The organism is Mucilaginibacter sediminis, from assembly GCF_051903035.1.
GTDB lineage: Bacteria > Bacteroidota > Bacteroidia > Sphingobacteriales > Sphingobacteriaceae > Mucilaginibacter.
In genome coordinates, this window is the sequence record NZ_CP170602.1 from 6686375 (window position 1) to 6744045 (window position 57671).

Annotated in this window: 52 protein-coding genes (2 of these 52 running past the window's edge); 25 read left to right on the forward strand and 27 right to left on the reverse strand. The window is 44.1% G+C overall.

Translation table 11 applies throughout. The features are described 5' to 3' along the window. A protein-coding gene (locus ACFGVS_RS27915) for an IPT/TIG domain-containing protein (protein WP_439696457.1) crosses the window boundary here: on the forward strand, nt 1–712 show its 3' portion. 386 nt of this gene lie to the left of the window's left edge; only the last 712 of its 1098 coding nucleotides appear in the window; its start codon lies off the left edge, out of view; its stop codon occupies nt 710–712. 55 nt (nt 713–767) lie between these two features. Here the strand turns inward: ACFGVS_RS27915 and ACFGVS_RS27920 are convergent, their stop codons facing one another. From ACFGVS_RS27920 to ACFGVS_RS27955, 8 genes are all read right to left on the reverse strand, one after another. Next, complete coding sequence (locus ACFGVS_RS27920; protein WP_439696458.1) at nt 768–1472, reverse strand: arylesterase; 705 nt, start codon at nt 1470–1472, stop codon at nt 768–770. A gap of 17 nt (nt 1473–1489) precedes the next feature. Further along, on the reverse strand, nt 1490–4045 hold the full coding sequence (locus ACFGVS_RS27925) for an ABC transporter permease (RefSeq protein WP_439696459.1): 2556 nt from the start codon (nt 4043–4045) through the stop codon (nt 1490–1492). Between the two features lie 6 nt (nt 4046–4051). Then, on the reverse strand, nt 4052–4741 hold the full coding sequence (locus ACFGVS_RS27930; RefSeq protein ID WP_439696460.1) for an ABC transporter ATP-binding protein: 690 nt from the start codon (nt 4739–4741) through the stop codon (nt 4052–4054). A gap of 325 nt (nt 4742–5066) precedes the next feature. Next, nucleotides 5067–5564 (reverse strand): 5-(carboxyamino)imidazole ribonucleotide mutase, encoded by a 498-nt coding sequence (gene purE / locus ACFGVS_RS27935; protein WP_090652997.1) that lies wholly within the window; start codon nt 5562–5564, stop codon nt 5067–5069. A gap of 33 nt (nt 5565–5597) precedes the next feature. Next, nucleotides 5598–5948 carry a four helix bundle protein gene (locus tag ACFGVS_RS27940; RefSeq protein ID WP_439696461.1) on the reverse strand — a complete coding sequence of 117 codons (351 nt, stop codon included), beginning with the start codon at nt 5946–5948 and terminating at the stop codon, nt 5598–5600. Nucleotides 5949–6006: 58 nt separating this feature from the next. Then, complete coding sequence (locus ACFGVS_RS27945) at nt 6007–7146, reverse strand: 5-(carboxyamino)imidazole ribonucleotide synthase (RefSeq protein ID WP_439696462.1); 1140 nt, start codon at nt 7144–7146, stop codon at nt 6007–6009. A gap of 63 nt (nt 7147–7209) precedes the next feature. Next, complete coding sequence (locus tag ACFGVS_RS27950) at nt 7210–7590, reverse strand: hypothetical protein (RefSeq protein WP_439696463.1); 381 nt, start codon at nt 7588–7590, stop codon at nt 7210–7212. A 117-nt stretch (nt 7591–7707) separates the two neighbouring features. Next, the gene (locus ACFGVS_RS27955; RefSeq protein WP_439696464.1) at nt 7708–8103 is read right to left on the reverse strand and encodes a hypothetical protein; all 396 of its coding nucleotides are present in this window, start codon (nt 8101–8103) and stop codon (nt 7708–7710) included. Nucleotides 8104–8534: 431 nt separating this feature from the next. Here ACFGVS_RS27955 and ACFGVS_RS27960 point away from each other — a divergent pair, with 431 nt between their 5' ends. Continuing rightward, nucleotides 8535–9113, forward strand: coding sequence for a fasciclin domain-containing protein (locus ACFGVS_RS27960; RefSeq protein WP_439696465.1), 579 nt, complete (start codon nt 8535–8537; stop codon nt 9111–9113). Nucleotides 9114–9228: 115 nt separating this feature from the next. On the opposite strand, the gene ACFGVS_RS27965 is transcribed toward ACFGVS_RS27960, so the two are convergent. Further along, nucleotides 9229–9762, reverse strand: coding sequence for a GNAT family N-acetyltransferase (locus ACFGVS_RS27965; protein WP_439696466.1), 534 nt, complete (start codon nt 9760–9762; stop codon nt 9229–9231). Continuing rightward, nucleotides 9762–10268, reverse strand: a complete 507-nt coding sequence (locus tag ACFGVS_RS27970) for a hypothetical protein (protein WP_439696467.1) — start codon at nt 10266–10268, stop codon at nt 9762–9764. Before ACFGVS_RS27970 ends, ACFGVS_RS27965 begins: the two co-directional genes overlap by 1 nt. 93 nt (nt 10269–10361) lie before the next feature. On the opposite strand from ACFGVS_RS27970, the gene ACFGVS_RS27975 reads away from it, so the two are divergent. Further along, nucleotides 10362–10991, forward strand: coding sequence for a hypothetical protein (locus ACFGVS_RS27975; RefSeq protein WP_439696468.1), 630 nt, complete (start codon nt 10362–10364; stop codon nt 10989–10991). 121 nt (nt 10992–11112) lie between these two features. Here the strand turns inward: ACFGVS_RS27975 and ACFGVS_RS27980 are convergent, their stop codons facing one another. The 3 genes from ACFGVS_RS27980 to ACFGVS_RS27990 all read right to left on the reverse strand — a co-directional run bounded on the left by ACFGVS_RS27980 (nt 11113) and on the right by ACFGVS_RS27990 (nt 13449). Continuing rightward, nucleotides 11113–12006 (reverse strand): alpha/beta hydrolase fold domain-containing protein, encoded by an 894-nt coding sequence (locus tag ACFGVS_RS27980; protein WP_439696469.1) that lies wholly within the window; start codon nt 12004–12006, stop codon nt 11113–11115. Nucleotides 12007–12362: 356 nt separating this feature from the next. Next, nucleotides 12363–12845 (reverse strand): NADH-quinone oxidoreductase subunit B, encoded by a 483-nt coding sequence (locus ACFGVS_RS27985; RefSeq protein WP_439696470.1) that lies wholly within the window; start codon nt 12843–12845, stop codon nt 12363–12365. Next, a complete protein-coding gene (locus ACFGVS_RS27990) occupies nt 12838–13449 on the reverse strand; it encodes an NADH-quinone oxidoreductase subunit A (protein WP_439696471.1) in 612 nt (203 codons plus the stop codon). Before ACFGVS_RS27990 ends, ACFGVS_RS27985 begins: the two co-directional genes overlap by 8 nt. Here ACFGVS_RS27990 and ACFGVS_RS27995 point away from each other — a divergent pair. After that, nucleotides 13448–14662 carry an NAD(P)/FAD-dependent oxidoreductase gene (locus ACFGVS_RS27995; RefSeq protein ID WP_439696472.1) on the forward strand — a complete coding sequence of 405 codons (1215 nt, stop codon included), beginning with the start codon at nt 13448–13450 and terminating at the stop codon, nt 14660–14662. The two genes, ACFGVS_RS27990 and ACFGVS_RS27995, sit on opposite strands and share 2 nt — an antisense overlap. A 176-nt stretch (nt 14663–14838) precedes the next feature. On the opposite strand, the gene ACFGVS_RS28000 is transcribed toward ACFGVS_RS27995, so the two are convergent. Next, on the reverse strand, nt 14839–15720 hold the full coding sequence (locus tag ACFGVS_RS28000; protein ID WP_439696473.1) for a glycosyltransferase family 2 protein: 882 nt from the start codon (nt 15718–15720) through the stop codon (nt 14839–14841). Nucleotides 15721–15980: 260 nt separating this feature from the next. After that, nucleotides 15981–16544 carry a YqgE/AlgH family protein gene (locus ACFGVS_RS28005; RefSeq protein WP_090653323.1) on the reverse strand — a complete coding sequence of 188 codons (564 nt, stop codon included), beginning with the start codon at nt 16542–16544 and terminating at the stop codon, nt 15981–15983. Between the two features lie 107 nt (nt 16545–16651). On the opposite strand from ACFGVS_RS28005, the gene pdxH reads away from it, so the two are divergent. The 6 genes from pdxH to ACFGVS_RS28035 all read left to right on the forward strand — a co-directional run bounded on the left by pdxH (nt 16652) and on the right by ACFGVS_RS28035 (nt 21485). Then, a complete protein-coding gene (gene pdxH / locus ACFGVS_RS28010) occupies nt 16652–17299 on the forward strand; it encodes a pyridoxamine 5'-phosphate oxidase (RefSeq protein ID WP_090653322.1) in 648 nt (215 codons plus the stop codon). Beyond that, nucleotides 17296–17793 (forward strand): NADH-quinone oxidoreductase subunit C, encoded by a 498-nt coding sequence (locus ACFGVS_RS28015; RefSeq protein WP_439696474.1) that lies wholly within the window; start codon nt 17296–17298, stop codon nt 17791–17793. Before pdxH ends, ACFGVS_RS28015 begins: the two co-directional genes overlap by 4 nt. Before the next feature lie 19 nt (nt 17794–17812). Beyond that, nucleotides 17813–18355, forward strand: a complete 543-nt coding sequence (locus tag ACFGVS_RS28020) for a DUF6934 family protein (RefSeq protein WP_090653320.1) — start codon at nt 17813–17815, stop codon at nt 18353–18355. 48 nt (nt 18356–18403) lie between these two features. Further along, the gene (locus ACFGVS_RS28025) at nt 18404–18589 is read left to right on the forward strand and encodes a hypothetical protein (RefSeq protein WP_090653319.1); all 186 of its coding nucleotides are present in this window, start codon (nt 18404–18406) and stop codon (nt 18587–18589) included. Between the two features lie 164 nt (nt 18590–18753). After that, a complete protein-coding gene (locus ACFGVS_RS28030; protein WP_090653318.1) occupies nt 18754–19110 on the forward strand; it encodes a BlaI/MecI/CopY family transcriptional regulator in 357 nt (118 codons plus the stop codon). An 11-nt stretch (nt 19111–19121) separates the two neighbouring features. Then, nucleotides 19122–21485 (forward strand): M56 family metallopeptidase, encoded by a 2364-nt coding sequence (locus ACFGVS_RS28035; RefSeq protein WP_439696475.1) that lies wholly within the window; start codon nt 19122–19124, stop codon nt 21483–21485. A gap of 312 nt (nt 21486–21797) precedes the next feature. On the opposite strand, the gene ACFGVS_RS28040 is transcribed toward ACFGVS_RS28035, so the two are convergent. Continuing rightward, nucleotides 21798–22883 (reverse strand): DNA topoisomerase IB, encoded by a 1086-nt coding sequence (locus tag ACFGVS_RS28040; protein ID WP_439696476.1) that lies wholly within the window; start codon nt 22881–22883, stop codon nt 21798–21800. Between the two features lie 164 nt (nt 22884–23047). Here ACFGVS_RS28040 and ACFGVS_RS28045 point away from each other — a divergent pair, with 164 nt between their 5' ends. The 3 genes from ACFGVS_RS28045 to ACFGVS_RS28055 all read left to right on the forward strand — a co-directional run bounded on the left by ACFGVS_RS28045 (nt 23048) and on the right by ACFGVS_RS28055 (nt 26728). Next, entirely contained in the window at nt 23048–24283 is a 1236-nt protein-coding gene (locus ACFGVS_RS28045) for a PQQ-dependent sugar dehydrogenase (protein ID WP_439696477.1), read from the forward strand. 361 nt (nt 24284–24644) lie between these two features. Continuing rightward, complete coding sequence (locus ACFGVS_RS28050; protein ID WP_439696478.1) at nt 24645–25721, forward strand: acyltransferase family protein; 1077 nt, start codon at nt 24645–24647, stop codon at nt 25719–25721. A gap of 74 nt (nt 25722–25795) precedes the next feature. Next, nucleotides 25796–26728 carry an Rpn family recombination-promoting nuclease/putative transposase gene (locus tag ACFGVS_RS28055; protein WP_439696479.1) on the forward strand — a complete coding sequence of 311 codons (933 nt, stop codon included), beginning with the start codon at nt 25796–25798 and terminating at the stop codon, nt 26726–26728. A gap of 159 nt (nt 26729–26887) precedes the next feature. Here ACFGVS_RS28055 and ACFGVS_RS28060 read toward each other — a convergent pair whose 3' ends face one another. Next, the gene (locus ACFGVS_RS28060; RefSeq protein ID WP_369829655.1) at nt 26888–27901 is read right to left on the reverse strand and encodes a threonine aldolase family protein; all 1014 of its coding nucleotides are present in this window, start codon (nt 27899–27901) and stop codon (nt 26888–26890) included. A 73-nt stretch (nt 27902–27974) separates the two neighbouring features. Between ACFGVS_RS28060 and ACFGVS_RS28065 the strand changes: the two genes are divergently transcribed. From ACFGVS_RS28065 to accC, 7 genes are all read left to right on the forward strand, one after another. Next, nucleotides 27975–28649: a hypothetical protein gene (locus ACFGVS_RS28065; RefSeq protein ID WP_439696480.1), complete on the forward strand. Its 675-nt coding sequence runs from the start codon at nt 27975–27977 to the stop codon at nt 28647–28649. 201 nt (nt 28650–28850) lie between these two features. After that, nucleotides 28851–30434, forward strand: coding sequence for an FAD-dependent oxidoreductase (locus tag ACFGVS_RS28070; protein ID WP_439696481.1), 1584 nt, complete (start codon nt 28851–28853; stop codon nt 30432–30434). 166 nt (nt 30435–30600) lie between these two features. Next, nucleotides 30601–31770 carry a pyridoxal phosphate-dependent aminotransferase gene (locus ACFGVS_RS28075; RefSeq protein ID WP_439696482.1) on the forward strand — a complete coding sequence of 390 codons (1170 nt, stop codon included), beginning with the start codon at nt 30601–30603 and terminating at the stop codon, nt 31768–31770. A gap of 122 nt (nt 31771–31892) precedes the next feature. Further along, on the forward strand, nt 31893–32894 hold the full coding sequence (locus ACFGVS_RS28080; protein ID WP_439696483.1) for a Hint domain-containing protein: 1002 nt from the start codon (nt 31893–31895) through the stop codon (nt 32892–32894). A 216-nt stretch (nt 32895–33110) separates the two neighbouring features. Continuing rightward, nucleotides 33111–33941 (forward strand): SDR family oxidoreductase, encoded by an 831-nt coding sequence (locus ACFGVS_RS28085; protein ID WP_439696484.1) that lies wholly within the window; start codon nt 33111–33113, stop codon nt 33939–33941. A 274-nt stretch (nt 33942–34215) separates the two neighbouring features. Continuing rightward, on the forward strand, nt 34216–34752 hold the full coding sequence (locus ACFGVS_RS28090; protein ID WP_274209262.1) for a c-type cytochrome: 537 nt from the start codon (nt 34216–34218) through the stop codon (nt 34750–34752). A gap of 677 nt (nt 34753–35429) precedes the next feature. Next, the gene (gene accC, locus ACFGVS_RS28095; RefSeq protein WP_439696485.1) at nt 35430–36911 is read left to right on the forward strand and encodes an acetyl-CoA carboxylase biotin carboxylase subunit; all 1482 of its coding nucleotides are present in this window, start codon (nt 35430–35432) and stop codon (nt 36909–36911) included. On the opposite strand, the gene ACFGVS_RS28100 is transcribed toward accC, so the two are convergent. Beyond that, entirely contained in the window at nt 36912–37556 is a 645-nt protein-coding gene (locus ACFGVS_RS28100) for an HAD family hydrolase (protein WP_274209260.1), read from the reverse strand. 247 nt (nt 37557–37803) lie between these two features. On the opposite strand from ACFGVS_RS28100, the gene ACFGVS_RS28105 reads away from it, so the two are divergent. The 3 genes from ACFGVS_RS28105 (at nt 37804) to ACFGVS_RS28115 (ending at nt 40950) form a co-directional block, all read left to right on the forward strand. After that, nucleotides 37804–38106: a hypothetical protein gene (locus ACFGVS_RS28105; RefSeq protein ID WP_439696486.1), complete on the forward strand. Its 303-nt coding sequence runs from the start codon at nt 37804–37806 to the stop codon at nt 38104–38106. A 105-nt stretch (nt 38107–38211) separates the two neighbouring features. Further along, the gene (locus ACFGVS_RS28110; RefSeq protein ID WP_439696487.1) at nt 38212–40050 is read left to right on the forward strand and encodes an ABC transporter ATP-binding protein; all 1839 of its coding nucleotides are present in this window, start codon (nt 38212–38214) and stop codon (nt 40048–40050) included. 570 nt (nt 40051–40620) lie between these two features. Further along, nucleotides 40621–40950, forward strand: a complete 330-nt coding sequence (locus ACFGVS_RS28115) for a hypothetical protein (protein ID WP_090648089.1) — start codon at nt 40621–40623, stop codon at nt 40948–40950. 106 nt (nt 40951–41056) lie between these two features. On the opposite strand, the gene ACFGVS_RS28120 is transcribed toward ACFGVS_RS28115, so the two are convergent. The 5 genes from ACFGVS_RS28120 to ACFGVS_RS28140 all read right to left on the reverse strand — a co-directional run bounded on the left by ACFGVS_RS28120 (nt 41057) and on the right by ACFGVS_RS28140 (nt 46954). Then, entirely contained in the window at nt 41057–41206 is a 150-nt protein-coding gene (locus tag ACFGVS_RS28120) for a hypothetical protein (RefSeq protein WP_177183799.1), read from the reverse strand. A gap of 68 nt (nt 41207–41274) precedes the next feature. Beyond that, a complete protein-coding gene (locus ACFGVS_RS28125) occupies nt 41275–41688 on the reverse strand; it encodes a DUF983 domain-containing protein (RefSeq protein WP_274209257.1) in 414 nt (137 codons plus the stop codon). Between the two features lie 13 nt (nt 41689–41701). Then, a complete protein-coding gene (locus ACFGVS_RS28130; protein ID WP_090648101.1) occupies nt 41702–42577 on the reverse strand; it encodes an AraC family transcriptional regulator in 876 nt (291 codons plus the stop codon). An 88-nt stretch (nt 42578–42665) separates the two neighbouring features. Continuing rightward, complete coding sequence (locus tag ACFGVS_RS28135; RefSeq protein ID WP_439696488.1) at nt 42666–44429, reverse strand: ATP-binding protein; 1764 nt, start codon at nt 44427–44429, stop codon at nt 42666–42668. 380 nt (nt 44430–44809) lie between these two features. After that, nucleotides 44810–46954, reverse strand: a complete 2145-nt coding sequence (locus ACFGVS_RS28140) for an FUSC family membrane protein (RefSeq protein ID WP_439696489.1) — start codon at nt 46952–46954, stop codon at nt 44810–44812. A 283-nt stretch (nt 46955–47237) separates the two neighbouring features. Between ACFGVS_RS28140 and ACFGVS_RS28145 the strand changes: the two genes are divergently transcribed. Further along, a complete protein-coding gene (locus ACFGVS_RS28145; RefSeq protein WP_439696490.1) occupies nt 47238–49811 on the forward strand; it encodes a phosphoenolpyruvate carboxylase in 2574 nt (857 codons plus the stop codon). 136 nt (nt 49812–49947) lie between these two features. On the opposite strand, the gene ACFGVS_RS28150 is transcribed toward ACFGVS_RS28145, so the two are convergent. The 4 genes from ACFGVS_RS28150 to ACFGVS_RS28165 all read right to left on the reverse strand — a co-directional run bounded on the left by ACFGVS_RS28150 (nt 49948) and on the right by ACFGVS_RS28165 (nt 52148). Next, nucleotides 49948–50388: a carboxymuconolactone decarboxylase family protein gene (locus ACFGVS_RS28150; RefSeq protein ID WP_439696491.1), complete on the reverse strand. Its 441-nt coding sequence runs from the start codon at nt 50386–50388 to the stop codon at nt 49948–49950. Between the two features lie 85 nt (nt 50389–50473). Next, nucleotides 50474–51046: a Crp/Fnr family transcriptional regulator gene (locus tag ACFGVS_RS28155; protein WP_439696492.1), complete on the reverse strand. Its 573-nt coding sequence runs from the start codon at nt 51044–51046 to the stop codon at nt 50474–50476. Between the two features lie 337 nt (nt 51047–51383). Next, complete coding sequence (locus ACFGVS_RS28160) at nt 51384–51806, reverse strand: SRPBCC family protein (RefSeq protein WP_439696493.1); 423 nt, start codon at nt 51804–51806, stop codon at nt 51384–51386. An 18-nt stretch (nt 51807–51824) separates the two neighbouring features. Then, nucleotides 51825–52148, reverse strand: coding sequence for an ArsR/SmtB family transcription factor (locus ACFGVS_RS28165; protein WP_090648125.1), 324 nt, complete (start codon nt 52146–52148; stop codon nt 51825–51827). Nucleotides 52149–53153: 1005 nt separating this feature from the next. Between ACFGVS_RS28165 and ACFGVS_RS28170 the strand changes: the two genes are divergently transcribed. Then, nucleotides 53154–57671: the 5' portion of a cellulose binding domain-containing protein gene (locus ACFGVS_RS28170; protein ID WP_439696494.1), read on the forward strand. Its footprint extends 2418 nt past the window's final position; only the first 4518 of its 6936 coding nucleotides appear in the window; its start codon is at nt 53154–53156; its stop codon lies beyond the right edge, outside the window.

Below are 57671 nucleotides of genomic sequence, written 5' to 3' on the forward strand. Positions count from 1 at the left end.
GGCGGTTGATGATTCTACGTTAAAAGCAAAAAAAGCATTGGCTAAGGTCGATTCTGTAAAATCGGTAAAATACAACGATACCGTACAGAAGGCGGCTATCTACGATATTGACGATACTATTCAATTTAACACCATTTTGCTCATATTGGTTGCGGCCGCAGGCTTTTTGGGCAATATGATCCATGTGGCTGGGTCTTTCACCGCCTTTGTAGGTCTCGAAAAATTTAAAAAGAGCTGGCTACTTTGGTATTTTGTAAAACCGTTCACGGCTTCGGCGCTTGCTATCGTGGTTTATTTTACATTCAGGGCCGGCTTTTTGAGCACTAACGATGGTGGAAATAACTTAAACCTGTTTGGAATTATGGCTATATCGGCCATGTCAGGCCTGTTTACCGAAGTTGTAACAAGGAAGCTAAGAGATGTACTTGATGTAGTATTTAAATCAAATAGCACTGTTGTTCCCGTAATTTCCGGTGCTACTCCAGTCACGCTAAAGCATTCTGTTGCCAACCCTATTACTATAACGGGTACAAATCTTGACAAAGTGCCGCTAAATATAACTATAGACGGGACGGCAATTGCACCCACAGGTAAGCCGACAGCTACGTCAATCGTTATTAATTTTACAGCTGGGGCTGCCGGTACCAGCCCGGTTTTATCTGTTACAGGCGCAGGTGTAAAAGCTTACACGCAAACATTTACAGTAGCCTGATACCAGGTGCCGAACAAAAAAGCCAGGTATTTTAAATTTGCCTGGCTTTTTTGCTTTAATACACCGCCTTAGGATTATCCAACTGGCCCTTTAAAACACTCCAAACATTTTCCGCAACAATTTTAGCGCCTTTTTCTGTTGGATGGATACCATCGCCCTGGTTAAGATCTGGGTGCCCGCCTACGCCCTGCAGCAGGAAGGGTACCAGCGCCATCTTATTTTTGGCTGCAACGGTGGGGAACACTGCTTTGAATTTATTTACATAATCGGCACCCATATTTGGCGGTACCTGCATACCCAGCATCACCAGTTTGGCTTTAGGGTATTTAGCTTTTACCTTATCGATGATTGACTGGAGGTTCCTGGTGGTTTCGGCAGGCGATATGCCCCGCAGGCCATCGTTTGCACCAAGTTCCAGTATAAATATATCTACCTTTTGTTTTAATGTCCAATCTATCCGGCCGTTGCCTCCGGCAGATGTTTCGCCGCTTACCCCGGCGTTAATTACTTTATAAGGCAACTTTAGCGAGTCTATTTTTTTTGCGATAACACCGGGAAAAGCATCTGCCGGGTCATCCAAGCCGTATCCCGCAGTTAAGCTATCGCCAAAAAATAAAATCGTTTGCACCTGTGCCGATGCAGCAGCCTTATCGGCAGTATCTGCCGGTGCTGATGCGTTGGCGTTTGATTTATCGCCACTGCCGCAACTTGCCAAAGCAAATGTGGCTATGAGTATAAAAAAGATTTTTACTTTGTTCATAAAACTAAATACAACGGTTAGGCGTTTGTTCTTAATATCTCTAAAGGCGGTTTGTTCAATACGCCCCGGCTGTTTAACAAACCAATAATTACCGTTAGCAAAGCGATGATGAAAAATAAAATCAACGCGGGTACAAAGCTAACGGAATAAGGTATCTCGAAACTATATTTTGCTAAAAACCATGTACCTGCCACGGCAATCAAAATACCTGTTAACGCCGATAGACTGCCTAAAAACAGGTATTCCAACGCTGTTATGGCCAATATCTGTTTTCGGCTTGCCCCAAGTGTGCGTAATAAAACGCTTTCCTGTATGCGCTGGTATTTGCTTATACGTACCGAAGCTATGAGTACTACTATACCCGTAATAATACTAAACGCACTCATAAAACGAATTACGTAACTGATTTTGCTTAATAACTCATCCAGGATGCTCAATACCAGTCCAAGGTCGATAATTGATATATTGGGGAATTGCCTTACCACAGCCTGCTGGAAAGCCGCCGATACTTTGTTTGATGGCACATGCGTCATCAACACCTGGAATTGCGGAGCATCTTCCAATACCCCGGTAGGGAACACCACCTGGAAATTGGTTTGTACTTTACCCCAGTTCACCTTGCGTACGCTGGCTACATAGGCAGGCATCGGTACCCCCTGCACGTTAAACACCAGCTTATCGCCAATTTTAAGGTGCGCGCGTTTTTGCAGGTTTTCTTCTACCGATACCGGGATGTCTTTCCCTGGCTCGGCTTTGCCTATCCATTTGCCGTCCAGCAGTTTCTCTGATGAGGATAATGTATCCCTAAACGTTACCCTGTATTCCCAGGCAAATACACCATGGGGAATTTTGATGGTAGTATCTTTAATTACGTCGGCGGCGGTTTTGCCGTTTATCTGCTCCAATCGTACGGTTACTATGGGCACCTGTTGCAAAACAGGCAACCCGTTTTTGCGCGTTACGTCGGCTACGGCATCCTTCTGGCTTTTTTGAATATCAAACAAAATCATATTTGATTGATTGCCGCTGCTTGATAAGTTTACCTGGCTGATGAGGATACTCTGGATAAAAAACAGCGTACAAATAAAGGCCGTACTTAGCCCGATTGAAACCATCAGGATTAAAGTTTGGTTATTTGGCCGGTATAAATTGGCAAAGCCCTGGCGCCATAAATAGCTCCAGCCGCTGTTGATAAGCAGTTTCATCACACGCATCAGCAACCAGGCTACAGCGGCCAGTATCATAAAGGCTACTAAAATACCGATAGTGAAAAAGATGCTGCCTATCCAGCTATCTAACTGTAAATAGGTAAAGCCTAAAACAAACACGATGATGAGTAAATAAACCAGCCAGCTTAAAGGGTCGCGTTTGCGGCCTGCCTCGTCAAATGACATGCGCAGCGTATTTAGTGGCGATATATTACGCACCGATATCAGCGGCAGCAAAGCAAACAATATTGATATAATTACCCCCAATAAAATACCCTGGCCAATAGCCAGCCACGATATCTCGACAGAAATAGTGAACGGCAAAAAATCTTTAAAAACTATTGGCAGCAAATGCTGTATGGCCGTACCCAAAGCCGCACCCGCTATAGATCCTATGAGCCCGATGCCAACAATCTGGATCAGGTAAATCAAAAATGCCTCGGATGCTTTTACGCCTAAACAGCGCATTATGGCTATCGAGGCTATCTTTTCGCGTACATAAATATGAATGGCGCTTGCCACACCCACGCAGCCCAATAACAGAGCAATAAAGCCCACCAGCGATAAAAACCTGCCCAGATCGCCAAATGCCCTGCCGGTATTTTCCTTACGGGTTTCAATGGTATCGTAGTTCATGCCATTTTTATCCAATATCGGGTCGAGCTTTTTGGTTAGCTTTTCCATATCAACTTTATGGTCGTACTTGTAGTAAAAGGTATAATTTACGCGGCTGCCTGTTTTCATGAGGCCGGTTTGTTCCAGGTATCGCATCGGGATGTACACCACCGGGGCAATACCTGCCATGGCTCCGCTTTGCCCTGGAGCTTTGTCCAATGCGCCGGCTATCAGGAAATGTTCGGTGCCTATGCGTACCGAATCGCCAACCTTGGCGCCAAATTGCAGCATCAGCGTTTTATCAACCAGGGCTGTTTGTCCTTGTTTAAAGGAGGTGCCGGCAATCTCGGGCGTGGTTTCTATAGCGCCGTAATAAGGATAATCGCCTTGCAAAGCCCTTATCTGTACAAGCCTGGTGCCTTTGCTTTTTGGAAAATAGGCCATCGATGCAAAACTCCGCTCGGTTGATCTGTTATCGCCCAATGAGTCAAGCATCTTCTTCAGCTTCGGGTCGACAGGTTTATTCCCAGATATCAGCAAATCGGCACCGATGAGCGTTGCTGCCTGGCCATTTACGTCGTTTTGCACATTGTACCTGAACGAGTAGATAGCCACCAGCGCAGCAATACCAAATATGATGGCAGATATGAACAGGAACAACCTCGACCGGTTTTTCCTGCTATCGCGCAAGGCCATGTTAAACAGCCAGGCAACGTTTGTTTTTCGTTTATAATTAACCGGATCGCTCATAATAACTTACCCGTTAATTGTTTTTTCGTCGGATACCAGCTTGCCGCCTTTTATCCTGATGATGCGTTGTGTTTTGGCCGCCAGGTCAAGGTCGTGGGTTACTACAACCAGGGTAGTACCGGCTTCCTTGTTCAAGTCGAAGATGAGTTTAATCACCTTTTCGCTGGTTTCGGCATCCAGGTTACCGGTTGGCTCATCGGCAAACAGAATTTTGGGTGCGTTTGAAAATGCCCGTGCCAGTGAAACCCTTTGCTGTTCGCCGCCGGACAATTGGGAAGGGTAGTGATGTCCGCGATCGGCGAGGCCAACTTTGTCCAGCAAATCCAATGCCCTTGCCTTAATGTTTTTTTCGTTCCGGAGCTCCAGCGGTACCATCACATTCTCCAAAGCTGTAAGTGTTGGCAGCAATTGGAAATTCTGAAAAATGAAGCCTACATACTGGTTGCGCACCTGCGCGCGCTGGTCTTCGGTTAAGTTGCCCAGGCTGATGCCATTTAGTTCCACCGAGCCGGTGCTCGATCGGTCGAGCCCCGCACATAGCCCCAGCAGGGTAGTTTTGCCGCTGCCCGATGGCCCGACGATGGCATTGGTAGAGCCTTCAGTTATCGCGAAGTTGATATCGTCGAGAACGGTAAGCGTACGCCCGGCGCTTTGGTATGTTTTACTGAGATTTTGAATATGAAGAATAGTTTCCAACGGATAATTTTTATACTTTGATAAATTGCCAACCAATTTGTTACCACATCGGTTTGCCTAAATATCCGGGAAATAGCATGCTTATAGCTGCTAAAGGCTACATTTTTTTATTTAATGACATAGCCATGTTTTTTAATGGCTATGACGCCACCAAGAAAGATTAGAACGGTTACCTGTTTCCGATCATTCAGAAATTAACAAAGTATTGGTTAAGCTCCCTCGATAAACAGAGCTAAAGGCATTTTCAAATTCTCAAATCTTCAAATTCTCAAATAATCCCTCTCATCTGCACATCTGTAATTTGAAATCTGCACATTTGCAAAATCTACCCCTCCATTTCCTTCGCCGATTCTTCAACCTTTTTCTTTAGGTCTTCTTTAAAGTCGATGAGGTTTTTAACCAGGTATTCGTCGGCGGTGGATAGGATTTGTGCTGCAAGGATCCCCGCATTTTTGGCCGCATTCAGGGCTACAGTAGCAACCGGGATACCATTGGGCATTTGCAATATCGACAGTATCGAATCCCAGCCATCAATAGAGTTGCTTGATTTTACAGGTACCCCAATAACCGGCAAATGGGTTAACGATGCCACCATACCAGGCAAATGAGCAGCGCCACCGGCGCCGGCAATAATTACCTTAATACCACGGTCGGCAGCTGCGCGGGCATAGCTAAACATTCTGTCGGGCGTGCGGTGTGCCGATACTACTGTAATTTCGTATTCAACACCTAATTCTTTTAATACATCGGCGGCATCCTGCATAATATGCAGATCGGATTTGCTGCCCATAATGATGGCTACTTTTGGTTGTTTTTGGTTCATAGTTCATAGTTCATGGTTCATGGTAAAAAATGGTCAGATGGAATTTCTGAGTGCAGTTATTTTTTTCACCATTACCTCATATTCATTATATAATATCTTAAATTCCTCTTGGGCAATGTACCCTCTTCTTTTTGCGATAAACAAACAGCTTACTACTTCTATTGCCGACCGGAGCGAATATCCCAAAAATACTTTAAAGACGGCTTTGCTTTGCCCTGTGGAACCTTCAGCGATATTCAAAACTACCGAATCGGCGGCTCTTTTTATCTGTGAAGTTAAAATGTAAATTTCTTCTTTAGGGAAAGTTTTAGTCAGCTGATTAATTTGCTCATCCAAATCCATGGCCAATTGCCAAACTTGTAAATCCTCGAATCTAAATGCCATAAAACCTAAACTAAACGACTTACAATAATGTGTTCTACCATGAACCATGAACAATTTCTTAACTTACTACCTTCAGCATCTTCTGCACAAATCTTGCTTTCTCAATAGCTTTTTCCCTATCGGCATCTACTATCGTCACATGCCCCATTTTGCGGAACGGTTTAGTCAACGCTTTACCATATAGGTGAATATATACCCCTGGCACTTTCAGTATCTTCTCAATACCCTGGTAAACCGCCGGGCCTTCGTAACCTGCTTCGCCCAATACGTTCACCATAATGGCATTGTTAAGGCAGGCAGTATCGCCTAAAGGTTGGTTAAATATGGCTCTTAAATGTTGCTCAAATTGCGATACCACGTTGCCCTCAATAGTCTGGTGACCGCTGTTATGCGGACGAGGGGCAAGTTCATTAACCAATATTTTGCCGTTTTTATCTAAAAACATCTCAACGGCCAATAGTCCTACAATTTTCAGGCTTTCGGCTATTTTTTTGGCAATCTGCTCTGCTTCCTGCTGTATTTCAAATGGCAGGGTCGACGGCGAAATTAAAAACTCAACCAGGTTGGCTTCAGGATTAAATTCCATCTCGACCAGCGGGAAGGTGCTTACCTCGCCATTTTCGTTGCGTGCTACTATTACGCCTATTTCTTTTTCAAAATCAACCCATTGCTCTATCAGGCTTGGTTCTTTAAAAGCCTTGGTAAGGTAACTTTCATCAACTACCTTGTAAACGCCTTTACCATCATAGCCATCCCTGCGGAGTTTTTGGATATAAGGAAAAGGAATGGTGCTTTGCAGTAATTCCCGGGGCGACGATATGATCTGGAAATCGGCGGTAGGGATATCGTTTTCTCTAAAAAATTGCTTTTGCAAACCTTTATCCTGTATCAGCCTGATGATGCGCGATTGGGGATAAACCAGCACTCCCTCTTTCTCCAGCTGCTCCAGCGCATCCACATTTACCTTCTCAATTTCGATGGTAAGCAAATCAACAGTTTTGCCAAAATTGTATACGGTTTCGTAATCGCCTAACGATCCTACGGTAAACTCGTCGCAAAGTTTGCGACAGGGTGCTTCCCTGTCGGGATCGAGGATTTTAACCGTAACATTATAATTTATAGCCTGTTGTATCAGCATGCGGCCTAACTGGCCGCCGCCTAAAATACCTAATTTCAAATCTCCGTAAAATGCTTTCATTTGATGTTGCAAGTTTACCTGAAATCTTTCAAAAACCCATAACCTGCTTTTATATCTGGGTTGTTATCCTTTTTTTATCCTCAGGTAGTAAAAAACGCTGTGCACTATTAAAAATATGAACCCGGTGATAAGGTAAATCACCTTATACTGCGGAGGTAACTGCATAGTAAATATGGTTACTATAAACGCTACAGGCCCGCCAAAATACAACGGCAACCGTACCGGCAGGTTATTCCAGTAAGCCGGGTTTACCAGGAATAATGATGGCAACGACATTATAAAAACGATAATGTTGAGCAACACTATCCCTTCACAAATTTTAGGCAGGGCGGTGGAGTAGTCGGCCCCTTTTTGGGTAATGGCGTAGTAAATGCTGTTAACAGCTATTGATAAAATTACAGAAAATATAACCGTTTTAAATAGTTGCCTGGCGAGTACTTTCATAGTTGAATGTTTTTGGGCATAGCCCGCAGGCCATGTTTTATATGCAGGTGCAAAATAATGTAATAGCTTGCTTAAAGCTTTAATATGAATGTCACAAATTACTACACTGCACTATTTTCAATCTTCCTCAACAATATTATCGGGCGTTAACTTCCTGAAAAACATGAAACAAAGTACAATTATTTGTGCTACAAAATGGAGCGCATAAAATTGCTTATCGTCATTTTGCAGCTTTGTGCCTAACAGCACGTACAGCAAAATAGCCACCGGTGTAAGTAAACAGGAGATAAACGCCCTGCTTTTTGCATTTTTAAAGTTGATGGACATAAAAAGGCCCGGAATCTCAATAAGCGTTATAGGGATATTAAGCAATAAAGCGCCAACCAGGGTTGATGGTACCAGGTGATTATCCCACTGGCCCTTAACCGTGAACAGAATAAATACAAAACTGAGTACGATGGATAATAGAACCGAAAACAGGTACAGCAACAAAAGTAATTTCCAGATTTTCATAACTTATATAACAAGCCCCGGAAGGCTGAGCGGCAATTTTTTAAAACTACATTTTTATTGCCGAAATAGAAATACTGATTAAAGACCGCTGTGTCCACCCCGGAATAAACACGTTTTCGGGCAGCTTTTCTGTCCTGTCATCCCCTTATTCAACAGTCAATTGTGCTCTCGGCTTAAATTTCTTTAAAAAAATAATCACAACATCTACACTGGTTTAACCCCCTCAAATTCAAGAAATTCACCCTCTTTTCCAATTCGTGCAATTCGCCTCAATTCGTGCAATTCGTGTCAGTTAAAAACCTTTTGTGTAATTATTAGTTATAACACCTGTGTTTATTTATTAATTATATAACTTAAAAGAAAAAACTATCAGGAAAACTACTACTCATTTACATTTCAATTTACGAACAAAATCAAAAAGAAAGATGAACATGAAAAAGTCAGTTTTAATTGCTGTGGCCGCGTTAGGCATCGAATTTTTATCGAACAACGTAATGGCGCAAACCCAACAAACCGATACAACTAAAACAGCCCCTGCAACTACACCCGCCGCTCCTGCTGCCGCATCGGGCGATGTAGTTGGCGTTTTAAGCAGTACTACAGATTTTGCCCCATTGGCACTGGCCGTTAAAACTGCCGACCTGGAACCTGAATTAAAAGGCCCCGGCCCATTCACCGTATTTGCACCAAATGATGTAGCTTTCAGTAAGGTACCAAAGCCTACGATGGACGATTTGACCAAAGACCATGGCAAACTGGCTAAAGTACTAAACTACCATGTAGTTGCCGGTAAATACACCAAAGCCGATATCATTAAAGCTTTAACTGCCGGTAAAGGAAAAGCAGTATTAAAAACAATCGATGGTGATAACCTTACCTTATCGGTAAATGATAAAAGCAATTTACAAATTGTAGATGCCAAAGGGAATGCAGCATTAGTTGTCTCGTTTGATACTATGGCTTCAAACGGCGTTATCCATGGCTTAAATGGCGTGCTGATGCCGCAATAATTTAGCAGCGCTGCACTCAAAGCAAGGCATCCCGGTATAAATACCGGAATTAATGATCAATTTTAAATCCAAAGGGTTTGGCAGTAAAAAGCCAGGCCCTTTTTTATTGGTGTTATTAAACAACCAGCCCGGTATTGTTCAGTTTATAAACCAGTTGCCCGTCTATCGTTTCCGAATAAGTAAACCCGTTGCGTTCCAATAGTTTAACCGACGGCTCATTTTGCGGCATTGGCCAGGCGGTTATAGTTTTAAGCAGCATATTGTTAAACCCAAACGCGATAACTTTTTTGATGGCCTCGCCCATCAGGCCCTTGCCCTGGTATGTTGGCAGCAGTTCGTAGCCAATTTCGGCCGTTGCCGCGTAGTAATCAAAATTCCAGCAGCAAATGGTGCCAATAACGCCGGGAGTGTTTTTTAATTGGATAGCCCAATACACACCTTTCCCTTCGAGCCTATCCTGTTTGCGGGCCTCGATGAATTGATTAATGGCCTCCATAGTTTGCACGTTACTGCGGCCTATAAAACGGTTTATAGCTTCATTGCTGCGGATAGCTAAAAGCTGCCCGCTATCTGCAGGTACAAGTTCCCTTAAAACCAATCTGTCAGTTTTTAATTGCGGGAAAGCGGCTGATGGAAAAACAATACCCATTATTTTTTTGGAGAAAATTTAGCTTTCCAGTATTTATTATCGGCAATAAGCGCAACGGGTATACCAATACAAACGATAAGGATAACCAACCCGGTTAAAGCTACATGCACTTTAATGTGATGGTAACCAATTTTGCTTAATGGCACTACAACCAGGTTCATTACCAGCCAAACTATAATGCCATAAACAACGGCAATAATATATTTATTACGGATAAGCTTATCAAAAAACGGGTAAAGCAGGTAAAAGGCGGTGGTAAACAAAAATGCTATAAGGTAATGAAAAAACACGCCCGCCACTACCATTTGAGTGCCGCTGGTAAAAGCCGCCTTGCCAAATACGGCGCTTGCAATAAATTCAAAAATAACATCGGCACCCACCTTTGGGTTGGTAATAAAGCTCCAGATAATGGCAGCCATGCCATCCAGCGTGCCGGTTAAAAAACCAAGCCAGAAAATAGTAGGCAAAGCATCTTTGAACTTTGATGATTGGTTTTGTGCTGCCATGGCGGTGTATTTTATAGCATAAAGTTATACTTTTTATAAAAACCAAACGTATCGGACCTTTTATTTTTTATCTGTAAAAAAATATTAAAACTGATGCTTATTTTTATGCGGATGAATGCTGCCAACACAATTGAAATACCGGGCCTTATTACGCAAAAAATAACCCAAAAGCTGGTATTTAACACAGATGGCATTACTATACAAAAAGCTTCGCCGTTAGCTTCTTCTGCTTTTTTGCCTGCCGCCAATATCGCAGCTTTCAGGTATGGGGTTAGCTGGATAAGGGGCTATCGGTTTGTTTTTGGCCGCCAGTATTTTGTGGAGGTGCAAGCCGACGACCGTAAAATTTCGCGTATTAAGCTGGGCAGTTATTACGGCATCCGTAAAGAAGTTTATGGCACGCTTTGGAATGATATTATCCAGCAATTATGGCAAAACTACTTTGTAAACCTGTTTAACTATTACCACGACCTGTACAAAATTCACCAGACTTTTGAGCTTTGCGGCATCAGCTTCCATTTTGCAGGCATATGCTGGGACCAGCAGGATATTTTACCCTGGCACACCATAGCCATTAGCAGTTACAGTACCTATTTTATGATTTACAACTGCCAAAACAAAAAGCAGTGCAAAAGCAAAAACTTCGCCAATGACTGGAACGCGGTGATATTACAGGTATTGCTGAAAGAGATTGTTAAAGAGCGTAATGTGATGTTGTCATAAGCAAAAAGGTAGAGACGCATAATTGCGTCTCCCGTTTGCAAATCGAACAGGCAAATCGACATTGCAAATCCTGAATATCCCGTGGGAGATGCAATTCTGCGTCTCCTCTACGGAAACAAAACTACTTCAAATACTCGTCCAGCCAGGCAAACACTTTGTTCCTTACATCGCCCGCATCAAACATTACCCCGTAATGCGGGGCGTTGGGTACAATAATCAATTCGTTTTTTACGCCTGCAAGCTTGAGGTGCAAACTGAGGGAAATAGATTGGCCGGGATTTACAGATTCGTCTTTTTCGCCCTGTACAATCAGGAATGGCGGGTCGTTTTTATCAACATAAGTAACCGGACTGGCTATTTTTGCCAGGTCGGGCCGGTCGAACACCCTGGCGCCTAACAGCAGCGTTAGCGGGCTGTTGGGATCTGTTGATTCATTGCCTTTTATCGACAGAAAATCCGACGGGCCATAAAAATCAAGTACCAGCTTGATTTTAAACGAAGGCTTTTTGCCATCAGCATAAAATCCCTTAATATTGTCATTGTTGGATAAACCCATCAGCGAAGCCAGGTGCCCGCCTGCCGAAAACCCAATGAGGGCAATTTTATCCTTATCCAATTTGTATTTAGCTGCGTGCCGGTATAAAAACTCCACCGCCCGGTTACAATCCTGAATTTGCGCCGGGAAAGGCGCAGTTGTGCTATGGCGATAATCTATCGAGGCTATAGCATATCCCTTATCAATAAAACCTTTAAGGGTTTCGGTCATGTAGCCCATATCGGCATATTTATCATTCAGCATCCAGGCGCCGCCATGTACCCAAACAATAAGCGGGTAACTGCTTTTTACTACCGGCGGCAGGTAAATATCCAGCAGGTGTTTTTTTAACGTATCGCCGGCGTAGTTAATATCGCCATAGAGCACCGTCCCCTTGGGGAAAAATGGTTGCTTGGGGGTGGATGTTTGGGCGATAGCGCAATTGCTAAACAGCAGGAATAAAACGATAAGTTTTTTCATAATTTATTGGTTGATTAAAGATAGGTTTTAGATAGCTGTTTTTCACCCACAAAATTCTTGTAACCTTTGAATTTAGCGAAACAACGGCCAACGGCGGCCCGGAGGTGATAAAAAGGGGTAATTGCAAGATTGAACCCGGAGGGGTAGCCGACTCATTTGTAATCGAAACGAGGTACGAGTGAGAAATCTTATACGCCCTGCATTCTGAAAAGCTTATTTATACAGGGTGTATAAGATTTTTCGCTACGCTCAAGAGGCAGTTTTCTCTTCGCCACCAGGCACCTCCCGCCTCGCTCATCGACATTTTATTATATAAATTGATTGACGTTCGCGTGAACAACGCTATCGTTTATCCGTTACGCCCCTATCAACTTCTCCCCTTCAATCTTCTTCTGCAATTCCAAAATTGCGCCAATCAAAGCTTCGGGGCGTGGCGGGCAGCCTTGTACGTACACATCAACCGGGATCACTCTGTCAACTCCCTTTACCACGTGGTAGCCGTGCTGCCAGTAGGGGCCGCCGCAGTTGGAGCATGAGCCCATGCTGATTACGTATTTGGGCTCGGGCATTTGCTCGTACAGGCGCTTGATGCGTTCGGCCATTTTAAAGGTAACGGTGCCGGCTATAATAATAACATCGGCCTGGCGGGCTGATGGGCGGGGGAATACGCCAAAACGGTCAAGATCATACGTAGATGCCATGGAACCCATCATTTCAATAGCGCAGCAGGCTATCCCAAAGCTTAGGGGCCACAGGGATGATAAACGCGCCCAGTTAAGCAGGTCGTTCATTTTGGTGATCACTACACCGCCGTCTTCACTGGTTATATCGCTACTCATTTGTGGGCTTTTTAAAGGTGGGTTTAAACATGGGCTTGCGTACCGGGGCCGCCTCCGCAGGTGTTTCGGCAGCAACAGGCTCCGGTGCAACAGGTTCGCTGGTCATGCTAAATGGTTTTACAACAAATTTGCCTTGCTCCAGGTTCAATCGTTGGTAAAACGATAGCGGGATGTTTACATCGGTTGTTGGCACGGTTGGTTTGGCTTTTATCCATTCCAAATCACCTTTGGCCCAAACGTAAACCAGGCCTAATATCAGGACGCCTAAAAAGATAAACATTTCGGCCAGCGAGAACCATCCCCAGCGGTTATCGGCAGCAATCAGCTCGTGGTTGCCAAAAACGGTAGCCCAGGGGAACACAAACACCATCTCGACATCGAACAATAAAAATATTAACGCGATAACGTAAAAACGCGAATTGAAGGGCAGCCAGGCATTGCCGGTAGGCTCTTCGCCACATTCATAGGAAGTTAGCTTCTCGTAATTGGGGTTGCTGGGGGCCAGTAACCGGTTGAAAAAAAATATCACGCACACCATTATTATCCCGGTGATAAGAAAGATGAGTATCTTTCCAAATTCTGATATTTGCGAAACCTCGGTCATGACAACAAAATTAACAAAACAAACAGATTTTGACGCAATAATTATTGGCGGCGGCGCCTGCGGCCTCATGTGCGCGGTGCAAGCCGGCTTTTTAGGCAAGCGTACCCTGGTACTGGAAAAGGCCGACCGTGTAGGAGCAAAGATCCTGATAAGTGGTGGCGGCCGCTGTAATTACACCAACCTGTACGCTACCGACCAACAATTTATATCGCAAAATCCACACTTTTGTAAATCAGCATTTTCGCAATGGACGGTGGACGATACCATCAGTTTTTTTGAAACCTACGGCATAACAGGTAAAGAAAAAACTTTGGGCCAGCTATTTCCCGAAAATGATAAAGCAAAAGATATAGTTGAAGTGTTCACCAATCTTTGTGCCGATATGGAACAGGATATCTGGTGCAATGCCGAGGTGAAGATGGTTGAAAAAACTGACGATGGTTTTACCGTTAGGGTTGAGGTTAACGGCAAACAGGAATTTTTAAGCGCGCCAAGTGTGGTTGTAGCCGCCGGCGGTTTGCCGATCCCCAAAATGGGAGCTACCGATTTTGGATTACGCACTGCCCGCCAGTTCGATTTAAAAATAGCCGATACCGCCCCCGCCCTGGTGCCGCTTACCATTACCGGCAAGGATCAGCCCTGGTTTGAGCAGCTGAGCGGCAACAGCATTTTCTGCCGCGTTTGGAACGACAGGATCAGCTTTGAAGAAAACATCCTGTTTACCCACTGGGGATTAAGCGGCCCGGCCATATTGCAGATCTCCTCGTACTGGAAACCTGGCGAAACCATCTACATCGACCTGCTCCCCAATCAAAACATTGCCGACATGATTCAGCAGGAAAAAGAAACCAACGGCAAAAAAATGCTGCTGGCCTACCTGGCCGGCCTGTATACCCGCAAATTTGCCGAGGCGCTGAGCGATAGGTTGCCTGTAGAGAAAAACCTGGCATCGCTCACCAAAACCGAGATTGAAGATATTAGTCAATTAATCCACGGTTTTAAAGTAAAACCCGCCGGTGACAAAGGCTACGACAAAGCCGAGGTAATGCGCGGCGGTGTATCAACCGACGAGCTATCGTCCAAAACCCTCGAAGCAAAAAAAGTCCCCGGCCTTTTCTTCGGCGGCGAATGTGTGGATGTTACCGGCTGGCTTGGCGGCTACAACTTTCAATGGGCCTGGGCCAGCGGGTTTGTGATTGCGCAGAATATGTAGTTCTTTTTTTAATTCCCTCCCCACGGGAGGGGTGCGGTTGAATCGTGTGCAAAGGCAGGGAGGGGTTTATGCGCTATGCCACGAATTATTCGGGTATAACAAGCATTGACGAAACCCCTTCCTCCTCCTTCCCCAAGGAAGGAATCGCACAGGCCTCGCTTTTAAAGCCGAGAAACCTACCGCTCCACTATCTCATAATTCCTATACTCTCCAATCCGCCATCCGCTATATTTCTCTACAAACTGTAAAAATTTACGCCTAAAAGTCATCGCTTTGCGCAGTTCTTTTGTGCTAAAATCAATATTCCAATTGGTAGCGGTAATGCGTTTTTGTATGGGGGCCGGGTGGGTGCCTGTAAAGCGCACCAGCTTATCGGCGTTGCTGTAATCAAACTCAAAAGTTTCGGGCAGGTTTTGCTCCATCCAGGCATCGTCGTGGTAAAACTTGTTGAAGTTGCGGATCTTGTTATTCAATCCCTGCGGTGGCTTGGCCCAGCCGTAGTGGTAAATGTACGCGTCAATCAGCTTTACTTTAATCTTCCGGTCGTTAAGGCGGAAACCCTGCGCGTCGCGGTAAGCATGTATGCCTTTGATGTTTTTTACCAGGCGGATTTCGCGGCGGTACCACCTGCGCGAATCGCCGTAGTAATCATAGGAGCCGTAAAAATGAAGATATTTAAACAACAGGCCTTCAATGTTGGGCTTATTCAGCGCATCTTCCATCTCCTTTTTGATAAGGGGGTGATATTTTTCGTGTACCGCCTCATCGCCCTGGATATAAAATGCCCAGTCGCTATCCGGCGATATGGCCGCAAAAGCCTTATCCGTTTCTACTGCAAACACACGGCCGCCATCTTTCAGCGAATCGTCCCAAATGGTATCGATGATCTTGATTTTTGGCGATCCGATGGCCTCGATCAGTTCGCGCGTTCCGTCATCCGAGTTGCCAGCTGCTACTATAAACTCATCGCAAAGGGGCAAAATGGAGTTGATGGCCTCAACAATAGGATAATCGTTTTTAACCGCGTTTCTGATAAAGGTAAATCCGGATACTTTCATTAAGGCAAAGGTAATACAGTAGTCCAAATAATATCGAATAATGAATTTTGAATGTCCAACACCGAAGTCTTCTGTTCATTATTCGACATTCAGTGTTCGATATTAAATCATTTTAGATTTTTAACTTAATGACATTAGGATATCGGCGTATGAGCACACAGCCCGACCCGTTTATACCAACGGGATTGCCCTTAAACTACTGCTGTTTTAAAATAATCAAACTACAAACCAAAACTCCCTGCTCACTACTCACCGTTCGCTCAATTCAAAGCTGGGTTTTCGGGGAAGTTGGCTATATGCGCATAGCGATTACCCAGGCCCTTGATCACGTCTTTCCACAGGTTGTGCTCTTCGCCTTCAAAAAGGGTTTCGGGGGCAAACTTGTCGGTTACTATCCAGCTGTCGGCGGCAATTTCTTCGTCGAGTTGCTGGGGCGTCCAGCCGGAGTAGCCGGCAAAAAACTTTATTTCGGTTTCGTTAAGCTGGTAGTTGCTTACCAGCTTTTTTATTTGCTCAAAATCGCCACCCCAATATACGCCGGAAGCAATTTCGATACCACCGTCAATTTTTTCGGGTACACGATGGATAAAGTGCAGTGTATTTTTGCCCACGGGGCCACCTTCATACACCGGCATTTCGGAGTACGATACATCGGGCAGTACGTCGCCAAGCATATATTCGCCATGATGGTTTAAAATAAAGCCCATGGCGCCATCGACAGAAAATTCTGTGAGGATAATGACCGATCTTTTAAAGTTCGGGTCCATCATAAAGGGTTCCGAAATAAGCAGACGCCCGGCGGCTGCCGATATAGTACTTAACATACAGGTTTAAATTTAAATAACACAACAAGCTTAGTAAAAATATGTTCAATTATGAAAATGAAAATATATCAATATATACGGATTAATTAATTAGTAAGTTTGCATAAATGAACGAGCAGGAACTACAAAATTTAAGGCAGGAGTATTCTGCCGCCACTTTATTGGAAAACAGCACCAAAGCCGACCCGATGAACCAGTTTGAACAATGGTTTAACGAAGCGCTGGCCGCAAAATTGCCCGAACCTAACGTCATGACGCTGGCTACGGCAACTACAAACGGAAAGCCATCGGCCCGGATTGTTTTGCTGAAAGGTGTTAATAAAGAGGGGTTTATGTTTTATACCAATTACCTGAGCCGCAAGGGTAAAGAAATTACCAAAAACCCGCATGGCGCCATTACCTTTTTTTGGGGCGAACTGGAACGCCAGGTGCGTATTGAGGGTACATTGGAGAAATTGGGCAAGGAAGAATCTGAACGATATTTTCACTCGCGCCCTGTAGATAGCCAGATAGGTGCATTGGTATCGCCGCAAAGCCAGGAAATTGAAGACAGGAAAGTGCTTGAAGATAAACAAACCCAGCTTACAGCCGAATACGAAGGCAAAGAAATTCCGAAGCCATCGTACTGGGGGGGATACATTTTAAAGCCACAGCTTGTAGAGTTTTGGCAGGGCAGGCCAAGCAGGTTGCATGACCGTATCCTTTATAAGAAAACCGATAAAAAAACCTGGAAAAAAGTACGTTTGGCCCCATGATGTTTAACGACATTAAATTATTACTTATCCAAAAATTTGGCGAGGCTGTTATTGCCGGCGAAGAAACCGGCGGCCTGCAGCCTGCCTTGCTAATTAACCCCGACGATATTGACCGGGTGTGCCTGGAGCTGCGTAATAACCCCAAAACGTATTTCGATTTTTTATCGAGCATCAGCGGGCTGCATTATAACGATGAAACTAATCGCTACGGCGTGGTTTATCACCTTGCATCTATTCCGTATAAAACCCAGTTTACCCTGAAGATAAGCAAGCCCCATGACCGGGAAAGCGACCAGTTACCCGAATTTAAAAGCATCACCGCCATATACCGCACTGCCGACTGGCACGAACGCGAAGCTTATGACCTGTTAGGTATCTTTTTTACCAACCATCCCGACCTGCGCCGCATTTTATTACCTGATGACTGGGATGGTTTCCCGTTACGTAAAGATTATAAGGCTGCGGAGTATTATAAGGGGATTAAGATAGATTAGGGAAGCCCCTTTTTAATTTATGCAGGTTACTATAAACTTCGATCAGATTTACCCTCCGCTAAAATTGGTAGACACATTGACAGAGATGACTTTTGAGGCTCCGCAAGTCGACGGCTCGACGCAGGAAATACTCATCCTTATTGGTCCACATCCAGATCCGTTGTTGCCAGATGTATTCAACCTTGGCTTTGGTCCTCCTGACGGGAGGGGCGGATTTAAGGATAATGTTAAATTGAGACATCTTAATCTGGATAAGGTATTTTCCACTGTTTTATTTCTTGGCCTTACGTTTTTACAGCAAAACCCTACTTTAACTGTTGGCATTGATGGGTCAGATGATTTTCGGGCCAGATTATATCATAGAATGTATAAGTATAATAGAGAATACCTCAGTAACTACTTTACTGCTATTGGTGTTGATTGGTATGTACGTATTTTTAGAAACGGAGATTACGAAAAAGATGATGATGGTCATGCTATCGCAAAACCAAGACCCGAATCTTTTGATTATGCACGGGAAAATAAAGATTTGTATCGCTATTATATGTTTCGTCTAAAATAAGCGATAGTATATTTGTTTATAATAATTGAACTTTAGTTATATTTGTATATGGATCAGCAAATGTTAAAGAAGATTGAGCAGTTTAAAAAACTTGCTACCGTTAAAGGTGGTGCGCCGGTTGCATCAAATGGTAAAACCATCAATAACGACAGTTTGAGCCAGGTGATCCGCTCAAAAAAGGATGCTGATGATTTTATGGCCGAACTTGAGGCTGTGGCTAAACGTGCTAAATAAATAAACTGTAATTAAACTATGATATTAAGAAGCCGCTTTTAGCGGTTTTTTTTATGCCAAATTTTCAATACGATAACATCCAATTCTTGGCTTTGTTAATTTTTGTTAAATAATTTTGTTATTTACGAACTATTCGTAGATTTACGAAATAATCGTAATTAATAATGGAGAAATTATCAAAACAAGAGGAAGAAGCCATGCAGGCGGTATGGCAATGCGAGGTGGGTTTTATAAAAGATTTTCTTGACCAGATGGAGGAACCCAAGCCGCCATATACCACGCTGGCATCAACTATAAAAAACCTGGAGCGCAAAGGATTTTTGCAAAGCGAAAAAATGGGCAACTCCTTACGCTACAGCGCGGCCATAAAAGAGGAGGAATACAAAAAGCGCTTTATGAGTGGTTTTGTGAACGATTACTTCCAAAACTCCTACAAAGACCTGGTTACCTTTTTCGCTAAGGATAAAAAACTAAGCGCCAAAGACCTGCAAGAGATCATTAAACTGATTGAAAAACAATAAACCCTAAAGCCATGCCAGCACTGTTTGTTTTTTTGCTTAAAGTAAATATTGCCCTGTTGTTGTTTTGCGCCGGTTATTACCTGGTATTAAGGCACCTTACGTTTTATACCCTTAACCGCGTTTACCTGCTTGCAGCTATATTGTTTGCCAGCATTTACCCCCAAATAAACCTGTCGGATTTTATACAGCGCCACCAGCAATTGGCCCGGCCTGTTCAGCAGGTAGTTATAAACTGGCAGGCGCCCGCGCAAGCCCTGGCAAAAACAGTTGATAAGCCCGGTTACTGGGCTTATGTTGAGCTTATATTTTGGGTAGGAGCAGCCTTGCTGGCCATCCGCTTGTTTGTGCAGCTGTTTTCGTTGTACCGTTTATATAAAAATTCCAAGCCTGCTACCATTGGCAACCACCAGGTTAGGCTGATGGATAAAGATGCTGCGCCATTCTCATTCTGGCAAAGCATCTTTGTTAACCCGGCCAACCATGAGCCTGCCGATTTAAAGGCAATTTTACTGCACGAGCAGGTGCACGTAAACCAATGGCACACGGCCGATATTTTGCTGGCCGAGCTAAGCAGCATTTTTTATTGGTTTAACCCGGGAATTTGGCTCATGAAAAGGGCTATTCGCGAAAACATAGAATTTATAACCGATCAAAAGATCCTTAAAAAAGGCATCGACAGCAAAACTTACCAGTATAGCCTGGTATCGGTAAGTTTTAATAACACGCAACCCGGCATTGTAAACCATTTCAATTTATCAACCATTAAAAAACGTATCATCATGATGAACGCCAAACGATCTTCAAAAATAAACCTCACCCGGTACGTGTTCATGGTGCCTGTTGTAGTTGGGCTATTGTTGGTTTTTAGTATTTCAAAAGCCGATTTTGTAAAAAAGAGCGATGCTTTTAAATCGATAACTATATTATCAAATAATGTAGGTAATGCCGTGGGCATAAATAAGCTGGCTGCCACCATAAAATTGATTTTGCCTGGTAAGGACGAAAATAAAACCCCTGCAAACACAGCCAAAGGTAAAGCGGATAATGATAATACCGGCGCTGTATTTTATTTGGACGGTGTACAGGTATCAAATGCCAATAGCTTTGCCGATAATACTGAAAGTATAGATTACCTTACAGCAACTGACGCCAAAAAATATTTTAATGTGGGCGATAGCAAACATGCAGTGGCCTTTGCGACAAGGAAAAACTCAGCGGCAGGTAAAGCCCTGAGAGAAAAGATAGCACAACTGGTAGCCGCAGGCAAGATTAAGATAAACAGCGTTAATAAGGGGGCTATTGAGCATGTGAATGCCAAAGTGAATTTTATTTTAAAAGATATGGTAAACGCCGATACCACCAAACGGGCTTTTGCTATCCATATCAATGGAAACGACTCGGTTATGTATTACATTAACGGTAAAAAAGGAGATATCAAAAATGTAAATCCCGATGATATACTTAGTGTTAATGTATTTAAAAACAGCGATGCTGCACAGCTTGTTGATGATAAAGTGGCAGATAATGTAGGGCTGGTATTTATTACCACAAAAAACTCGGCCGAGGGCTTAAAATTTAAAGAAAAGCTGGATAAATATAAGGGCACAACAGGTGCCGGGTTTGCTACAGTTATGGATTTTAGCCCCGCTCATACAAAAGGCCGCGTTGATAAAGTTTTTATAAGGGATATGAAAATTGCCGGTGATACTTTAAAGGATGCAAACGGCAAAACAAAACGTATTTATTACGCTTATACGGTTAACTCTGCCGATCCCGTAGTAGTAGGTAAGGTTAAAGGCCTCAGCAAAGTAACCGTATCGGCCAAATCCACAAAGGCACTTAAATCTAACCTGAAGATAGATGATGTCACCTCGATTGCAGGCGCTGCGGATGATAACGACGATGCTGAACCCATTACGGTAACAGGCACAGGGTTAAGTGGTGTAAGGGCCACCAAAAGGGTGGCGGGTAGTGCTGCGGCTTCGGGCGCTACAATGGTTACCAGATGGGACGGCAAGCCAATTCGTAAAAACATAGTGGTAAAAGGTAATGCCATTACCTTAAATAGTACCACACCAATGGATACCATTGTGATGATGACAGCCGATGGTGATCCGGTAACTATGGTTGATAGCAAAAATGGAATAAATGCTACCGCAACTAAAATTTTGCGGATACGCCCCCGGAATGACGACAAGGCAAGCCCGCTGATTTTGGTAGATGGTAAAGAGGTTACCCAGGGCGAGTTCAAAAACCTAAATCAAAATGATATCAAAAATATAAGCGTGCTTAAAAACGATGCCGCCACAGACAAAAAATACGGCGAAAAAGCCAAACAAGGTGTGATTGTTATTGAGTTGAAGAAGAAAAAGTGAGTGGTTGATTGGGTGATTAAGTGAGTAGTTGATTGAGTTAGATTGGGTTGATTAAGTTGTTGCTGATCAAAATCTTCATTCAAAATAGCCAATCACTTAACACAATCAACTTAATAAATCATCCACTACAAAAAACAAGGTTGATTAAGTTAATAATAGGATCAGTTAAATGGTTAGTAGTTGATAAGTTTACTATCCCCGTTAGCTTAATCAACCCTGTTACTTGTTGAATGGTTGATCGTGTTGTAAAACACTTCTTAATTCTGTTGATTTAAAAATTCTGAGAGCAATTCCGATTCCGACAATCCCCCCTCAACTCGCTACCGCGAGTTTTTCTGTTTCCAGGAGTTGTAAAAGTGCTTTTTCGGCAATATTCAACTCAGCAGCTTTGGCATCTTCGTGGCTGTCAATTTTCTCAAGGTATTTAAATATAGTGCCTTCCTCGTAGCTTTTTATTACCGTTGGGTGTACGTAGTATTTTTTGCAAACGGTGCGGGTGTTGCCAAGGTTAATGGCTACCTCATCCAATACGCTTACAATTTTCTTTTTGCATTCGGTTATGTTTTGAAACTCGCCGGCCTCTTTAAAGGCGTAAAGGGCGCTTACACTACCACTCCAGGTGCGAAAATCTTTGGCGGTAAAATCTTCGCCGGTAATGCCTTTCAGGTAATCGTTAATATCACCCGAGCCGATACTACACCGTTCACCATCGGGTTTATAATACTGAAAAAGGTCTTTGCCAGGTATATCGCGGCATTGCTTTACCAGGTTGGCCAGGCGCCTGCTTTGCAGGGCTACTTTATGAAAAACACCTTTTTTACCTTTAAACTCAAACTTTATTTTTGATCCTTCAATGGCCACATGTTTGTTAAGCAGTGTGGTTAAACCAAACGACCCGTAAAGCTTTTTGTACGATGCATTACCCACACGAATGCTGGTCAGTTCCATCAGGCGTACCACCAGCGCCACAACTTTTTCATGATCAAGGTTGTGGCGGGCCAGGTCTTTATCTACCTGGGCGCGTATGGCAGGCAGGTGTTCGGCAAAGGTTTGCAGGCGGTGGTATTTGCTTTGATTACGGATTTGGTTCCAGCCGGCATGGTAACGGTATTGTTTACGCCCTGTCGCATCGGTACCTGTAAACTGCAGGTGCCCGTTTTCATAAGGTGAGATCCACACATTGGTATAAGCAGGTGGGATAACCAGTTTGGCAAAACGCGCAATCAATTCTTTATCCTTTACCAGCGCGCCGCCGGCATCATAATAACTCCAGCCTTTGCCCGCTTTTTTTCGGGTATAGCCTGGGGTTGAATCTGAAACATAGCGTAAGCCAACTGCCTTTGCCGTAACTTTTGGGTCGCGACCAATTTTTTCGAGTTTTTGTACCAGGCGATTCATGCAAATTACAACAAGGGGTAGGGGATTAAGTTTTAGGGGAAGGGCTAAGAATCAATAGCCCATAGGGGCATGTCATAATATTTTTACAGCATATACAGGCTATCCTCAAAACCAATTTGTAGTTTTAGCTATTAATGTATCATAAACATTTATTAACCAAATTCATGCTGCCTAACAACTGTAAAACATTCATTTTAAGCCTGTCGTTAACAGCCGGGATAGCTGCCTGCCATGCAGCCCCGCAACAAACTGCGGCTGCCGATACCGGCAAAGGTGCACCTGTTGAAACCATTAAGCCCAACAGCGATTATAAATCAGCCTTCCCCGGTCAAACGCGTATCACAGGCGTTAAAACCAAAATGGCGGTAACCGCAACCGTTATTAACAGCGAGTTAAAGCAACCCTGGGCGCTTTGCGTATTGCCCGATGGCCGCTTTTTGATAACTCAAAAGGGCGGCACTATGCGTATTTTAAAAGCTGATGGACAGGCTGATAAAACGATAGCCAATTTACCTGCGGTATTGGCCCAGGGCCAGGGCGGCTTGCTGGATGTTAACATCGATCCTGATTTTAAAACCAACCGGATGATTTTTTGGGATTATGCCGAAGTAACCCCCGAAGGTAACGTACTGGCCGTAGCTAAAGGTAAATTATCTGCAGATGAAACCCAGGTAGAGCATATTGAAGTGATATACCGTGCAAAGCCCGCTTATAGGGGTGCTTTACAGTACGGCAGCCGCATTTTGTTTGATAAGCAAGGCAACTTGTTTGTAAGCACCGGTGAACGTTCTGGCGGCGATATACGCATGAAAGCGCAGGACCTGAGCGCTGCTATTGGTAAAGTACTGCACTTAACCAAAGATGGTAAGGCGGTGCCGGGTGGCCCCTTTGCCAATACCCCAAATGCCTTGCCCGAAATTTATGCCTACGGTTTCCGCAACCCCGAAGGGATGGCCTGGAACCCCGCAACCGGCGAACTATGGGAAGATGAGTTTGGTCCGCGCGGCGGCGACGAGATTAATATCATCCGCCCGGGCAATAATTACGGCTGGCCTGTGGTTACCTATGGTATTGAATACAGTGGCGAAAAAGTTGGTGATGGTATTCAGCAAAAAGAGGGTGTAACCCAGCCCGTTTATTACTGGGACCCTGTTATATCGCCTTGCGGTATCACTTTTTACACCGGCGATATGATACCGGAATGGAAGGGCAACCTTTTTGTAGCCGCCCTCAGCGGATCGCACATTGCACGCCTGGTCATTAAAGATAATAAAGTTGTAGGCGAGGAGCGCCTGTTTAAAGATAAACGCGAACGCTGGCGGTCGCTTGCCACCGGTAAAGACGGTGCGTTGTACGGCGTAACTGATAATGGCAAAATGTACAGGATAGCTAAACAATAGTAAATAAAAAGCATCACAAAATCCCGAATGGGCAACCATCCGGGATTTTGTTTTTTATAAAGATAGTTAAAAACGCCGCAGGGCAAACGCATTTAAATAGTTAAAACAGGCACAAATATTTGGATGCGCCTAAATTGGCTATCAGTTTAGTGTTAACCATGATAAAATATAAAATATTGATTATTAGCTATTTATGAATATTTTATCTGAAATGTGTTAAGTTATGTTAACCCAATTAGATGCGTTTGACCCTGAAAAATGCCGCCAAATATTTGCCGGGTTTGATATTAATCGGTATTCTTGAAACATCACACATATCTTTAAAAAGCGCCGTGGCCAATGGCCGGCGCAATAACTATTCATGAGCACTATTCCTGCAACTTTAAAAACCAAACAACACTTCGAAATCCTGGACGGCATGCGCGGTGTTGCCGCTTTGGCGGTAGTGGTATTTCATTTTACCGAGTTCCTTTTTCCAAGTTACGATGTAAACTTTATTGGCCACGGCTTCCTCGCTGTCGACTTTTTTTTCTGCCTGTCGGGTTTCGTAATAGGTTATGCTTATGATGACCGGATTGGTAAAATGGGCGTGCTGGAGTTTTTTAAATCAAGGATTATCAGGCTGCATCCGTTGGTTATTTTAGGTTCGGTGTTGGGCCTTATTGGTTTTCTTGTTGATCCGTTTGGCGGTCACCCGGAGGCTTACAGTGTTGGCCGGCTGGCGTTGATATTTGTAAGCTCGATGCTGCTTATCCCGTTCCCGGCCATGCAGGAGCGGTATTTTAACTTGTTTAGTTTTAACGCGCCTGCATGGTCGTTATTTTGGGAGTATATAGCAAATATTGTTTATGCGTTGGTGCTTTACAAGCTTGCGCGCAAGTATTTGGTTGTATTGCTGGTTATAGCCGCGGCAGCGCTGAGTTTTGTGGCCTTCCATGCCAAAATATTATCGGGCGGCTGGGCCGGCGAAAACTTTTGGGAAGGCGGTGCCCGCATTTTTTATTCGTTTACAGCCGGGCTGCTTGTATACCGGTTTAACTTCATTATCAAAAACAAGCTTGGCTTTATTGGGCTTGCCCTATTACTGTTAGCGGCATTAATGATGCCCCATAGTAAATGGAACTGGCTTGCTCAATTGCTCGTGGTTCTTTTTTATTTTCCGCTGCTTATCGCTTTGGGGGCAGGTGCCACGCTTTCGGGAGGCCTTAAAAAACTCTGCAACTTTTCGGGTAATATTTCTTACCCATTGTATATGACCCATTATGTGGGTATCTGGTTTTTTGGCAATTATGTAATAAGCCACAAGCCGCCAACCAGCCAAATTGTTTATATAGTAATTGCAGGCGTAATATTGCTGGTTGGTATGGGCTACCTGGCCATGGTGGCTTATGATATTCCGGTAAGGAAGTATTTGAGTGGTAAGCGGCAGCAGGGCTGATGAGATGATAACAAATGATCGACTTTTATTACCAGTCAATTTTTTTGCCGGTGAGTATTTTATATTATTGTTTAATGAGAAGAAAAGACGACATCCTTTGGAAAGGGATTCTCGAAGATGTTTTTGACGATTTTTTATGCTTTCTTAATCCTGATGCTTCGGATATTTTCGACTTTGATAAAGGGTTTGAATTTTTGGATAAAGAGCTGGAGCAGGTTTTCCCGCCGGAGAAGGACGAGTATTCTCCGAAAGTAATTGATAAACTGGTTAAGGTATTTACCAAAAGCGGCAACGAGGAATGGATTTTGGTACATATCGAGGTGCAGGGTCAATATCAAAAGGATTTTGGTAGTCGTATGTTTACCTACTTTTACCGGATATTGGATAAGTATCAAAAACCTATAGTTGCATATGCCATCTTTACCGAGGCGAACACAAAAGAACGGCCGGATCATTTTACCTTAGACTTTATGGGTACAAGTTTGCGATATACTTTTAATACCTATAAAATAGCCAGCCAAAGTGACGGGGAATTAATGGCCAGTGATAACCCTTTTGCGTTGGTAGTATTGACTGTAAAAGCCGCGCTCGCTGGTAAAAATATTAAGGACACCGACGAAAAAGATGAGCTTTTGTTTGCTTTAAAGCTCAAGTTAGCTAAGTTGCTGTTAACAAGGCAAATTGCAAAAGAAAAGATCAGGGTATTAATGAATTTTTTGAAATATTATGTGCGCTTTGAAAACCCGGATATAAATACTAAATTTGAACAAGAGGTTAAAAACTTAACAGAAAGGAGTACCACTATGGGCATTGAAGAACTTTTATTAGATAGGGCCGAGAAGCAAGGTATTCAAAAAGGTATTGAAAAAGGCATTCAAAAAGGCAAGCAGGAAGGTAAACGGGAAGAAGCAATTACCATAGCCCGTGAACTTAAAAAAGAAGGCCTGACTTCTGAGTTCATTGCAAAAACCACTAAACTTTCTGTTGAGGAAATAGAAAAACTTTAATTGATAACGTCGATAAAGTATAGCAGCAGAGCCCTAAAAGGGCTTTTGTTGTTTTAAAGCCTTCAAAAAGTTGGGAAGAATAATGTGCCGACAAGGCATCAAAGTGAATAATGAGTGGCTTAGGCCCATCCCATTACATTCACTATTCACCATTCAAAATTACATTCCCTTCAGCACCCCAACCAAATATTCCACCTGATCCGCATGTACATCTAAGTGTGTTACAAAACGGATGCGGTGTTTATCAGTATCGCTGGCTTTAATGCCTTTTTCGGCCAGTTTGGCCAGTACTGCTTTGGCGGGTTCTACAGTATCAAATAGTACAATATTGGTTTCCACCGGCATTACATGGCTTACCCAGCTTAAATTAGCCAGTTCTTCGCCCAAAATGCGAGCGTGGGCATGGTCTATTTTCAGGCGTTCTACATGGTGGTCCAATGCATATATAGCCGCCGCTGCAAGGAAGCCCGCCTGCCTCATACCGCCACCCATTACCTTACGAATGCGGCGCGCGTATTTAATAGTGGCCTTATCAGCCAGTAAAACCGAGCCAACCGGCGCGCCAAGCCCTTTAGATAAGCAAACAGAAATGCCATCAAAATAAGTTCCGTAATCAACAGCCTTATCGCCGGTATGGGTAAGGGCGTTAAAAATACGGGCGCCATCCAAATGGAGTTTTAGATCTCTGGCATGGCAAAGCTGAGCTATTGGTTTAATGTCATTTAAAGTATAGCAGCTGCCACCGCCTTTGTTTACCGTGTTTTCTAACACCACCAAACTGGTATGGGGGTAGTGAATGTTTTCGGCATTTATTTCCGGTTCAATCATTTCGGCTGTGATAATGCCGCGGTAGCCGTTCAGTAAACGGGTAGATACTCCGGAGTTAAAGGCAATACCGCCACCTTCATAACGGTACACGTGAGCGGTTTGATCGGCAATCAGCTCATCCAGCGGCTGGGTAAAGCATTTAATAGCTATCTGGTTGGTCATAGTACCCGATGGACAAAAAATTCCCGCTTCCATTCCAAACATGGCGGCCGCTTTTTCTTCCAGGGCGTTTATGGTTTCATCTTCGCCAAAAACATCATCGCCAACTTTGGCGCTCCACATGGCTTCCAGCATGCCGGGAGTTGGTTTGGTAACGGTGTCGCTGCGTAAATCAACAGTCATCATATTAAATATCTAAAAATTACGTTCTTTGTATTTTATACTTGTTATGCGCTCAATTTTAATCATTTTATTTTTTATGCTGTGTTTTGTATCAGCAAAATCGCAAAAATGGCAGTCGGGTGCTTTTACCGATGTAAAAGGTAACCGCAGTACCGGTTTTATCCGCGTAAACTCCGGCGGCAAAGGCCCTATTAAAGATGAAGGCTTTATTGAGTTTAAAGACGACGAAAAAACAAACCCCTATAAACTAAGCGCCAGTGATATCCGCTCGTTTGTGGCAGGTAAGGATAGCTTTGTGGTTGCCCACGCCCCACGCAACGAAGACTGGAGCAAAGAGGAAACCGATTTTGTACAGGTAGTATTGGACGAGCCACTTAAACTATATGCGGCCAAAGGCGCAACAGGCGGTGGCGGCGGTGTACATTTTTCGCCGGGTGTAGCTATGGGCTATGGCAGTGGCGGCTACGGTGGCGGCCTTGGCGGTGGCGTAGGTGTTTCGCTTGGCGGCGGCGGTGGTAATGGCGGCAGTGGCAAAAGCTCAAAAACAACCTACTATTTTGGCGAAAGTACCGCCGATATGCAGCGCATAACCGATGCCAACTTTGAAGATATTATGGCAGAGATATTGGGCGACGAAGAGCAGGTGGTTGAAAGCATTAAACAGCACAAGTATAACCTCAAAAATATAGATAAGCTGCTTGACTACTACAACAAATCGGTAGCTGCACATAAAGGGCAGCCGGCGCAGTAAACCGGTTAATAAAACGTTTGAAATTACAGGTCGTTCCCAAAAGGAGCGACCTTTTTTATTGAACCGTCTTGTTTTTCAAATAATCCATACTAAGCCCGTGGATATTATCATAATTAAAAAATTATGCCATATCTTTTATTAAATCATTTAAAAAACTATCTTTAAGCCTTACATAATTGTAAAACATAAAAGCTGATCTTATTGAAAACAATTACCCGCAGAGATTTTTTGGGTAAGGGTGCTATGCTGGCTGGTGGGGCTTATCCCGCTATGTTGGCATTGGGCATGCTAAAACCCGCTCCCGCGCACGCCTTTAATTTGGAGGGCGATGGCAAGGGCAAACACATTATTATATTAGGAGCGGGCCTTGCCGGCATGACCTGCGCTTATGAGCTTAATAAATTGGGCTATCAATGCACCATACTGGAGGCCCGCCAGCGTACCGGCGGCCGCTGCTGGAGTATCCGCAACGGCGCAACTAACCAGGAGATTGACAAACCCGCTGTTATTGCCAAATTTGATGATGGCCTTTACTTTAACGCAGGCCCGTCGCGCATTCCGCATCATCACGAGTTAACGCTGCATTACTGTAAAGAGCTTGGTGTACCTATACAGGTGTACAACAACGTTAATGAGGGCGCTTATTATTTTGCCGAAGGCAAAGGCCCGCTCTCTAACAAAAAAGTCCGTGTACGCGAAATTCATAACGATATCCGGGGTTATATGACCGAAATGCTGGCCAAAAGCATCGATCATGGCGGTTTGGATAGCGCCATGACCAAAGAGGACGGCGAAAAGATAATTGCCTACCTGCAAGCCGAAGGAGGTCTTGATATAGATAAACTGTATAAGGCATCTGCCAGAAGGGGTTATACCGAATCGCCAGGGGCGGGAGACCGGCCCGGCAAAATTGCCGAGCCGCATAAACTGGCCGATATCCTGCATTCGGGCCTCATGGATCCTGATTTTTACAACGTGGCTGAATATACCTACGAATTGCAGATGACCATGTTCCAGGCCGTTGGGGGTATGGATCAGATTGCCAAAGCTCTTGAAAAAAAGGTAGCGCCATCTGTAAAAAAGGGTGCTGAAGTTACTTCGATCAATAACCTGGCCGAGGGGGTAAAAATTACTTATAAAGATGCCACGGGCGTTCATGAGTTAACCGGCGATACGTGTATTTGCACTTTACCACTGCCTGTTTTAAGTAACGTAAACAACAATTTCTCGGGCGATGTTAGCCGGGCTATCGATTATATCAGCTATATACAAACAGGTAAAATAGGTTTGCAGTTTAAACGCAGGTTTTGGGAGGAGGATGAGCATATATACGGCGGTATTACCCACACCAACAACGATTTAACACAAATTTTTTACCCATCTTATGATTATTTAGGAAAAAAGGGTATCTTGATTGGCTATTACAATTTTAACGAAAAAGCCCAGAAAATCGGCGCTTTAGGTTATGCCGAGCGTGAGAAGTTTGCGCTGGAAAAAGGCAGGCTTATCCACCCCCAATATGATAAGGAATTTGAAGGGTCTTTTTCAGTTAGCTGGCACAAAACAAAATACAATTTAGGCGGATGGGCTGTTTACAGCACCGAAACACGCAAAACACAATACCCGGTGCTATTAAAGCCCGATAAACAGGTATACTTTGCCGGCGAACACCTAACCTATCTGAACGCATGGATGGCCGGCGCATTTGAATCGGCCCGCAGTACAGTGGCTGCCCTGCATGCCAGGGTGACTGAAGGTCGCGCAAGCTACCCAGCGGTAAAATAGGTTTTGGAAATAGAATCAAGAGTCAAGACAGCTGTAGGGGAGTGGAAAATGTTTCTGGACTAAGATTGAATTGGTTAAAACTATAATACTACAAGATAAATAAATCTGTCATGTGTCAGGATCATCAGTCTTGATACTTGATACTAACTACTTGATACTTAAAAAAATGGCAAACTCACTTAACCGCAGAAACTGGATCAAGTCCAGCGCACTTATGGCCGGGGGACTGGCCTTCTTTTCGGGGACAATTAGTAAGCTGGCCGCTATGCCGGTTGCTAAGAAGCTGGCCCCGCTGGCTAAACGCTTTACCGATATGGATGCCATAGCAGATGCGCCACCGGTATTAAAAGCCCGCTTACTGGCTAATGAAAACCCATTTGGCCCATCACCCGCCGCAAAAAAAGCAATCCAGGAAGCTATCGACCTGGGTTACCAATACCCAATGCAATCAATGGGGGTGCTTTACGATAAAATTGCCAGCTATGAGGGAATTTCATCCGGTAACGTCCTAATGGAATCCGGCTCATCACCATTATTATTGGCCGCCGCCATGTATTACAGCAAGGGCGGAAAAAGCATTATCACCGGCGATCCATCTTATGACGACCTGCCATCGCATGCCGAAAGACTGGAAGGCAAATGGGTTAAAGTACCATTGACCGCCGACTATAAACTTGATTTGGACGCCATGGAGGCCAAAATCGACGCTAACACGGGGCTGGTTTATATCTGTAACCCAAATAACCCAACCGCGACTATATTAGATACCGCCAAATTAAAAGCCTTTTGCGAGCGGGTATCTAAAAAGGTTACGGTTTTTGTTGATGAAGCCTACATCGATTACCTGCCCGATCCTAAGGGCGCCTCGATGATAAGCACCATGAAAGCCGGCAGCAATATTATAGTTGCACGTACATTCTCTAAACTATATGGTTTTGCCGGCCTGCGCTGCGGGTATATCGTGGCTCAGCCGGATACTATTAAGGCCTTATCTAATTATACAACAGGTTTCTCCCTTTCGGCTACAACCATTGCAGGCGCTATTGCCGGTTATCGTGAGGAGGCATTTTTGAAAGAAGCTTTAGAAAAAACACTGGCATCAAAAGAGTATTTGTACTCGGTGTTAAAAAAAGAAGGCTACGAATACATCCCGTCATCGGCCAATTTTGTAATGTTCCCGCTAAAAATGGACAGCAAAAAATTTGTAAGCGAAATGATGAAACGCGGCGTAGGCGTACGCAGCTGGCAGTTTAACGGTAAAGAGTGGTGCCGTGTAAGCATTGGCCGCATGGACGAAATGGAAGCTTTTGCCGAGGCGTTTAAACAACTAAGTTAAAGCCCCACCCAAACCCTCCCCTAAAGGGAGAGGGCTTTAAAAATTACATTTATCAAACTTTAAATAAAAATACTAACAAGATCAAAGTCTCCCCCTTCAGGGGGAGATTTAGAGGGGGCTTTATGCGTAAACTAACATTAACAATACTTTTAACCGGTTCTATTTATTTAAGCCGTGCGCAAACAACAGCGGCGGTAAATCCTCGTCCGCTTACTATGGATGAGTACAACAAAGCACAAACTTTTACCATTGCCGATCTGGATAAGGATACATATGTGAAATTTGAGAACGCCTACGTACTGGACAGGTATGAAAACCGGAAACCGTATTTTATCACCGGATCTGACGGGCTGAAAAAACGTGTCGACCTTTATAAGCTGATAGCTAAGGAAGGTATGCAGGAAATTGGGCTGATGGTGTTTTATACCAACGAAAAAGGCAAATTATATAAAGCCCTGGTGCCCGATTTTACTGCCGATGGCAAAGTATGGGAAAAGTACTTTTTAGATATTGACAATATTAACAAGGTTGAAACCAATTTTATTCTGAAGCTATCGTATGTATTGTCAAAAGAAGTAAGTTTTCAGCAATATAAAGTGCTGAACGGCGGCAAGGATATGAAGGAAGAATCGGCTACTTACGGTAACGATATTTGTTTCCCTGGCGATGAGATGGTAACCATGGCAAATGGAGGCAAAAAAATGCTGAGCACGATAAAAAGCGGCGATGAAGTAATTACCATTGACCCGGCCACCAATAAAAGTTCGGTAGTTAAAGTAAAAGAGTTAACCACCCATGAAGCAAAAAATTACGCGTTAACACGCCTGGTGCTTGTTGCTGCAGATGTTAAAAACACCAGGACAGGTAGGTTGGTAAATCTGAATACCAAAGTATTGCAGGCCACGCCAAACCACCCGATGCTTACCAAACAGGGCAGCCTAAAAATGGGCGAGATAGCTACCGGCCAGGAAGTGCTTTGCCTTAACGATCAAACCGGCAAATATGAAGCCTTTACTGTACTTCAAAAAACAGAAAATGGCGGCGGTATCCAAAAAGTTTACAACATAGTAGCCGATGGCGGCAGCACCCTGCTGATGAACGGCGTTATGGTGATGCAGAAGTAAACTCTACCCAAATCCTCCCCCCCAATGTCATTAAGTTAAGAAAAACAGAAGTGGAAAATAATATCGAACACTGAATTTCGAATATCCAACACCGAAGTTTTTCCTTCATTATTCGAAATTGGATATTCGGTGTTCGATATTAAGTCAACCTTAATTCCTTAACAAAAAACCTCTATCTTGCCAATCAAAAGCTCCCCCTTTAGGGGGCTGGGGGGAATGGCAATAAAAACAACCGTTATTACAGGTGCTACATCGGGCATTGGGAAAGAAACCGCGCTTTCATTGGCCCGGCAGGGGCATTCACTTTACCTGTTGGTGCGCAACATGCAAAAAGGCGATGAACTCAAAACCTATTTAATTAACGAAACCGGGAACAAGGAAGTGCATGTTATTAAATGCGACCTGGCCGATTTACAAACCGTGCGCGATGCCGCTGCCGAATTATCCGGCAAGTTATTTGCCATCAACACGCTTATCAACAACGCAGGCGGTATTTTTGCGGAACGTGAGCTAAGTAAAGATGGTTTTGAATTAACCTTCACCATTAACCACCTCGGGCATTTTTTATTGACTAACATGCTGATGCCGCTGCTTCAAAAAGGGCAGGCACGCATTATCAACGTTAGCTCAGAAGCACATAAACGTGGTACCCCACAGTTTGATGATCTGCAATGCGAGCGATCATACAATTCATGGAAAGTTTATGGGATGAATAAACTGTTCAATATCTATTTTACACAATCGTTAGCCTCAAAATTTGCCAATAAGGGTGTTCTCGCATTTTCGTTGCATCCGGGTGTGGTAAATACCCACTTTTGGGATGATTTTAAAGGGCTGGGCAAACTGATGACCACCCTGATTCGCCCGTTTATGATCAGCGCACAGCAAGGGGCGGCAACTACCGTATTCCTGGCAACCGCGCCGCGCCTTGATAAATATAACGGCGGCTATTTTAAAAAGAAAAAAATTGCCAAAACATCTGCCATCGCCACAGATACCGCTGCCCGCGACAAACTTTGGGCTATCAGCGAGAAATTGAGCCTTTGACGATGTGCAGATATGCAAATTTCAAATGTGCAGATTTCAGATGGATGATTAAATTCTCATTTGAATATTTGAAATCCGGACATTCACTAATTCCTCATCTGCATATTTGCACATCTGAAATCTGTACATTGATAAATTCCTCATCTGCATATCTGCAAATTTGAAATCTGCACATCTACTACTCTGTATCTAAAAAGTTACCAAATAAACGTCATTTTAAAAGTTGTAACATTCAAACTTAATATCTACATTAGATGACTTAAATATGACAATTATGCTGGTAAACAAAAAAATATTAGTTACCCTTGGCCTCATGTCGGTAGTGGTAATAGGTGCCATGACATCGATGACACCCAAAAAAGCCGATGAGCCGGGTTGGAAAAACCTGAAAGTATTACCCAAAAACATCACCAAAGATCAATTGCATGATGTAATGGAAGAGTGGGAACACTCGTTGGGTGTGCATTGCAACTTTTGCCACGTACGTGATGAAGCCGCAAAACAAATGGACTGGGCAAACGATGCCAAACCAGAAAAGAAAATGGCGCGCGATATGTTCAAGATGATGAACAAAATCAACGAGAAATATTTTGATGCTAAAAAAGACTCATTAGGCTTAACATTAAAATCGGGAGTTAACTGTTACAGCTGCCATCGTGGCACTGCCCATCCCGAAGTAACATTGCCTGCAGGTCGTGGCCCGGGCGGCCCTCCTCCGGGTGCCCCTGGTGTTGGCCCCGGTGGTCCGCCGCCAAACGGACAGCCTGGTTCTCCACCCGCAGGTACACCAGCACCTGATAAAAAGGAATAATATAAAAAGGCCTGTGATATCAATCACAGGCCTTTTTATTTGGCCAAAAACGAAAAATAGTTGTATAATAAGCTAAAAATACCCTTTTTACTATTGCCGGCAAATATTCATTATAAATTCACATTTTTTTGACTATTTTAGGGTTTGAAAGTACCCCTTAATTAACTCACATTATGACAGCCGAATTAGATACAAAAAACGGTATTGATAACATTGCAAAAATAAAACCCTTGGCCGCCCAAAAAGAGCTGCGTTGCCGTGGTTGTGGCAATGTTGGTATATCCCGCATAAAAAGAGGCCCATTGGTTAAAACTCTTTTTTTCTGGTTACCGCTTAAACATTATGTTTGTTATCGTTGTAGCCGTAAAAGCTACAGGCTTGATAGGTCTGGCCGGTAAAAACGGAGCTGAATTCTCTGGTTCGTTTCTCTAAAAATGCTTTTGGGATGAAAAATCAAGGCCGATTTAAATATCAGGCGCAGTACGTTTAGTCCCGTATAAGAAGACTAAAAGCCGTGGCGTTGGATATTAAAAGTATTGGGTATTAAGAATTCATTGCTATATATTATTATATCTGGGTTTTTATTTAAGCCGATGCCATTGTTCGTTTATCGAAAGCATTTACCAACATCCTAAATTTTCCCGACGGTCAACCGTTAAATCAGTTACATTTGTTTTATGCAAAAAATACTGGTAGCCAACCGGGGCGAAATAGCTTTAAGGGTAATGAGATCGGCCCGCGAAATGGGCATTAAAACTGTTGCCGTTTATTCGGATGCGGATCGTGATGCATTACATGTGCGCTATGCTGATGAAGCTGTGCATATTGGCGCTGCACCATCCAATCAATCTTATCTTGTTGGCGAAAAAATTATAGCCGCCTGCATAAAAACTGGTGCCGAAGCTATTCACCCAGGTTACGGTTTTTTGAGCGAGAATGCTGCTTTTGCAAAACTGGCGCGCCAGGCAGGCCTTATCTTGATAGGGCCATCGCCCGAGGCCATGGAGATTATGGGCAATAAGCTATCGGCCAAAGCGGCAGCGCTTAAGTACAATATCCCCATGGTGCCCGGTACCGAAGAAGCTATAACCGATGTAGTCGAGGCAAAAAAACGTGCAGTTGAAGTTGGCTTTCCTATACTAATAAAAGCAGCTGCAGGCGGTGGCGGTAAAGGCATGCGTATAGTTGACGGTCCCGGTGATTTTGAAGAGCAAATGCAGTTAGCCGTATCTGAGGCAACTTCGGCCTTTGGCGATGGATCGGTATTTATTGAGCGGTATGTTTCGTCGCCAAGGCATATCGAGATCCAGGTTCTGGGCGATACGCACGGTAATATTGTGCACCTGTTTGAGCGCGATTGCTCGGTACAGCGCCGCCATCAAAAGGTGATTGAAGAAGCACCTTCAAAAGTGCTTACCCCGGCCATAAGGGCGCAAATGGGCAAATGCGCGGTTGATGTGGCCAGGTCTGTAAACTACACGGGGGCCGGCACGGTGGAGTTTATTATGGATGATGCACTCAACTTTTATTTCCTGGAGATGAATACCCGTTTGCAGGTTGAGCACCCGGTTACAGAATTGATTACCGGGATTGACCTGGTAAAGGAGCAAATTAATATAGCCCGTGGCTTGCCTCTCAGCTTTAAACAGGACGATTTGCAAATTCGCGGCCATGCGATAGAACTAAGAGTTTATGCCGAAGACCCGGCCAATAATTTCCTGCCGGATATTGGCACCCTGCAAACTTATATTACGCCAAAAGGGGCGGGGGTAAGGGTTGATGATGGTTTTGAGCAAGGTATGGAAATTCCCATTTATTACGACCCGATGATAGCCAAGCTGATTACCTATGGTAAAGACCGTACCGAGGCCATAGAACGCATGATAAGGGCAATTGACGAATACCAGATAACCGGTATTACAACCACTTTGGGCTTTGGCAAATTTGTAATGCAGCACGAGGCTTTTATATCGGGTAATTTTGATACCCATTTTGTAAAAAAGTACTTCAACGCCGATGTATTGCAAACCGGGAATGAAGATGAAGCCAGGATTGCCGCGATATTGATGGAGCAATTGCTTGGCAACCGGAAAGCTACTGTGACGGCCCACGTTACTGCTGAAACCAGTAATTGGGTAAAAAACAGGAGCCGGTTGTAGCTATAAAAGTTCCGTCAGTTCAGCAAAGTTATCCACCGTAGCCACCATACCATCGGGTACAACCCCAAAGCCATAGCTTGCAAAAATGAATGGTACACCTGCCTTTGTTGCCGATGTGTAATCGCCCATGGTATCGCCTACGTAAACAGGGGCCTGCAGGCCATGATCGTTCACAATATCCTTAATATTATCTGCCTTGGGGTTACCTTTGGTGCCAAAGCATTGGTGCGCCAAAAAGTAAGGGTGCATGTTATTTAAATCCAGGAATACCTCAATATACCCATTTTGGCAATTGCTCACAATGTATAGTTTGTATTTTGCGCCCAGGTATTTCAGGGTTTCTTCCAGCTCCGGGTAAAGTTCACCGCCTTTTTTATGCAATATTTCCAGTTCGCTCACAGCGCATAGGGCTTGTACTTCTTTGCGCTGTTCATCACTCAGGGCAGGGAATAGCTTATCAAATATAGCATCATAGGTCATACCGGTAATTGATCTTACGCGTTCAACGGTCATATCTTCGTTCAAATAATCAACCTGGTTAAGCGCGTGTTGCCAGGCCAGCGCCACGTTTGCAGTGCTATCCCAAAGAGTTCCGTCCAAATCAAAAATTATGCTGTCGAATGTGTTTTTTAATGAATTATCCATATTGGCGGCAAAAGTAGCAGATTATTTTTCTGCGCGGCAGATGGCGTTGATTTATTTTATATTTAGATTATAAAAAGATGGTCTATTTTAAAAAAATTAGTTTTAACCCGGAAGACACTGCCATACTGGAAGCAGCTTTAAATAAGTTTTCTGAAGAACGGGTAAGTTTGCCGGGTTTCAACCCAAAATTGGCAACCAATTTTTTGCGAGGCAAATAGATAAAAGCGGCATCAATTATACCCGTTTAATGTCGCGGTTTGACAGGTTTGTGCCCAAGCTGATTTTTTACATGGCGATTAAAAGAGGTAACTGCGTTTGCCGGCTTAGTATAAGTAACCGTTCATTTGGTGTTTTGGTATTAATTATTGGCGGTATTGCTGCTAATACGATGTCGACCGATAAAAACGACCCGCATTATGCCGGGCTGATAATCCTCAGTACGACTTTAGCCATTTTTATTTTGTTTACAGTAATGGAGTGCCTGCAAACACAAATGAAAATTAAACGGGCTTTATCAACCTATAAATTGATAAAGCGGATTGCTCTATGAAGTGTACTATTGTCATCCACCCCTCACAAATATCCCATCTGTACACTAATGCCTTACCAATTGAGTAAATTTGTTTAAATACATTAAACAAAGGAACATTTTATATTGAATACCAACCGCCCGCCCAAAAATACCATCGACAACAAAATAACCTTAAAAGAACGTTTCGACGCGTTGCGCAACCTGCCTGCCTTTTTTAGGTTGGTATGGCAAACCAACCGCTGGATGACTGTAGTTAACGCCCTGTTGCGTATTGCCCGCTCGGCCATGCCGCTTGGTCTGCTGTACGTGGGCAAGCTTATTATTGATAAGGTGGTTACCATAAGCCACAGCCAGGTAAAAGATATGGCCCAGCTTTGGGAGCTGGTAGGGCTTGAGTTTGCTTTGGCGATATTAACCGATGCGTTAAGCCGCGCAATTACCCTGATGGATAGCCTGCTTGGCGATTTATTTAGCAACCACACATCCGTAAAAATCATGTCGCACGCCGCAACGCTGGATCTTGATCAGTTTGAAGATTCGGTGTTTTACGATAAACTGGAACGCGCACGGCAGCAAACCGTCGGGCGCACCATATTACTATCGCAGGTAATGAGCCAGGTGCAGGATTTAATAACCATGGGCTTTTTGGCGGTAGGGTTGATGGCCTTTAACCCATGGCTTATAATATTGCTCCTTATAGCCATTATCCCCGCTTTTTTAGGCGAATCGTACTTTAACGACCGGAGCTATGCCCTTACCCGCGGCCAAACGCCCGAAAGGCGGGAACTGGATTATATCCGCTACCTGGGCGCCAGCGACGAAACGGCCAAGGAGGTAAAAATATTCGATCTTTCGGGGTTTATCATCGACCGCTTTAAACAGCTTTCGAATAAATTTTATACTGATAATAAGCGGCTGGCCATCAACCGGTCCTTATGGGGTACGTTTTTTGCCATGCTGGGCAGCCTTGGCTATTACGGCGCTTATGTGGTGATTATTGTCCGCGCGGTACAAGGCAGTGTAACCATTGGCGAACTGGCTTTCCTGGCAGGTTCGTTCAGGCAGTTGCGGGCTTTGCTCGAGGGAATACTCACCCGCTTTACAGCCGTATCGCAGGGGGCTATTTACCTGCGCGATTTTTTTGAATTTTTTGAGATCGAGCCTAAAATTAAACTTTCGGTAAGTGGCCTGCCATTTCCTGAAACTATTCGGCGTGGCTTTACTTTTGAGGATGTTGGGTTCAGGTACCTCAACTCCGATAAATGGGCCAACAGGCACCTTAGTTTTACCCTGTACCCCGGCGAAAAGCTGGCGCTGGTAGGGGAGAACGGGGCCGGCAAAACCACCCTGGTTAAATTATTAGCCCGGTTATATGACCCTACTGAGGGCCGCATTTTATTAGATGGCATCGACCTGCGCGAATATGACCTGGCCGATTTGCGGCTTAACGTAGGCATTATCTTCCAGGATTATTTGCGATACCAAATGAGTTTTGCACAAAACATTGCCGTGGGTAAAATAAGCGAACGGGATAACCGGCCGCTGATAGAACACTCGGCCCGCCAAAGCCTGGCCGATGTACTGGCTGCCAAACTACCCGGCGCTTATGACCAGCAACTGGGTAAACGCTTTGCCGACGGTGTTGAGCTGTCTGGCGGCGAATGGCAAAAGGTTGCCCTTGCCCGCGCTTATATGCGCGATGCCCAGTTACTAATATTAGACGAGCCAACCTCGGCCCTCGACGCCCGCGCCGAATTCAATGTTTTTGAACGCTTTGCCGAACTCACCAAAGGCCGGTCGGCAGTATTGATCTCGCACAGGTTTAGCACCGTGCGTATGGCCGACAGAATATTGGTACTCGAAAAAGGCGAGCTTGCTGAAATTGGCAGCCACGAAGAACTGCTCCTGAAAGGCGGCCGCTATGCCGAACTGTTTGATTTGCAGGCGGCGGGATATAGATAGTGAGTAGTGAGTAGTGAGTAGTGAGTTGTGAGTTGTGAGTAGTGAGTAGTGAGTAGTGAGTTGTGAGTAGTGAGTAGTGAGTTGTGAGTAGTGAGTAGTGAGTAGTGAGTTGTGAGTTGTGAGTTGTGAGTTGTGAGTTGTGAGTTGTGAGTTGTGAGTTGTGAGTTGTGAGTTGTGAGTTGTGAGTTGTGAGTTGTGAGTTGTGAGTTGTGAGTTGTGAGTTGTGAGTTGTGAGTTGTGAGTTGTGAGTTGGATTATGTTAAATAGTTAAAACAATCTTCGTCAAAGCAGCTTTCCATAATGACTAATGACTAATGACTAATGACTAATGACTAATGACTAATGACTAATGACTAATGACTAATGATTGTAATATGTATGTTACAAAGAATTCAAAATTTGCTGGGTTTAGCTATAAAAAATATTGATAAATCCCATTTATCTTGAAAATTGCGTAAAACTACGTATGCATTTTCAGTGAAAACACCGTGTGTTTTTTAAATGTCAAGCCGTATCTTTGATGTAACATTTATTTAATACCTAAGTCCCGAATTTAATCTGCCTATCGCTATGAAACTTTTTTACCATTTTTTATTCTTCGTGATAGCATCACTCGTACTATTGGCATGTGCCAGTGTTTTTGCATCCGATCCTCAGGTTCAATCGCAAACAGATGAATTTACATCGCCGGAGCCCGACGATGATAGCCCTGTGCATGATTCAACAATAGCTGCCGACCAAACCGGCCTGTTTGTGCTTACAGGCTTAAAGGATAACACACAGTCATATCTTTTTTACGCGGTTAATGGCAAACAAAAACAGGTCTATAAAAAGTACTCATACCTGGACAATTTTCAAGTAGTATTCAATCAATTTAGCCTGCCCCAAAAATTCAAATAGTTCGATTCAGTTAATTTTTTAGTTTAATTTAGTTAGGGAAACAGTTGCAAGCAGCCGGTATAGCAATGTACCGGCTGTCTTGTTTTTGCAAGTTGCCCGGCAGCTCTTAGTATTTAAAATGCCCAAATGTAAAAAATATGCTTAACACGGGAATGGCGAGTAAAAAGTAGGCTTTGGCTAATTGCACATTATCGGCATTGCCAGTTATAAATACTTTGTACATGTCGGTTTTTATGGTTTCTATTCTTGCTTTCATAACTCAAAAAATTAAAGTCGCGGTAAATGTGGACTGTTGTAATTTTGACAGAAAGCGCTACGCAGGGTTTAATGATGTACAAAATTATCCTTGCTCATTTCGGGATGGTAATGTAACCCAGGAGTAAGCCAGTGGAGCAGTATCACCCTTGAATACCTGAAATTAAACGGCGATAATACTACAGCCACACTTAATATAATGGCACAATACAGCCAGGGGTTACTGCTGCCGGTTAAAACACTAATGGCCACGGCAAGGGTAACCATTTCGGCAACGTTTAGGGCATAGCTCACAAACATAGCCACATAAAAATACCCGGGTTCCCGTTCATAAACAAGGCCGCAGTGCGTGCAGGTTTTGTTCATCACCTGACCCTTAAAGCCATACATACTGTTGGCAAACAAGTCGCCACGGCGGCAACGGGGGCATTTTGCATGTACTATGGCGGGCCAGGCTGCTAATTTATATTGGGTAGTTTCCATAATGTTATCCAGTTTAAGATGTTAATATTTGTTTGCGAAATTCTTCGGGGGTAACGCCTTCTGTTTTTTTGAAAAATTTAGTAAAGTAGGAGTTGTCGCTAAAATTCAACCTGAATGAAATGTCGCTTATGCTCAACTGCGGATTGGTAAGCAAGCGCTTAGCCTCCAGCAAAGTGCGGTTGCGGATCAGTTCGCCGGCCGATAAACCCAATAAGTCCTTACAAACGGCATTAAGGTGGTTTGGGGTGATGTACAGCAGTTCGGCATAATCTTTTGGCAGCTTAATATCGGCGTAATGCTGTTCAATTAATTTTTGATAATTTTTAAGCAATGTTTGGTTGTAGGTTAGTTTACCGGCAGTAACCGGGTTATTATTAAGCCTGTTTACAAGGATAAAAATTTGTAACATCAGCAAACGCACCATATCGCTGCCAGATGGTGCAGGGCTGCTTATTTCATTGATGATGCGCTCAAACAGTTCTTTTACAGTGGCAAAGCTATTGGCAGGTAAATTAACAACGGCATCGTTTAAATTGCCGTTAAAAAACGAAAAACCATCCAGGTATCCCGGTTGTAATAAAAACGACTGGATAAAAGCTTCCGAAAAATTAATGATGTAGCCATCTGTAAACCCCTCAAAATGCCAGGAGTGCACCTGCCCCGGAACCATGAAATATATTTGGCCTGGCTTTACGTCAAAGCGTTCAAAATCGATGCTGTGCGTACCTGCACCATGGGTAAATAGTACCAGGTGATAAAACGAGTGCCTATGCGGAAAAAACAGACTTTTATGACTATCAAGATACGGCGCAAACCGGCTTACCAGCAGATCGTCCTGCCGAACGTCGGACAGGGAACAAATATCATAAATAGGAATGCTTTGTATCATAATTCAAAGCTACACACAATACCACCGCTTTAATGGTACTGTACATAGTTTGAATGGTACTATTTACTGATTTTTTTATTTTGATCTATTAAGCTTTAGTCCATTTCTGAATCACATTCTCCAACCGCTCAAAGGTAAAAGGCTTGCTTACAAAATCTTTCATGCCAGCCATGGTACATTCATTTTCATCCTCGCTTAAAACATTGGCCGTCATGGCAATGATAGGCGGCGCATGTTTGCCCTGCTTTTTTATAATGGTACGTGTAGCCTGTAACCCGTCCATTTCAGGCATCTGTACATCCATAAATATGAGATCGTAATGCTGCTTGTCGCTCATCAGGATTGCTTCCCGGCCATTTTCGGCAATATCTATACTATAACCAACCTTTTTGAAAATTTTGCTTGCAATCAGCTGGTTCATTTTATTGTCTTCGGCCAGGAGAATTTTTAGCGGGCGGTATTGGAATACTTCTTTGTTATCTGTTTTTACGTCGGCCGGTAATTCGCCATTGGCAACCCTTAAAGGCAAATTAAAAATAAATAACGACCCTTCGGCCTCCTTGCTGATGGCCCATATTTTGCCACCCATCAGTTCGACCAGCTTTTTACAGATGGACAGACCAAGGCCGGTGCCGCCATATTTGCGCAACGCCGTTGTATTTACCTGGGTAAATGGCTTAAATAATTGCGTTAATGATTCCTGGCTGATGCCAATGCCATCATCCTTTACGCGGAAGCTGAGGTCTTGTACCCCATCTTTTATTTGGGATCCTTTTACGGTTACCGTAACGGCGCCTTCATCGGTAAATTTAATGGCATTGCCTATCAGGTTTACCAAAATTTGTTGCAGGCGGCCTTCGTCAACCTTAACAAATTGCGATACATTATCATCTACATGGTAGCTCAGGTTGATGGGTTTGCGCAGGTTGGTAATGCCGGGCTGGCTGATATCGATAATAGTTTTAACGCAATGCCTGATGTTGGTAGTAACCGGGGTAATGGTTAGCTTATCGGCCTCTATTTTGGAGATATCTAAAATATCGCTGATGATATTGATGAGGATGTGACCGCTTGATTGCAGGGTTTGCAATAGCTCATGCTGCTCTGGTGTAAGCGCCGATCGTGATAGTAATTGCGAAGCACCGATTATGCCGTTTAATGGTGTCCGTATTTCATGGCTCATATTGGCCAAAAAGTTTGATTTGGCAAAGGTGGCGGCTTCGGCTTCTTCTTTTGACAACCTGAGTTCAATTTGCGATTGTTGCAATTGCTCGCTTTTTTTAATTAAATCCCGTTTATCGCTTTCGTGGCTTTTTTTAATAAAGCCTATTAATAGACCAACTACTATTATATTAATAACGGCAGATGCTATCAAGTCAAATTCGGCAGATGCTTTGTTGGCGGCACCTGTTACCCATTCGGGATGTATTTTTTCTAACTGATAACAGGTAACAAATACAACACACAACAAGGCGATGAAGATATAGTGGTAACGTTGTTTTATTAATAACGTTATCAATACAATTAAAAAGATGCCTATCTGGGTGGTTGATCCGCTGATACCCCCGTTGTAAAACCAACCGGGGAATATCGCGGCAATACCAAAGCCAATAAAAATGTAAACTTTTTTTTCACTATAGTGTACAAAACGGCTTTGATAATATGCAAATGCAGAAAAGATTAGTAAAAAAAGATTAGCCAATATCAGCCCCCAGCTAAATCCCAAAAAAACATTAATAATAATGGATATGACGTTATCAAGACAAATGAATAAGGCTATGGCATTAAAAAGTTTATTCTCGAGCGATAAAGCTGGATCGCCATAACCAATAATTTGTTTCAGCTTTTCCATTTAAAATAAATAATTAATTATAAGGAATTTATACGTGATAAAGTGTCAAAAAGATAGGTTAAATAAGCGATTTTTTTTTTGAATAAAAAATAATTAGTAGTGAGTAGTGAGTAGTGAGGTAAATTTGACCAACAAGGTGGGCAATTCTGGAAATTCTTTAATTCGGTTAATTCAGATTCAGACAAATTTGCGTTAGGATCGGCGCGGATACCGGCCAATGGCGTAACGTAGGATTAGTATCAAGTAGTTAGTATCAAGTATCAAGACTGGAGTTGTGAGTTTGCGCTGTTAAATTGGACATTACGGGTAGCTGCTTGTGAGGACACAAGCAGCGGAAAAAAGCAAAAAAAATCTTGATACCTGATACTAACTACTTGATACTATTTTAAAATGCTATCCGTCACCTTCGCAATATCATAGCTTATTTTATTGATAAAACCCAGTTGCTCTTTTAGTAGGTTTTCGTCGGCAGTAAGTTCGGGTTTGTCAATTTCGGTGGTCGGCGCGGTTTTACCTATGTTAAAATCGATGCTTTGGCCATGCAGTTTTTTGTTGCTTTCGTTAAGTACTGATATGTTTTTTTTGAGCAACCGCAGTGCCTCGGGGTGCGGTCGTTGCGCATTTTTTACCAGCCCCGCTTGTATAACGGCTATGTACGATGATAAAATATGGTTAAGTACCACAAATTTGTGCACCTCTTTTACGTTACGCTGCTTGCTTTTGGGCTCGGATGTCATGCGCTCAAAAGTAGCCGATAAGTTGGCCGATTTTACATAGATATCCTTACGGGCCAGCTTGAAAGCGGTAGTTCCTATGGTTTTGCCCGATAAACTTTCGGCAATGGTAATCAGGTATTTAATATTGGCCGCTACCACATCCCGCAGGGTTTCCTCAATCACCTCAAATTCCCAGGTTGGAAAAATGAGGTAACTGGCAATAAATGCGATAGATGAGCCTATCACGGTATCCAGGATTCGTTCCTGGGCAACATTTAAAAGGCCTACGCCTAAAAACTTAAACAAAATAAGCACATAAGGCGTCATGAAAATAACGCTGACTACATAGTTTAGCCGCTGAAAGCTGTATGCGCCTATCATGAATATGGTAAGCAATATAAACTGAACGGTGCTATCGGGTATAAAGTTCAAGATGAGTATGCCAATTGCGCCGCCGCCGATGGTGCCTATCAGCCTTTGGTAATTGCGCTGTTTGGATAGGCTGAAACCCGGTTTTAATATTACAATGATAGTTAGTAATACCCAATAACTATGGTGGCCCTGTGCTATGGTTTTGGCTGTTATAAAGCCAACCAAACAAACCAGCGATACCCGCAACGCGTGTTTAAAAACGCCCGACCCGAATGTGAAATTATCAAAGAAAATATGTGGTGCATAATCCTGGTGGGTTACAAACTGGGAGTACTCTACTTCACCCTTTATTTCTGTGGATTTTAATAAGGTTTTTGAATTATAGTAGTTGTAAATGTTGTTAATACTTTCGGTAAGGTTACGCAGGTTGATGAGCACCTTTTTTAACACCAATGTGCTTGTTTCCTGCTGATCTTTACCTATTGCGTCTATTTTTAATTTTAGCTTTTCAAGCTCCAGGTTAAAATCCATCACATGGCGGTGGCGGGTGTTTGATAATACAATATAGGCCACATCGTCAAGTTCATCGGCCATATGGTAAATAATGCGTGCTATCTCGTTCAATACGCCGGTATCCTTAAACTTTTCGCGCATCTGGTAATAGTCATAGTGCGTAGCCATAATCTGCTCAAACATATCTACCAGGTCAACAAATGTTAAAACCAGGATCCGGCTTGATGGGGTCGATTCCCTTACCACCAGGCGGCTTTTAAATAACAATTCGCGCACGGCATCCTGGTGCTGGCTTACCTGTATCTGTTGGCTTACCAACTTGCGGTAATTTTCGTCAATATCGCTTTCAGGATTGTAAAATTCGGCTTTAATGCGCAGGAATTTGGCAATGTCAGCCACATTTTCGCCAAGGGTTTGCTGTGCAGCCCGGTAAGGCCGGATGCCGAAGAAGATGAGGCTAAATAACATGTACCATACCCCCCCTGCCAGTATTTGCAGGCTGTACAGCAATACATCTGACGGGGCCAGGGCCTTATCCATCATAAATATCATGATGAGCAAGCTGCATGTACCAACAGACGCAGCCCTGTTGCCATAAACCGTAAACATGCTGAACAGGAAAGAGAATAAAGTAATTTCGAGCCCCAGGGTGTAAATATTAAGGCGTGCAAAACCCGTGGTAACTGCTACAATGAGCAGGCACAAATTGCCAATTGCCATGGCATTGCGCTTGTGGGTTGCCGGGCCGGGGGTATCAATAACACAAATGCATAACGCCCCTAATGATAGGGTAAGCCCAAGATCAAATTTGTCAAACTCCAATAACAAAAGCGAGGGCAGCAGGATGCCAGCCGAGATCCGTAAACCATCAGAAAAATACTGACTGTAAAAGAAACTGTTGATTTCGCGGGTGTTAAATTTCATTATTTTTTGTCCGTTTTTACCGGCAATAAAGCTACGATGAATACTTTTATGATTGGTTTTTTGTTGAAACTGATATTATGTTTTCATTTACGCTTTTTTTGCACCCAAAATGCACTGTAAATTTACAATAATTAAATATTTTGACATGGTTTTAGTAAATATGGCATTAATATTAGTTTTTTGTTAGTAATTATCTATTTTTTGCCAAAAATGAATTAAATTCACCGCCGGTATTGTGGCTCGCCCTTTACCCATCAATTTTAACCTTCAATTTATTTGTGCTATGTCGTTAAATTCAAAACTCAGTCAAAGGGAAACAACTTTTAACAGCGAAGTTGTAACCCGTTTTGAGTTGTATAACAGTTTGTTCCAAACCCTGCCGTTTTACCAGGTAAAGGATACCGGAATTTTACTGCCCTTTTTTAGCTCGCATTGCGAAAAGGGCGCCGCTATGAACGCATCGCCTACAGAAATTATCGAAAGTTTTTTTAAAAAATACGTACCGGATATTGACCATCGCGAGCAAATTAACCGCATGTTCCGTTTTATACAATATATCGAACGGCAGGTGGTTTTGTTTGATGCCATTGAAGATTCATCATTTAATAAAATAGGCAAATTTGATGATACCGGTACACTGCAAAGCCTTTTACAACAAGCGGCCATAAGCGATGAAACGCGCAAAAGCATAAGCGAGAAACTTAAAGATTTTTCGTTAAGGCTGGTACTTACCGCCCACCCAACCCAATTTTATCCGGGTACTGTACTGGGTATTATGACAGACCTTATTGAGGCCGTAAAAGTTAACGATATCCCTACTATTGATGTGTTGCTGCAACAGTTGGGCAAAACACCATTCTTTAATAAAACATCGCCAACGCCGGTTGATGAAGCCATAAGCCTTACCTGGTTTTTAGAAAACATATTTTATTATGCCGTATCGGGCATCCAATCAAAACTGGAAGAAGAATTTGAGATTGACCCAACCAACCAATTGCTGGAGATGGGCTTTTGGCCGGGCGGCGACAGGGATGGCAACCCCAACGTAACTACCGAAAGCACAAAAGAAGTAGCCAGGTATTTAAGGCAGCGCCTGTTCAGGTGTTACTACCGCGATTACCGGGTGCTTAAACGCCGCATAACTTTCCGTGGGGTTGAAAAACCGATGGCCAAGCTGGAAAAACTGATTTACAGGAATGCCAATGAACACCAGGCCGACCCAAAAGACCTGCAGGGCGAGCTGTTAGATTTGCTGCAAACCATTAAGCACACCCTGGTAACCGACCACGGCGGGCTGTTTTTAGATGTTGTAGAAAACCTGATTCAAAAGATACGCTTGTTTGGCTGCTATTTTGCTACCATCGATATCAGGCAGGATAGCCGTGTGCTGCGCAATGTATTTGATTTTGTAACCTCGCAAGCCGATACCGGCGTTGTTGAAGGTTACAACGATTTGGACGAAAAAGAAAAGCTGAAAAAGCTGCCCTTTAACGAGGTTGACTATCACCGTGCCGAAGATGCCGATGCCATGACCTGCGATACGCTGGACACCATCAGGCTCATAAAACAAATTCAGCATAGCAACGGGGAGAAGGCCTGCCAGCGTTTTATTATCAGTAACTGCCAGCGTGCATCTGATATTTTACAGCTTATTGATTTGTTTTTATGGAGTGGATGGAAAAAAGATAGCCTGAAAGTTGACTTTATGCCGCTGTTTGAAACCGTGAACGACCTTGCTAATGCAGGCGAGATCATGGAGCAACTGTACACCCACCCATATTACGCCGAACATTTAAAATTACGGGGCAACAGGCAAACCATTATGCTCGGCTTCTCTGACGGCACCAAGGATGGCGGTTATTTAATGGCCAACTGGAGTATATATAAAGCTAAGGTTGAAATGACGGCTATTGCCCGTAAATACGGCATCAGCCTGGCATTTTTTGATGGCAGGGGAGGCCCGCCTGCACGTGGCGGCGGTAAAACACACCGTTTTTATGCCTCAATGGGCAACGACATTGCAAATGAGCACATTCAGCTTACCATACAGGGCCAAACAGTAAGCTCGCAATACGGCTCTGTTGAAACGGCAAGGTTTAATATGGAGCAACTGCTTAACGCCGGTATTATTTCTGCCTTGCATCCCGATCGTAAAGATTTGTTGGGTACCAGGCACAAAACATTGATATCGGAAATGGCCGACGAAAGCTACTCGCTTTTTATGGCGCTACGCGCACATCCGTTATTTTTAGAGTACCTTGAAAAATTCAGTCCGCTTAAATTACTGTCAAAAATCAATATTAGCAGCAGGCCAACCAAACGTGGCGGCGGCGGGCCTATGAAACTGGAAGATTTGCGCGCCATTAGCTTTGTAACCTCCTGGAGCCAGCTTAAACAAAGTATCCCCGGTTTTTATGGGGTAGGTACTTCATTAAAAAAGATGAAAGATGATGGCAACTGGCACGAGGTGCAGGAGTTGTACAAAACATCAGGTTTCTTTAAAACCATGCTTGATAACTGTATGATGTCGATGTCGAAATCCGATTTCAGGGTTACGGCTTACCTGGAAAAAGACAAAAAATTTGGCGAATTCTGGAAAATGCTGAAGGAAGAGTTTGTGCTTACCCGCACCATGTTACTGGAGCTAACCGGCAGCACCGTACTAATGGAAGAATACCCGGTTGAACGTAAATCAATTGCCATCCGCGAAAAAATTGTATTGCCGTTGGTTATTATGCAGCATTACGCCTTGCAGTGCTTAAACAACTGCAAGGATGAAGAGCTGATAGAAATTTATCGCAAGCTGGTGATTAGGACGGTTTACGGTATAGTGAACGCGGGGAGGAATTTGGCGTAAGCCCCGGCCCCCTCTAAATCTCCCCCGGTAGGGGAGACTTGAAAACAAAACGGCGAGATTTCATATGGAAGTCCCGCCGGTTTGTTTTGTCTTAAAAAGCCGCCTGCTAATAAAAGTCTCCCCTACCAGGGGAGATTTAGAGGGTGCTCGGCTCCATCCCTGTTGAAATAGCAAACCTGTTCCATGCGTTAATGGCGATGATAGCCAGGATTACCTGTGCTATATACGCTTCATCCAAAACCTTTGCGGCAGCTTCATAAGTGGCATCAGATACATGGTGTTGTATCAGGGTTACCTCTTCGGTTAAAGCAAGGATGGCCCGTTCTTCTTCAGTAAAAAATGGCGTTTCGCGCCAGGCGTTCAGGGCGTAAATACGTTGCTCGGTTTCGCCGGCTTTACGGGCCTCTTTGGTATGCATATCTATACAAAAGGCACAGCCATTGATTTGCGACGAGCGAATCTTAATCAGCTCGCGGTGGGCTTTACTTACTATGCCTTTGGCAATATATTGATCAAGGTTTAATAATATTTTGTAGGCTTCCGGGTCGGTTTTACCGATACTTACTCTTGTTTTCATTTTGTGTTGTATTGTTTTAATACCCCAAAGGTGGCGACAAAACAGGTTCAAAAAAATGAATCAAGATTAAGAAAATTCAGAATAATTAAACTTTTTTCGCCCGTATTTTGCTCATAAACTGCGGAGTAAAGCCCAGGTACGATGCCAGCATATATTGAGGCACGCGCTGCATAAATGCCGGGAAAAGGCTGCTGAAATGGCGGTAACGTTCTTCGTCGCTCATGCCATAAATATATTTAATGCGGGTTTGGGTTGCGCTAAAGGCGCGTTGCTGTACTATTCTGAAATAACGTTCCAGTTTAGGCACTGCCTCAAATAGCTCCTCCTGCTTATTTTTGCTGATGCTGATGACTTCGGTATGCTCAACCGCCTGGATGTAGCAGGAAGATGGGCGGCCGCTTTCCAGGCTATCAAAATCGGTCATCCACCAGTTTTCAATGGCAAACAGCGTAGTTTGCTCATTCAGTTTTTTGTTGATGAAATACAGGCGAAGACAACCCTTACTTACAAAAAAAAGTTCCTTGCAAACATGCTCCGGTTGCAGCAGGAATGTTTTTTTCTTAACCGTTTTTACAGTTACCGCCGCGTTAATCAGCTGTTCCTCGTCCGCGGTAAGCTGAACAAATTTCTTAATATGGTTTGTAAGGGTAGATTGCACATACAATAATACAGGTATTGAGTGGGTTGTGCAAAAAAGGGTATTCCTCTTGTTGTGCCGCGTCGTAAAATCCCTGGGTATGAAGTGGGAAATGTCATCCTTGAGTTGTAAAATTTGGCGAAATTCTGAAGGAGGAATGACAACGATTTAATCCCCAATGTCATGCTGGAACTTGTTTCGGCACCCCACATGCTAAGTGTACTTCATACGGGTCACTTGTCCTATGGGATCCCCAAACAAGTTCGGGATGGCTTCCGTTTTTTAACTTGTCATTCTCCCTTCAAAATTCCGCCATTCATGCGGCATCTGTCCTCACAAACAGCTATCCGAATACCAATTATTTTTCCAGGTATTCCTTCAATGATGTGCCTGTAATATGTGTCCATCCGGCCACAAAGTTTTCGCGTTTGAATGATGGCAAACCCGGGAAAGTTTCCAGGCCTGCATGCGTAAGTTTAAGGCGGGTTCCGTCGCCATCGGGGAACAACTCCCATGTTACTTCCGAATAGCCCTCATAGCCGTCGTAGGTCCAGCTGTGGGTAAGCTTGCTGCCGTCAACTACCTCGGTAACTTTGCACTTGTGTAAAAACTCTGTGGTGCCGTCTCCGCCGGTAAATTCAAATTCAAAGCCCACTACGGGCTTAAAATCGGCCAGCTTAAAATACCATTCCGCCATTTTATTAACATCGGTAATAGCCGCCCAAACTTTGCTGATGGGGGCTTTGTAAATGCGCTCAATTACAAAAGGTTCTGTGTTCATAGCTTTTCAAATTTTTGTTTATATAGATGGTGTGTTTTGTTCGTTGGTTAAAAACGCGTCAAGGGCATCCAGTTTATTGGTCCAAAAACGGCGGTACTGTTCGGCCCAGTCGGTAACTTCTTTCAATTGCTTCAGGTCGGCCCTGCAATAGCGTTCGCGGCCCTGTTGCTTAATCACCAGTAAGCCGCATTCGGTCAATATTTTGATATGTTTGGATACCGCGGGGCGGCTCATGTCAAAGTTATCGGCCACGGCGTTCAGGTTCATGCTTTGGTGGGCAATCAGGTTGATGATCTCGCGGCGGGTAGGATCGGCAATGGCTTTAAAAACATCTCGGTGCATATGTTTAAAATGACTATATGAAACCATTTGGTTACAAATATATATGAAACCAAATGGTTACGCAAAATTTGTTTTCATTTTTAGTTTGGGGTGGAAGTCTTTTGTCTTGGCAACGCTCGGAGCGTTTGTTGAGGTTTTGTTTGAGTTTTTTAAGCCTTATAAACTCTAAATATGTTTATAATGTTTTGATACTTCTAATCAAGCAACTATCCATGTGTCATCGCATAGTGGCTACGACTCACCCCGGCTACGCTGCGCTGGCCGACCCTCTCTCCGGCTGCGCCGCAAAGAGGGTTTGGGAAATGTAAATTTAGGTAAATGGCACATTGTTAAATAGTTAACTTTAAAACCCTCTTTCCGGCGAAGCCGAAGAGAGGGTGGTCGGGCGTAGCCTCGACCGGGTGAGTCGTAGCCAGCGTTCAGCGAATGTTTATGTAAATTTCAATACATGATGGTGGGTATCAAGCAATGAGGGTCTTTTTTTTAAGAAGATTCGTGGTAAGCCGTGTTTTATCGCTTCGCGAACCACCGTTCGATAACCAAGGCATCTACGTTGTCATTAACATCCGCATTACATTTATAACCTGGTTTGTAAATAATTTATATCCGGGGTGAGTATATATATCTTTTACGGTTGTCTGTACTTACAGCAGCCGATAGGGGAGATACTTCAACGCTAATAATGCTTTATTGCAATTGCTTTAAATACATTTTGCCACCTGTATCTGGCCATTATGCAGCTGCTAAAAGATTTGTAAAACACTGACATTTGCTTTGTTGATGCCTGTTGATTTGATGTAGGGCAGCCAATGTCTGTACGATATAATAACCAATTAATTAATTTTTTAAGCGGATTTTAATTTCCGGTATGCTTATCTGAACCATGGGTCTCTGTTTTATTTCAGCGGAAACCTACCTGGCAGACGGGCGATTATACTGCTGATTGAAGTTTGCTGCCCATGCCTGTTATGCCTTTTTTACTGAAGCCTATTTAAAACCTATATTATGAAAGTACAACTACCAAAACTGTTTAAGTTAATTTTTTTGTGGGTGCTGCCGGTTATCATTGCCGCACCAAAGCAGGCATGCGGGCAAACCTTTGTCCATCCCGGCATCCCTTTTACCAATTACGATTTGGCACAACTGAAAGCAAATATTGCTGTAGAGCCCTGGAAAACTGCTTATACTGCGTTTGCCGCGGATGCCAAATCGCAGTTGACATACGGCATGCAGGGCCCCTTCGCTATTGTGGGCAGGGCGCCTGATATTAACAATACACAGTTTAAAAACGATATGCAGGCTGTTTTTAACCTGACATTTATGTATGTATTTACCAATAATACAGCCTACGCGCAAAAAGCCACCGATATACTGAATGCCTGGGCGGTAACAAACACCAAGTGGACGGGCGACGAAACTTTCCTTGACCTGGGTGATTACGCCGAACGGTATGTTACTGCCGCGGATATCCTTAAATCTACCTACCCTGGATGGACGGCTGCAAACACCACAAATGTTAATAATTACTTTAACAACGTGCTTTGGCCGCAGGTAGATGTACCAAACCCGGTGAGGGGGGCAAACCAGGGCGCTATTCAGCTTAAGGCGGCGCTGGCTATAGCTGTTTTTTTGGATGACGTCACAAAATGGAACCAGGCTATAGCCGACCTGCGTAAAGATGCCGCCGGGGGATTATCCAACAGCTTGAGTAATGGCGAGGTAGGAGACAGCGGCAGGGACGAAGGGCACTGGGCTGGCCAGCTGCAGGCCCTTGGGTGGAATGCGGAAGTAGCCTGGAAGCAGGGGATAGATTTATTTGGCGAATTGGATAACCGTTTGCTTACCGCAAGCGAACTGTATTCGCAATACCAGGCAGAAACTACCGATATTCCTTACATTAAGTTTGGGGGCGCATACGCGTTTTGGGGAGGTGGCTTTGGTGGCCCCCGGGGTGCCAGGCGCAAAATGAATTTTTATAATATTATCCGGGGCGCCTATACGTTACGCAAAGGCCTGCCGGCACCCTATACCCTGAAACTCGATAGCCTGATAGGAGAAGGGGTTGAATCATTTTTGTTTCTTAAAACGGCCGATAATTCTACAGCAACAATACCCGCTCCAATTACCCACCCTACTTTTGCGGGCGTTGCAGGCCTTGCTGATATTGATGTAGGCAATGTGGGGTTGGCCGGAAGCGCGGGCAATAGCAACGGCACATGGACCATAAAAGGCGCCGGGGCCGATATACCGGTGCCACCGCTTACGGCTCCGGACGCTTTCCATTTTGCATTTAAACAAATAACCGGCGATGCAGCTATCATTACGCGGGTAACTGCCATAGATAATACCAGCCCCGATGCGAAAGCCGGGGTTATGTTCCGCGAGTCGCTTGCCGAAAACGCTAAATATGTGGGGTTGTTCATCAAAAAATCGGGCGAGGCGGATGCTTCCTGGCGTGGCGCTACTGCCTGGAATAAAACCAATGTATCATGGAATAATCCGCCGGCCGGCTACCAGAGCCATGGCATTGCGGGTGCGCCTTACTGGCTGAAACTGGAACGGTTGGGCACCAGGATTTATGCATACCATTCAGAAGACAGTATAAACTGGACCTGCATCTCCACTGTAGAAACACCAATATCGGCCACAGCTTACATTGGGTTATGCGTTACTTCGCACAACGCGTCGGCATTAAATTCGTCCACCTTTACGGATGTTGGCATTACCAATACCATTCCTGCCGGGGCGCCGGTGATAACCAGTGCAAACGCAGATACAGCTACTGTAAATTCGCCCTATTCATTTACTGTGCTTACATCGCCTTCATCAACCTCATTCCAGGCCGATGGATTGCCGCCCGGGCTGTCAGTCAATCCAGCAACAGGGGTTATTTCCGGTTCGCCAACTACGCCTGGTAAATATGTGGTAACGGTGAAAGCAGCCAACGCTAACGGCACCGGATCCGATTTGCTTATCATTACCGTCAGGAACAACGTTGCCCCTGCGGCGCCGGCATCGCTTGCACTTATTAAACAAAATGACAACAGCGTTAGCCTTTCATGGGTTGCATCGCCAAATACTACCAGCTATACCGTTAAGCGTTCGCTAACTTCGGGCGGGCCGTATTCTGTAATCGTATCAAATGTAGTATCAACTGCTTATACAGATGCCAATCCCTACCCGGGGCCTAACTATTATGTGGTTACCGCCAGCGCAGGTGCGTTGGAAAGTTCAAACTCCAACGAGGCGGGTATCCTGTTGCCTCCTTCCCTGGTTACATCGTTAAATGCCGCTAATCTTGATTCAAAAATCAGCCTTAGCTGGCATACGGCTACCGGCGCGGCTACTTACACCATAAAACGTGCGGCAATCAGCGGCGGCCCGTATACAGTAATAGCAAGCGGAGTGACAGATACTACTTATACAGATCAAAATGTAAGCAACGGCGGATACTATTATTATGTGGTTGCCTCGAAGGGGTCGAGCCTTGAAAGTGGCAACTCGGCCGAGGTGCTTGGTGTGCCGGGAGCATCATCAAACACCTGGAGCGCAACGGCAGCCGACGCCAACTGGACAAACCCTGCCAACTGGGAAAGCACCACGGCGCCTGTTTCTCCCGCGCTTTTAACTTTCAATAGTTCATCGGTAACTGCGCTGAACAACGATATTAATGGCCTGGAAATACCCAGGCTGATATTTAACAGCAATGCCGCGGCATATACCTTTGCCGGTAACGGTGTAACCGTGGGCAACGATATTTATAACTACTCGGCCAATGGGCAGGTTATTAATTTACCGGTGGTTATAACAAGGCCGGTGTCGGTTATCACCAATGCAGGAGCATTAACCCTGGGCGGGGTGATAAGCGGCAGCGGCGGAATTGTAAAAAGCGGATCGGGCACGGTTGTACTCAAGGCGCTTAACACCTATTCAGGAAATACCATTGTAAATGGCGGGGGATCCGGCGGGTGGCCGCCAAACTTTGCACTGCAGCTTGGAGGTACAGGAACCGGTACAATAGGGGCTCCGCTATCCGGGGCCGCCGGAACAGGTAAGATTATCCTAAACGGTGGGGCACTGATGAATAATGGCTTCGGCACTATCTTCAACGATGTAATTGTTAAAGATTCGGTAAAAAGCTACATGTATATTGATGGGGGAGGCCTTGCGCTTGCCGGCCGGTTGCTTGGCAAGGGAACCCTTGAACATGATGGCAATAACACCCAGGGTTTGCAATTAAACGGGGATAACACCGGTTTTGAAGGGACTTTCATCTCGATAAACAGGAGCTCCAATTCGCGCATCCGTTTCAACACGCCCACATCCGGGAGCGCAAAAGCCAGCTGGGTGTTAAACAGTGGCTTTACCGATGCCCATGGGTTTACCTTTACCGGGGTACTTCAATTTGGCGCATTATCAGGAAACGGGCAGATGAGAAGAGACAATGGCAGCCCGGTTATCAGTATCGGGGCTTTAAATAAAAACACCACATTCGGCGGCATTATATCCGGCGCAATTGCCATTATTAAAGAGGGAACGGGCACTTTGCGGTTTACCGGTACTAATAATTATACCGGTGGTACAACTGTAAATGCGGGCGCCTTTCTTATTGATAGCGTTGGGCAGGTAACCAGCCCGGTATTGGTAAATGCCGGTACCGTTGGTGGTATAGGCACTTGCGCCGCGGCGCTCACCGTAGGTTCGGGCAGCGGTACAGGATCGTTTTTGTCGCCGGGTAGTAACGCCATTGGCACAATGACGGTGACAGGACTATTAACCATGAATGCTGATGCTACCCTAAAAGCTGAAATTAAAGTAGCAAAAGATAGTGCCGACCAGGTGAAAGCAGGCTCTGTTACGCTGAACGCTCCTTTGTTATCCATTCAAAGCCTGTCGGCCGATTCGGTACCAAAAGGCGCAATTTTTACCATTATAAATAATACCGGTACTGCTGCGGTTTCCGGTACTTTTAAAAATCTGCCTGAATTGTCGATGGTCAACATTAACGGTACCAATTTTCGCATCAGTTACAAGGGCGGTACCGGCAATGATGTAATTTTAAGGGATAACCGCACAACACCACCGCTACTAACCAGCGCCGATTCGGCTAAGGCCATCGTAGGGTCTGCTTTTAGTTACCAGGTTACGGCAATAAATTCGCCCAAAAGCTTTAATGCAACCGGCTTGCCTCCCGGTTTGGCTATAAATACCACTACAGGAATTATTTCAGGAACGCCGGTACAAGTTGGCACTTTCCCGGTATCGGTAAGTGCCTCTAATGATACTTTAACCGCTACTGCTATTATCACTTTTGTTATTAAAAGCAATGTTGTCGACGGGCTTAATGTGGCAAGCGGCGATAAAAAAACAATTCTTGAATGGGATGCCCTGAATGGCGCGGCTTATAATGTAAAACGTTCTGCCAGCCAGGCGGGTCCATTTACGATAATAGCCAATGTAGCAACAAATAGGTTTGCCGATACTACTGTGGTTAACGGCGCCACTTATTATTACGTGGTTTCG

What these genes read in the sequence shown, in the direction of transcription:
- ACFGVS_RS27920 (WP_439696458.1), bottom strand. Translation starts at nt 1,472, where the DNA reads ATGAACAAAGTAAAAATCTTTTTTATACTCATAGCCACATTTGCTTTG.
- ACFGVS_RS27925 (WP_439696459.1), bottom strand. Translation starts at nt 4,045, where the DNA reads ATGAGCGATCCGGTTAATTATAAACGAAAAACAAACGTTGCCTGGCTG.
- purE (WP_090652997.1), bottom strand. Translation starts at nt 5,564, where the DNA reads ATGAACCAAAAACAACCAAAAGTAGCCATCATTATGGGCAGCAAATCC.
- ACFGVS_RS27940 (WP_439696461.1), bottom strand. Translation starts at nt 5,948, where the DNA reads ATGGCATTTAGATTCGAGGATTTACAAGTTTGGCAATTGGCCATGGAT.
- ACFGVS_RS27945 (WP_439696462.1), bottom strand. Translation starts at nt 7,146, where the DNA reads ATGAAAGCATTTTACGGAGATTTGAAATTAGGTATTTTAGGCGGCGGC.
- ACFGVS_RS27950 (WP_439696463.1), bottom strand. Translation starts at nt 7,590, where the DNA reads ATGAAAGTACTCGCCAGGCAACTATTTAAAACGGTTATATTTTCTGTA.
- ACFGVS_RS27955 (WP_439696464.1), bottom strand. Translation starts at nt 8,103, where the DNA reads ATGAAAATCTGGAAATTACTTTTGTTGCTGTACCTGTTTTCGGTTCTA.
- ACFGVS_RS27960 (WP_439696465.1), top strand. Translation starts at nt 8,535, where the DNA reads ATGAAAAAGTCAGTTTTAATTGCTGTGGCCGCGTTAGGCATCGAATTT.
- ACFGVS_RS27965 (WP_439696466.1), bottom strand. Translation starts at nt 9,762, where the DNA reads ATGGGTATTGTTTTTCCATCAGCCGCTTTCCCGCAATTAAAAACTGAC.
- ACFGVS_RS27970 (WP_439696467.1), bottom strand. Translation starts at nt 10,268, where the DNA reads ATGGCAGCACAAAACCAATCATCAAAGTTCAAAGATGCTTTGCCTACT.
- ACFGVS_RS27975 (WP_439696468.1), top strand. Translation starts at nt 10,362, where the DNA reads ATGCTTATTTTTATGCGGATGAATGCTGCCAACACAATTGAAATACCG.
- ACFGVS_RS27980 (WP_439696469.1), bottom strand. Translation starts at nt 12,006, where the DNA reads ATGAAAAAACTTATCGTTTTATTCCTGCTGTTTAGCAATTGCGCTATC.
- ACFGVS_RS27985 (WP_439696470.1), bottom strand. Translation starts at nt 12,845, where the DNA reads ATGAGTAGCGATATAACCAGTGAAGACGGCGGTGTAGTGATCACCAAA.
- ACFGVS_RS27995 (WP_439696472.1), top strand. Translation starts at nt 13,448, where the DNA reads ATGACAACAAAATTAACAAAACAAACAGATTTTGACGCAATAATTATT.
- ACFGVS_RS27990 (WP_439696471.1), bottom strand. Translation starts at nt 13,449, where the DNA reads ATGACCGAGGTTTCGCAAATATCAGAATTTGGAAAGATACTCATCTTT.
- ACFGVS_RS28000 (WP_439696473.1), bottom strand. Translation starts at nt 15,720, where the DNA reads ATGAAAGTATCCGGATTTACCTTTATCAGAAACGCGGTTAAAAACGAT.
- ACFGVS_RS28005 (WP_090653323.1), bottom strand. Translation starts at nt 16,544, where the DNA reads ATGTTAAGTACTATATCGGCAGCCGCCGGGCGTCTGCTTATTTCGGAA.
- pdxH (WP_090653322.1), top strand. Translation starts at nt 16,652, where the DNA reads ATGAACGAGCAGGAACTACAAAATTTAAGGCAGGAGTATTCTGCCGCC.
- ACFGVS_RS28015 (WP_439696474.1), top strand. Translation starts at nt 17,296, where the DNA reads ATGATGTTTAACGACATTAAATTATTACTTATCCAAAAATTTGGCGAG.
- ACFGVS_RS28020 (WP_090653320.1), top strand. Translation starts at nt 17,813, where the DNA reads ATGCAGGTTACTATAAACTTCGATCAGATTTACCCTCCGCTAAAATTG.
- ACFGVS_RS28025 (WP_090653319.1), top strand. Translation starts at nt 18,404, where the DNA reads ATGGATCAGCAAATGTTAAAGAAGATTGAGCAGTTTAAAAAACTTGCT.
- ACFGVS_RS28030 (WP_090653318.1), top strand. Translation starts at nt 18,754, where the DNA reads ATGGAGAAATTATCAAAACAAGAGGAAGAAGCCATGCAGGCGGTATGG.
- ACFGVS_RS28035 (WP_439696475.1), top strand. Translation starts at nt 19,122, where the DNA reads ATGCCAGCACTGTTTGTTTTTTTGCTTAAAGTAAATATTGCCCTGTTG.
- ACFGVS_RS28040 (WP_439696476.1), bottom strand. Translation starts at nt 22,883, where the DNA reads ATGAATCGCCTGGTACAAAAACTCGAAAAAATTGGTCGCGACCCAAAA.
- ACFGVS_RS28045 (WP_439696477.1), top strand. Translation starts at nt 23,048, where the DNA reads ATGCTGCCTAACAACTGTAAAACATTCATTTTAAGCCTGTCGTTAACA.
- ACFGVS_RS28050 (WP_439696478.1), top strand. Translation starts at nt 24,645, where the DNA reads ATGAGCACTATTCCTGCAACTTTAAAAACCAAACAACACTTCGAAATC.
- ACFGVS_RS28055 (WP_439696479.1), top strand. Translation starts at nt 25,796, where the DNA reads ATGAGAAGAAAAGACGACATCCTTTGGAAAGGGATTCTCGAAGATGTT.
- ACFGVS_RS28060 (WP_369829655.1), bottom strand. Translation starts at nt 27,901, where the DNA reads ATGATGACTGTTGATTTACGCAGCGACACCGTTACCAAACCAACTCCC.
- ACFGVS_RS28065 (WP_439696480.1), top strand. Translation starts at nt 27,975, where the DNA reads ATGCTGTGTTTTGTATCAGCAAAATCGCAAAAATGGCAGTCGGGTGCT.
- ACFGVS_RS28075 (WP_439696482.1), top strand. Translation starts at nt 30,601, where the DNA reads ATGGCAAACTCACTTAACCGCAGAAACTGGATCAAGTCCAGCGCACTT.
- ACFGVS_RS28080 (WP_439696483.1), top strand. Translation starts at nt 31,893, where the DNA reads ATGCGTAAACTAACATTAACAATACTTTTAACCGGTTCTATTTATTTA.
- ACFGVS_RS28085 (WP_439696484.1), top strand. Translation starts at nt 33,111, where the DNA reads ATGGCAATAAAAACAACCGTTATTACAGGTGCTACATCGGGCATTGGG.
- ACFGVS_RS28090 (WP_274209262.1), top strand. Translation starts at nt 34,216, where the DNA reads ATGCTGGTAAACAAAAAAATATTAGTTACCCTTGGCCTCATGTCGGTA.
- accC (WP_439696485.1), top strand. Translation starts at nt 35,430, where the DNA reads ATGCAAAAAATACTGGTAGCCAACCGGGGCGAAATAGCTTTAAGGGTA.
- ACFGVS_RS28100 (WP_274209260.1), bottom strand. Translation starts at nt 37,556, where the DNA reads ATGGATAATTCATTAAAAAACACATTCGACAGCATAATTTTTGATTTG.
- ACFGVS_RS28105 (WP_439696486.1), top strand. Translation starts at nt 37,804, where the DNA reads ATGTCGCGGTTTGACAGGTTTGTGCCCAAGCTGATTTTTTACATGGCG.
- ACFGVS_RS28115 (WP_090648089.1), top strand. Translation starts at nt 40,621, where the DNA reads ATGAAACTTTTTTACCATTTTTTATTCTTCGTGATAGCATCACTCGTA.
- ACFGVS_RS28120 (WP_177183799.1), bottom strand. Translation starts at nt 41,206, where the DNA reads ATGAAAGCAAGAATAGAAACCATAAAAACCGACATGTACAAAGTATTT.
- ACFGVS_RS28125 (WP_274209257.1), bottom strand. Translation starts at nt 41,688, where the DNA reads ATGGAAACTACCCAATATAAATTAGCAGCCTGGCCCGCCATAGTACAT.
- ACFGVS_RS28130 (WP_090648101.1), bottom strand. Translation starts at nt 42,577, where the DNA reads ATGATACAAAGCATTCCTATTTATGATATTTGTTCCCTGTCCGACGTT.
- ACFGVS_RS28135 (WP_439696488.1), bottom strand. Translation starts at nt 44,429, where the DNA reads ATGGAAAAGCTGAAACAAATTATTGGTTATGGCGATCCAGCTTTATCG.
- ACFGVS_RS28140 (WP_439696489.1), bottom strand. Translation starts at nt 46,954, where the DNA reads ATGAAATTTAACACCCGCGAAATCAACAGTTTCTTTTACAGTCAGTAT.
- ACFGVS_RS28145 (WP_439696490.1), top strand. Translation starts at nt 47,238, where the DNA reads ATGTCGTTAAATTCAAAACTCAGTCAAAGGGAAACAACTTTTAACAGC.
- ACFGVS_RS28150 (WP_439696491.1), bottom strand. Translation starts at nt 50,388, where the DNA reads ATGAAAACAAGAGTAAGTATCGGTAAAACCGACCCGGAAGCCTACAAA.
- ACFGVS_RS28160 (WP_439696493.1), bottom strand. Translation starts at nt 51,806, where the DNA reads ATGAACACAGAACCTTTTGTAATTGAGCGCATTTACAAAGCCCCCATC.
- ACFGVS_RS28165 (WP_090648125.1), bottom strand. Translation starts at nt 52,148, where the DNA reads ATGCACCGAGATGTTTTTAAAGCCATTGCCGATCCTACCCGCCGCGAG.